We start from the raw sequence: 54,179 nt of genomic DNA, 5'->3' as shown, positions 1-54,179 counted from the left end.
GCCGCACCAGCGCGTCCGGGTCGATCCCGTCCGCCACATGCACCGTCGCGCGCTTTCTCGTCAGGTTCACTCGCACGTCGTTGACGCCCGGCATCTGCATGAGACCCCGCTCGACGCCCGAGATGCAGGCGGCGCAATGGATCGTCGGCAGCGACAGCTGCACCTGCTGGCCCTCCGCCCGCCGCGCCTCTTCCGCCCGCCGGGCGATCTCCGGCAGCGCGACGCATCCGGGACAGGCGCCGCCGCCGCCCGCGTCCTCGGCATAGGCCATCAGCGCACGTCCACGATCACGCGCTGACGGAATTCCGTACCGTTGTCGGCCAGTGCCGTCATCCTGAGGTTCCAGTTGCCCGGCCCGCCGTCGACGACGGCGCGATGGACCTGCCCGTCAAAGGCGAAGTCCGGCGACTGGTCCCAGGCCACCGAGGTTGCCTTGCCGAAGATCGCGCTGATCCGCTCCGGCGTGACCGGCGCGCCGGCCTCGTCGGTGATCGCGAGGATCAGCTCGTCGCCCTCCAGCGTCACGGCGACGTCCCAGCCCAGCGCCTCCTGCGCGGCGCGGCGGATGTCGAATTCCTGGCTCGCGACGTAGGAATTCTTCACCTCGACGCCGGAAAAGGTCCGGACCGCCTGGGTCGCCAGCACCAGGTTGACCCCGATGATGATGCTGAAGGCGCCGACGAACGCCCCCAGCACGTGGATACCCCTGATCTCCATGGCCTAGTCCTCTCCTCGTCCGACGAAATGGGTGTCCTGGTGCGCGCGCTCGCCGTTGGTCATGTCCGTGACCCAGAACCGGAATTCCGTGCGTGCGCCCTCCGCCGGGTCCGAACCCGGGGGTGCGGTGACATAGACGCGCTGCAGCACCATCTCCTGCGCGGGCACCGACACGGCCTCGTAGGGCGTGCCCTCCAGCGTCACGCGCAGCGCGGGATCGCCCGTCAGGGTGATGCGGAACGGCCGCTCGTCGCCGTGCTTGTTGCGCAGCCGCACCTCGTAGGCGTTGCGCACCGTGCCGTCCGACAGGGTGACGTAGGTCGGGTTCCGCACCGCCGCGACGGTCAGCTCCAGCTCGGGCCGGACGAAGAGCGCCACCACCAGCGCCACGCCCACCAGCGACCAGAGCGAGGTGTAGACGATGGTCCTCGGTCGGAAGATATGCCGCCAGATCTGCGTCGGCGGGGCCCCCGCCCGCTCCGCCGCCTCGTCCTGCAGCGCGAAATAGTCGATGAGCCCCCGCGGCTTGCCGATCTTCGCCATGACATCGTCGCAGGCGTCGATGCACAGCCCGCAGGTGATGCACTCCAGCTGCTGCCCGTCCCGGATGTCGATGCCCATGGGGCAGACGTTCACGCAGGCGTTGCAGTCGATGCAGTCGCCGAGGTTGTCCGATCCCTCCGCCTTGCGGTGCTTGCCGCGCGGCTCTCCGCGCCAGTCGCGATAGCCGATGGTGATGGTGTCCTCGTCCATCATCGCCGCCTGGATGCGCGGCCAGGGGCAGGCGTAGATGCAGACCTGCTCCCGCGCGATCCCGCCCATGAAGACTGTCGTGAAGGTCAGGATCGCCATGGTCGTGTAGGCCACCGGATGGGCCTGCCCGGTGACCAGGTCCACCAGCAGCGTCGGCGCATCGGCGAAGTAGAAGACCCACGCGCCCCCGGTGGCCAGCCCGATCAGCGCCCAGACGACGTATTTCGTCAGCCTCAGCCGCGCCTTCTTCAGCGACCAGGGCGCCTTCCACAGCCGCACCCGGGCGTTGCGGTCGCCGTCGATCCAGCGCTCCGTCAGGATGAAGAGGTCGGTCCAGACGGTCTGCGGGCAGGTGTAGCCGCACCAGACCCGACCCAGCGCCGAGGTGAAGAGGAACAGCCCGAGCCCCGCCATGACCAGCAGTCCGGCCACGAAATAGAATTCGTGCGGCCAGATCTCGATCCAGAAGAAGTAGAACCGCCGGTTCGCAAGGTCGAGCAGCACCGCCTGGTTCGGCAGGTCCGGCCCCCGGTCCCAGCGGATCCACGGCGTCAGGTAGTAGATGCCCAGTGTCACGATCATGATCCACCACTTCATGCGGCGGAAGAACCCGTCGACCCGGCGCGGAAAGACGGGAACACGGCTGGCATAGAGACTCGGGGTCTCGGATTGGCTCATATGGACGTCCTGCCGTTCGCAAACCTGTGGCTACGATGATCCTTTTAATCGCCCCCTCCCCGGGAACCTTGATTCAGGTCAATCGCCCGTCCCCGCGCCCGCCGCCGCGGCCCCGCGCGTTTTGACGCAGCCGCCTCGGGGTCTAGGTCACAGGGCAGTCACAGGTCAGACATCGGGAGACACCGCCATGGCCCAATCCACCGAGCGACCGGGATCGCGGCTCATGGACCGCGCGGAATACGCGGCGAAACCGAGGCCGCTGACGCGCGGCCCCGACGCCACCGTGGCCGAGGCGGTCGCCGCCATGTCGGACCGCAACTACGGCTGCGTCGTGGTCGTCGATGGTGACGATCGGGTCACCGGGATCGTCACCGAGCGCGACGTGATGAACAAGCTGGTCGGCAAGGGCCTCGACCCGAACACCACCAGGCTCTCCGACATCATGACCCGGGATCCCCGCCTTGCGAAGGAAACCGACCAGATGCTCGACTGGCTGCGGATCATGTCCAACGAACGCTTTCGCCGCCTGCCGGTGGTCGACGAACAGGGACGGATCAAGGCGATCTTCACCCAGGGCGATTTCGTCAGCTACACTTGGCCCGACCTGATGCAGCAGATGAAGACCGTGGCCAAGGCGCAGATCGCCTCGAACTTCCACTACGTCCTGATCGGCGGCGGCATCCTGATCTACGTCCTGGCGATGATCGTGGTCCTGAACGGGACCTGACCCGTGAAAAAGGCGGCGCCGAAGCGCCGCCTCCCGGTCTTGCGGCAGGGCTGCGCCCCGGCTCACTCCTCGCCGCCGCCCAGCTGGTGGACATAGGCCGCGACCGCGTTCACCTCGGCCTGGGTCAGGCCCGGCTGGCGGAACTCGTCGAGCCAGGCCGGCATCACCCCGAAGCGCGAATAATAGACCGATTGGTAGATCGCCGCCTCGTCGCCGCCGAAGACCCAGATCGCATCCGTCAGGTTCGGCGCGCCCGTCCGTTCGTCGTCGGGGAAGTATTCCCCGTCGGGGTCCTCGGCCTGGAACTCGCGGGTGGCCATCAGGCTCCCCATCCCCTCGTTGCCGTGGCAGGAGGCGCAGTTGTCGAGGAAGACCTCCTCGCCCGCCGCCGCGAGATCCGCGTCGTGATCCTGCCCCGAGATCGCCAGCACATGCTGCACGACCTGGTTGATCTCGTCCCGCGACAGCAGGTCGTCGGCGCCGAAGGCCGGCATCTGCGACCAGCGCGCATCGGGGCTGTCCTCGTTGCGGATGCCGTGGGCGACGGTCCAGGCGATCTCGTCGATCCGCCCGCCCCAGATCCACGCATCGTCGATCAGGTTGGGAAAGCCGACCGCGCCGGCCGCACCCGACCCGTGACACTGCGAACACTGCGCGCGATAGACCGCCGCGCCCATGTTCACGGCATAGCTGTGCAGCGTTTCGTCCTCCGTGAGCGTCCGCAGGTCGGCCGAGGCCAGCTGCGCGTTGAGCTCGGCGTTCGCCATCTCCGCCTCGGCGATCTGGTCGGCGACCTGCGCCCGGGTCGAGAACCCGAGCACGCCGGCGGTGGCTCGGTTCACCAGCGGCCAGGCCGGGTAGGCGATGGTGTAGATCACCCCCCAGACGATCGTGGCGTAGAAGATCCACAGCCACCAGCGCGGAAGCGGGTTGTCGTACTCCTCGATCCCGTCCCAGCTGTGGCCGGTGGTGTCGGGGATGTTGGGATCCTTGTTCGGATCCTTGTGCTGGTCGCTCATGACCGCGCCTCCTTGTCGGCAGGCTCGAGCGCCGGCCTGTCATCGTTGCGGAACGGCGTGCTGGCCGCATCGTCATGGATGGCCCGCGATCCGGGTCGGAACACGAACAGCACCGCAAAGACGTAGCCGGAGAAAAGGGCGATCACCGGCCAGCTCGCGATCAGACTTTCAACGAAGGTCCGTTCTTCCATCACATCCTCCTCACCGGCTCGCGTCGGGCGTGAAGGTCGAGAAATCGACGAGCGTGCCCAGCATCTGCAGGTAGGCAATCATCGCATCCATCTCGGAAATGCCTGGACGACCGTCGAAATTCCGAACCTGCGCGCCCGGATACCGGGCCAGCAGCGCGTCGTAATTGTCGGAGAACGGGTCCACCTGCGCCTCGAAATCGGCGCGGGCGTTCTCGATCATCTCGTCGGTATAGGGCACGCCCACCATGCGGTTGGCGCGCAGCAGATCCTCGATATAGGTCGCGTCGATCAGCCGGTCGTCGAGATAGCCATAGTTCGGCATCACCGACTCGGGCACGACCGCCTGCGGATCGTTGAAGTGCAGGACGTGCCACTCGTCCGAATAGCGCCCTCCGACGCGGGCGAGGTCGGGCCCCGTCCGCTTCGAGCCCCACTGGAACGGATGGTCGTACATCGACTCGGCGGCAAGGCTGTAGTGCCCGTAGCGTTCCACCTCGTCCCGCATCGGGCGGATCATCTGGCTATGGCAGACATAGCAGCCCTCGCGGATGTAGATCTCCCGCCCCGTCAGCTCGAGCGGGGAGTAGGGGCGCATGCCCTCCACGTCCTCGATCGTGTTCTCGAGGTAGAAGAGCGGCGCGATCTCCACGATGCCGCCCACCGTAACCACCGCGAAGGAGGCGGCGAGCAGCAGCGTGGCGTTCTTTTCGAGAACCTTGTGCTTTTCGAGAATGCCCATCGGTCCCCCTCCTTATTCGGCCGGAGTGGCGGCGGAGGCGACAGGCTTCGCAGCCTGCTGGCCCCGGACCGTCATCCAGAGGTTGTAGCACATGATGACCGCCCCGGTGAGGTAGAGGACCCCGCCGAGCCCGCGCACCACGTACATCGGGAACTTGGCGCTGACCGTGTCGGCGAAGGAGTTCACGAGGAAGCCCTGCGCATCGACCTCACGCCACATCAGGCCTTCCATGATGCCCGTGACCCACATCGACGCGGCGTAGAGCACGATGCCGATGGTCGCGAGCCAGAAGTGCCAGTTCACCAGCGCATAGGAATAGAGCCGCTCGCGGTTCCACAGCCTCGGCGTCAGGAAGTAGAGCGCCGCGAAGGTGATCATCCCGTTCCAGCCCAGCGCGCCGGAATGGACATGGCCGATGGTCCAGTCGGTGTAGTGCGAGAGGCTGTTGACCGCCCGGATCGACATCATCGGGCCCTCGAAGGTCGACATGCCGTAAAAGCCGATGGAAATGACCATCATCCGGATGATCGGGTCGGTGCGGATCTTGTCCCAGGCGCCCTGCAGCGTCATCAGGCCGTTGATCATGCCGCCCCACGACGGCATCCACAGCACGATCGAGAACACCATCCCCAGCGTCGACGCCCAGTCGGGCAGCGCCGTGTAGTGCAGGTGGTGCGGTCCCGCCCAGATGTAGAGGAAGATCAGCGCCCAGAAGTGGATGATGCTGAGCTTGTAGCTGAACACCGGCCGCTCGGCCTGCTTCGGCACGAAATAGTACATCATGCCGAGAAAGCCCGCCGTCAGGAAGAAGCCCACGGCGTTGTGCCCGTACCACCACTGCACCATGGCATCCTGCACGCCGGAATAGATGATCACCGACTTGGACCCCCAGATCGACACCGGGATCGCCAGGTTGTTGACGACATGGAGCATCGCCACCGTCACGATGAACGACAGGAAGAACCAGTTCGCCACGTAGATGTGCGGCTCCTTGCGCTTGATGATCGTGCCGAGGAACACCGCCAGATAGGCCACCCAGACGATCGTCAGCCACAGGTCCACGTACCACTCGGGCTCCGCGTATTCCTTCGATTGGGTGACCCCCAGAACGTAACCCGTCGCCGCCAGCACGATGAAGAGCTGGTAGCCCCAGAACACGAACCACGCGAGATTGCCGCCCCACAGCCGCGCCGCGCTCGTCCGCTGCACGACGTAGAACGAGGTGCACAAGAGCGCGTTGCCCCCGAAGGCGAAGATCACCGCCGAGGTGTGCAGCGGCCTGAGCCGCCCGAAGTTCAGATAGCCCTGCGCCCAGTCGAAGTTGAGCTGCGGAAACGCCAGCTGGAACGCGATGAACACGCCGACCAGGAATCCGACCACGCCCCAGAGGGCTGTGGCGATGACGCCGGCGCGGATGACACCGTCGCTATAGGCGGTCTGATCCACCGCCGGCTTGTCCTCGCCGATCTGCCGCACGTACCAGATGAACAGGCCGGCGGCGACCGCGAAGACGATCAGAGCATGGATCTGGTAGGCCAGATCCCGTCCCCAGTTCGCGGCAAGCGCCGCGACCAGAGCGACGATGCCCAGGATCGCAATCTTGATCCAATCCCACATGTCGAGCGTTCCCCTTTGTTGGCCCACAGCGGAATGCGGGCATCTCGTGGGGCCGGTATCGGCGCGCGGGGGGGATCGCCGCCTTGATCCACATCAAGGCATCCGCGGATGGCATCGGCGAGATTTTGTCTGCGGGGCGCGGACTGCGCGGGCATGTTGTCGCACTGGCCCGCCACCATCCGCAGGCGCCCCCTCGACGAAAGGACCTGGACCATGGCCTTCAAGACGATTTCGATGGTCGTCACCGATTCACGGCACGAACGGGGCCTGATCCGCGCCGCCCTCACCCTTTCCGAGGATCTCGGCGCGCATCTCGACATCTACTGCCTGGCGATCGACCCGACCCACTTCGAACCGCTGCCCGCAGGCACCTCCACCATGCTCCTGGAGGCGTCGAGCGCCGAGACCCGCGACCGCGCGAGGGAGATCGCGACCTGGGTCGAGGATCACCTGCCCTCGGGCACCTACAAGATCGGGGTCGAACCCGTGGTGCTGCCGCAGCTCGGCCTCGAAAGCGGGCTCGGACGGATGCTGCGCTATTCCGACCTGATGATCTGCCGCCGTCCCTACGGCAAGGGCGGCTCCCCGCTCCTCGTGCAGGTGCTCGAGGCGGCCCTGTTCCAGCGCGGCGTGCCGGTCCTCGTGGTGCCGCCGCAGATGGACAGCCTGCCCGCGCCCCGCAAGATCATGATCGCATGGGACAACAGCGACGGCGCGATGGCCGCGATCCGGCAGGCGATGCCGTTCCTGACCGCGGCGGAACTCGTCAACGTGGTGATGGTGGATCCGCCCCGCACGGCGCCCGACCGGTCCGATCCGGGCGGCGGCATCGCTCAGAAACTGGCGCGTCACGGCGTCCATACCGAGGTCTCGATCGTGTCCCAGACCCAGGCCCGGGTCTCCGACTGCCTCTTGCGCCACGCCCGCGAACAGGGGCTCAACCTCGTCGTCATGGGCGCCTACGGACACAGCCGCCTGCGCGAGGCGCTTCTCGGCGGACCGACCCGGAACATGCTTCAGGATGCGGAAATCCCGATCCTGATGGCCCACTGAGGCGGCCGGTGTCCCGGCCAGCCCCTCCAGTGCCGCGCCCCATGCGGCGCGGCGCCCGTCGCTCAGGCGACCACGCCTCCGTCGACGTCGTCGCCGGTCTCCTCGATCAGGCGGGCCATGTCGGGCACCTCTATGCGCCGCTTGCCATGCAGCACGATGATTCCCTCGCGCTTAAGCGCGGAGACCTGGCGGCTCACCGTCTCCAGCGTCAGCCCGAGGTAGTCCGCCATCGCCTCCCGCGTCAGCGGCAGATCGACCATCACCGGGCCGACCGGCTTGGTCAGGCCGATCGACAGTTCCCGCCGCGCCACGATGGCCAGAAGGCTCGCGATCTTCTCCCGCGCGGTCTTGCGGCCGAGAATCAGCATCCACTCCCGCGCCGCGTCCAGCTCGTCGAGCGTCATGTCCAGAAGCCGCTGCGCGATGTGCGGCGTCGAGTGCATGAGCTTCTCGAACGGACGGCGCCGGAAACAGCACAGGGTCACTTCGCTCACGGCCGTCACGTCATAGGCGGAGGTCTCGCGGCCCGGCCGGCCGATGAAATCGGACGCAAGAAGCAGTCCGACCATCTGCGTCCGGCCGTCTTCCATGGTCTGGCTCAGCGTCGCGGCGCCCCGCACGACGGAGGCGACGAAGCTCATCTCGTCGCCGGCCCAGATGATCGGATGCCCGGATTCGTAGGTGCGATAGTACTTGATCTCTTCCAGCAGCCGCAGTTCGTCGGCATCGCAATTCGCGCAGACAGCGCGATGCCGGATCGGGCAACTGTCACAGCTCTGCTCGAGGGCCGCCTCGCTCATCCCACTGCCTCCAGGAGTCATAAAGTGTCTAGCCAACTAGACACTAGCATATCGAAAGCCGTTCCATGAAGCCCTCAAGCTCGCTCAAGAACCTCGGTCTACTCGACGCCCGCGTGCCCCGCTACACCAGCTATCCCCCGGCCAATCACTTCACCGGGGTCGGCGCCGGGACCGTGTCCGACTGGATGGGGGCCATAGAACCTGAGTCTGAGATATCTCTTTATGTTCATGTGCCTTATTGTCGGAACCTCTGCTGGTTCTGCGCCTGCCGGACCCAGGGCACGGCGACCGACAGGCCCCTCGTTCCCTATCTCGAGACCCTGACGCAGGAGCTGCGGATGGTCGGAGAGCGCCTGCCGGACACGGTGACACTGCGTCACATCCACCTCGGCGGCGGCACGCCGACGATCCTTCCGCCCGACCTTCTCGACCAGCTCTGCGAATCGATTCGGGGTCTCCGCCCCTGGGCTCCGGAGGCGGAATTCTCCGTCGAGATCGACCCGACCGAGATCGACGAGGCGCGGATCGCCGTGCTCGCCCGGCAGGGCATGACCCGGGCATCCATCGGCGTGCAGGATTTCGACCCGGTGGTGCAGGAGGCGATCGGCCGCCGCCAGCCCTACGACCTCACCCGCGAGGTGACCGGCTGGCTGCGCGCCGCCGGCATCCGGTCGCTCAACATGGACGTGCTCTACGGCCTGCCGCACCAGACCCGCGCGCGCCTGACCGCCTCGGTGCAGCGCGTCATGTCGCTGGAGCCCGACCGCATCGCGCTCTTCGGCTATGCCCATGTGCCCTGGATGGCCAAGCGCCAGCAGCTCATCCCGACAGAGGCCCTGCCCGACGCCGAAGCCCGGCTCGACCTCTTCGAGACGGCGCGCAGGCTTCTCGCCTGGGACGGGTACCGCGCCATCGGGATCGACCATTTCGCCCGCGACGGCGACAGCCTCGCCGAAGCCGATCGGCGCGGCACGCTCCGGCGCAACTTCCAGGGTTACACCGACGACCAGTGCGAGACCCTGGTCGGCGTCGGCGCCTCCGCCATCTCCCGCTATCGCCAGGGCTACGCCCAGAACGAGAGCACCTCCTCGCGCTACAGCGCCGCCGTGGCCGAAGGCGGCCTGCCCATCGCGCGCGGCCATGTCTTTTCCGCCGAGGACCGGCTGCGCGGGGCGATGATCGACGAGATCATGTGCCGCTTCGCCCTCGACCTTCCTGCCCTGTCGGCCCGGTTCGGCGTGCCCCTGCGGCGTCTCGAGGAGATGGCCGCCCCCCTGCGCGAAAGGTTCGCCGACGTGCTCCGGGTCGAGAACGGCCGCCTCGAGATCGTCCGCCACCAGGCGCTCCTGGCGCGGCTGATGGCCAACGCCCTCGACGCTTACGTCATGCCCGAAGGCCGCCACAGCCGCGCGCTCTGACGGCACGCCGGCCCGGCCCGGCTCACGGGACGTCCGCGAAAGGTTAACGCGGGACGGCGTCCACGGAAGTATCTCTTCCGAAACAAGGACTTGCGAATGTGTCCACGTGTGGACACTCCCGCAGGCCCGACCGGGATGCCCTTTCCAATCCCGCTCGGATGCCCTAAGCCCGCGCCGTCAGACACTGGAGGGGCCCCATGGGCTACAAGATCGCCGTCGCCGGCGCCACGGGCAACGTGGGCCGCGAAATGCTGAACATCCTCGCCGAGCGCGCGTTCCCCGTGGACGAGATCGCCGCCCTCGCCTCGCGCCGTTCCCTCGGCACCGAGGTCAGCTTCGGCGACCGCACGCTGAAGACCCAGGACCTCGACACCTTCGACTTCACCGGCTGGGAGATCGCCCTCTTCGCGATCGGCTCCGACGCGACGAAGACCTACGCCCCCAAGGCCGCCGCGGCGGGCTGCGTCGTGATCGACAACTCCTCGCTCTACCGCTACGACCCCGACGTTCCGCTGATCGTGCCCGAGGTGAACGCCGACGCCATCAGCGGCTATTCGAAGAAGAACATCATCGCCAACCCCAACTGCTCCACCGCGCAGATGGTGGTGGCCCTCAAGCCCCTCCACGACCGCGCCCGCATCAAGCGCGTGGTGGTATCGACCTACCAGTCCGTCTCCGGCGCCGGCAAGGAAGGCATCGACGAGCTCTGGGACCAGACCAAGGGGGTCTACGTCCCCGGCCAGGAGGTCGCGCCCGAGAAGTTCACCAAGCAGATCGCCTTCAACGTCATTCCCCATATCGACGTCTTCATGGAAGACGGCTCCACCAAGGAAGAGTGGAAGATGGTCGCCGAGACCAAGAAGATCGTGGACCCCGCGATCAAGGTCACCGCGACCTGCGTCCGCGTGCCCGTCTTCGTCGGCCATTCCGAGGCGATCAACATCGAGTTCGAGGACTTCCTCGACGAGGACGAGGCCCGCGACATCCTGCGCGAGGCCCCGGGCTGCATGGTGATCGACAAGCGCGAGAACGGCGGCTACGTCACCCCCGTCGAATGCGTGGGCGATTTCGCCACCTTCATCAGCCGGATCCGGCAGGACAGCACCATCGACAACGGGCTGAACATCTGGGTCGTCTCCGACAACCTGCGCAAGGGCGCGGCGCTCAACGCCGTGCAGATCGCCGAGGTGCTGGGCAACCGGGTGCTCAAGAAAGCCTGACATCATCCGGTCAGTCCGGCTCGATGAGGATCACGTCCTCCGCCTCCGGATCGAGCGGTTCGCCCGTGACCGCCGCGCTCCAGCCCGGCTCCTTTTCCTTCCGGGGGACGCGGCGGGTCAATGGTTTTGGCTGCTCACCCTGCCCAGCCTTTTCGAAGAGCCAGGTGTGGCTGTGGCCGGGAAAGGGCGCCCCGATCCGGCGCATCAGCCGGGCATAGCTGAACCCGAGTTCGCTGGCCTTGCAGAGTCGCTGACGGTCTGGAAAGGACAGGACGGCAAGGCCGCCGCCCGCCTCGACGAGTGTCACCCCCTCTTCCCGCTGCAGCCTGTGGAGCAGGACGGTCCAGGTCGGCGCCTCTGCGAGGATCGGGGCGAGACGCGCCCGCAAGGGCGCGACGAGCCGCTCGTCCGCCCTTACAGGCGGCCTCGCCCCGCGTTCGGCACGCCCGATCTCGCGCGCCAGCGCATCGCGCAGCAACTGGCCAAGACTGATGTCCTGCATCCGGGCAAGGTCCCGCGCCGCTGCATGCAGCGTCCGTCCCAGCCTTATGGTGACAGAGTCGTCGCTCATGGCCCGACCATGGCCGACGAGTATTAACCGCTGGTTGCCGCCCTCAGGGCGGCGACGACCGACCCACCGGGACGAAGTCCCCCGCTGCCGGGTCCCAGGTCTCGAGCCCGCCCTCCGCGATATCCGTCCACAGCCCGTGCAGCGTCAGATCGCCCGCCGCCGTGGCCGTCTCGACGAAAGGAAAGGTCTGCAGGTTCTCCAGCGACACCAGCACCGCCGCCTTCTCCAGCGCCCGCACCCGCGCCGCATCGTCGCCCGCCGGCAGCCGCTGATACCCGGGACGCAGGATGTCCATCCAGCGCCCCACGAAGCTCGTGCTCGCCTCCAGCTCCGGCGCGCGCCCCTCGCACATGTCGTAGCACCCCTGCACCCCACCGCAGATCGAGTGCCCGAGCACGATCACATGGGCCACCTTCAGCGACGTCACCGCGTATTCGATCGCCGCCGAGGTGCCGTGCTGCCCGCCGCCCGACTCGTAGGGCGGCACGAGGTTGGCGATGTTGCGGTGAATGAAGAACTCGCCCTGGTCGGCCCCGAAGATCGAGGTGACATGGACCCGGCTGTCGCAGCAGGAGATGATCATCGCCCGCGGATGCTGCCCGTCCTCCGCCAGCCGGCGGTACCAGGCGCGGTTGTCGGCATAGGTCGTCGCCTTCCAGCCCTGATAGCGCCGCACAAGGTAATCCGGCAGGGGTCTGACCGCACCCATCGCTGACCTCCGATCCGTCACTCAGGCCTCGAGCGCAATAGGCCGGATTTGCGGGAAGTTCGAGGGATTATTCGGCCCCGTGTTCACTGGGCGGCAACCGCGACCGGGCCATGGGATGCCCATGACCCTGCACCCGCATATCTCGCCCTCGGCCCCGGCCGGCCCGCCGCCGACGCCCCTCGTTCCGCGGGAAACGGTGCGGTTCGACCCCGCGCCACTGCTGCGGCTCTACGGCACGCGGGGGGAGGCGGAGGCCGAGGATGCGGTCTGCGCGGTGCTCGAGGCCATCAGCCACCGCCTTCTCCGGCTCGACCGCGATCTCTCCCTGCGCGAGATAGCGGCGATCCCGCGGCTGGCCACCGAAATCGCTGGCCTCGGCGACGGGATCGGCCTGTCCACCCTTGCCACCGTCGCCCGCGCCGTCGCCCGCTGCGCGGAAGCCGGGGACGGGGCGGCCCTCGGGGCGACGCTGGCGCGGCTCGGCCGCGTGGCCGACCGGTCCATTTCCGAGATCTGGGACATCCACGCTCCCTGAGCGACCTTCGACCCGCGGCCCGGCCATGGCCGCGGGCCCGCCGGCCAGCCCGGCCCGTCGGTCCGGACCTCGCTTGCCCCTGCCCCGACAGGCTTCTAGTCTCGCCCCAACACTGACAGGAGAGACCATGCCGCCCCGCCTCGCCCCCGCGGACGCCGACGCGCGCCCGATCACTGCGGTCACACCCGACACGCTCGAGGCCACCCTCGAGGCCCTGCCGGAGCTCGCCCGCGGCTGGGCCCGCGCCCGTGCCTTCTCCGCCGCTCCGGGCGAGATCCTGCCGCTTCCCGGACCGGACGGCGCCGTCGCCGGGGCGCTCGCCGGTCTCGGAACCCCGGAGGCCCGGGCCCGCCTGCGCTTTCCGCTCGCCGGCGCAGCCTCTCTCCTGCCGGAGGGCACATGGCGCTACCAGTCCCTGCCCGAAGGCCTCCGCGCCAACGCCGCCCTCGGCTGGCTGCTCGAGACCTACCGCTTCGACATCTACCGCGCGCAGACGCCCGCCCCGGCCCGCCTTGCCGCGCCAGAGGGGATCGACCCCGCCCGGATCGAGGCCATGGCGACGGGCGAATGGCTCACCCGCGACCTCATCAACACCCCGGCCTCGGACATGGGCCCGGCCGAGCTCGAGGGCGCGGCCAAGACCCTCGCCGCGACCTTCGGCGCCCGAGTCGAGACCATCGAGGGCGCAGACCTCCTCGAGCGGAATTTCCCCCTGATCCACGCCGTCGGACGCGCGAGCCCGCGCGCGCCCCGCCTGATCGACCTCAGGTGGGGCGACACGGGCCCGACCCTGACGCTTGTCGGCAAGGGCGTCTGTTTCGACACCGGCGGGCTCAACCTCAAGCCCGGCGCCTCCATGGGCCTGATGAAGAAGGACATGGGCGGCGCGGCCACGGTTCTGGGCCTCGCCCATATGCTGATGGCCACCGGTGCGCCCCTCCGCCTCCGGGTCCTGACCCCCGCGGTGGAGAATTCCGTCTCCGGTCAGGCCTTCCGCCCCGGCGACATCCTGCGCGCCCGAAACGGCCTGACGGTGGAGATCAACAACACCGATGCCGAGGGCCGGCTGGTTCTGGCCGATGCGCTGGCCCTCGCCTGCGAGGAGACGCCGGACCTTCTCGTCTCCATGGCCACCCTGACCGGCGCCGCGCGCGTCGCCCTCGGGCCGGACCTCGCGCCGGTCTACGCCACGACCGACGCCGATTTCGCGGCGCTCGCCGAGGCCGCCCCCCGGGCCTCCGATCCGGTCTGGCGGATGCCGTTCCACATCCCCTACGAGCCCATGATCGAGCCCGGCATCGCCGATCTCGACAACGCACCCTCGGGAGGCATGGCCGGCTCGATCACAGCGGCGCTCTTTCTGAGGCGCTTCGCAACGGCGCCGCGCTACCTGCATTTCGACATCTACGGCTGGAACCCGCAGCCCGCACCCGGGCGGCCCAAGGGCGGCGCCGGACAGGGCGCGCGGGCACTGTTCGAGGCGCTGCCGGCGCTGCTGCGCCCATGACCGACGCGGGGTCCGGGTTACATGGGGCACACGCCTCAGGTCGGCCCTCCGACATGCGCACCGTGATTGCGCCAGTGACCACGATCTGGCGGGACAGGCAGCGCAGCGCCCGGGATCGCGAGCTCTTGTTCGGCGAGGCATTCCGCGTCGAGGGAGACGCGGACGGCTTGGTCTTCGGTCGCGCCGACCGGGACGGCTACCCGGGCTTCGTCGATGCGACCGCCCTGTCGGACCGAGCGATCGCCCCGACCGACCGTATCACGGTCGCGCGCAGCTATGCCCTGCTTTCCCCCGAGCCGCTGCTCGATCCGCTGCACGCAGCCGTCGAGATGCTGCCGCTCTCTTTCGGCGCCCGGGTGCGCTGCATCGGCGCTGCGAGCCGGCGATGGGTGGAAATCGACCTCGGCCGGCCTCACCCGGGCGGCGTCGATGGCGAGCGTCACGCCTACGTCCCCCGCATCCACATGGGCGAACTCGTGCCCATGGCCGACCCTGTCGCCGTCGCCGAGCTCCTCCTCGGCACGCCCTATCTCTGGGGCGGCAATTCCGCCTTCGGGATCGACTGTTCCGGTCTCGTGCAGATCGCCTGCCTCGCCTGCGGCATCCCCTGCCCGGGCGACAGCCACCAGCAGGAGGCGGAGCTGGGCGAACTCCTCGCCGACCCGAACCCGAACGACCTGCGCCGCGGCGACCTGATGTTCTGGAAGGGCCATGTCGCCTGGGTCGCGGACGGCAGCCGCATCCTGCACGCGAACGCCCATCACATGGCCGTCGCTTTCGAAGATCGGGCCGCAGCGGTCGCGCGGATCAAGGGGCAGGGCGGCGGCCCGGTCACGGCGCTGAAGCGCCTTGCACCCGGCTGATCAGTCCACAGGCCGGATCAGCTTGCGCTCCAGCACCCGCAAGACGGTCTTCAGGTCGTCGCCGCGCTTCAGAACCTGCCCCTCCATCCCGATCACGGCATATTGCCCCTGCCGCAACCGCAGCCGCGGGCGCTTCTCGATCCGGTAGAGCGGGTTCTCCGCGGTGCGGCGAAACACGGAAAAGACCGCGACGTCGCGCAGGCTCGAAATCCCGTAGTCCCGCCATTCTCCCGCCGCCACCATGCGCCCGTAGAGCGAAAGGATCGGCGTCAACTCGGTCCGGTGAAAGGAAATCCGCTCCTCGGTCGGGCGCGGGAACGGAACGGGCGGCTGAAACGTCATCCGGTCAGACTTGCGCCTTTGCCACGCCAAATCAAGAGCCGGGAGAAATGCCGCCGAACCGCCCCGATCGCGCCCTGATTTCGACGTGACCAAAGGTCAGACAGGCCATGCGAAGAAGGATCCGGGGCGCCGAACCATTGCCCCCACCCAGTAAGGCGCCCCGGGTCCGCCTTCGGTCTCTTCAGCCGCAGAAGATCCGTGCGATCCGGCCGTCTTCGCCGATCTCGAAATTGATGCGTTCCGGCCTCAGGTCCATGGTGACTGCATCGCCCGGACGGATAACCCGAACCTGGCCCAGCAGCAGAACCCGCTCCAGCGCCGTGGCATCCTGGCCGATCAGCCGGACATGGCTGCCCGCGTCGCAGAGATCGGCGCCCGGCTCGGGAAGCGCGGGCAGAGGCGGCATCTCCGGCGGACGTGGGGCGCAGCCCGCGAACACCGCGCAAAGGGCAAGGACCGCGGCCCCCGCCCGCGTCATCCGCAATAGACGGAAGTGATCATGCCGGACGGGTCGACAAGCGCATTCACGCGGGTCGGCGCGAACTCCTCCGTCACGAGGCTGTCGGGCCGGATCAGCCGGAATGTGGGCGTCTCGGCGATGCCGATGGTGGAGGCGTCCCGTCCGATGAGATCGAGATAGGATCCCGCGAAGCACGGATCGAGCGGATCCGATGACTCGGGCCGGCGCGGCGAGAACGGGGGTGGAGGCGGGGCCTGTATCTCGTCCACGGCGGCACCCGGGGGCGCGATGGCGACCTCGGTGCAACCGGCGATGGCAAGACAGATGAGCAGAGCGCGGAACTTCATGAGGCCATAAGATCGGTTCTTTTGCAGGCTTCAAGCAGGGCGAAGGTTGATCTTTCACCTTTCCTGACACAGCGTTGCGCCAAAGACATGGGCCACGGAGAAGACCTGATGAGAACCCGCGCCGCAGTGGCAGTCGAGGCCGGAAAGCCGCTCGAGATCATGGACGTCAACCTCGAGGGCCCGCGCGCCGGAGAGGTGCTGGTGGAGGTGAGGGCGACCGGCATCTGCCACACCGACGACTTCACCTTGTCGGGCGCCGATCCCGAGGGCCTCTTTCCGGCGATTCTCGGCCATGAGGGCGCCGGCGTCGTGGTGGAGGTGGGCGCCGGCGTCACCTCGCTCAAGCCCGGCGACCACGTCATCCCGCTCTACACGCCCGAATGCCGCGAGTGCGACTACTGCCTGAATCCCAAGACCAACCTCTGCCAGGCGATCCGCACGACCCAGGGCGCGGGCAAGATGCCCGACGGCACCAGCCGCTTCTCCACGCTCGATGGCGACGAGATCCTGCACTACATGGGCTGCTCGACCTTCTCGAACCACACGGTCCTGCCCGAGATCGCACTCGCCAAGGTGCGCGAGGACGCCCCCTTCGACAAGATCTGCTACATCGGCTGCGGCGTCACCACCGGCATCGGCGCCGTGATCAACACCGCCAAGGTCGAGATCGGGTCGCGCTGCGTGGTCTTCGGCCTCGGCGGCATCGGGCTCAACGTGATCCAGGGCCTCCGGCTGGCGGGCGCGGACCAGATCGTCGGCGTGGACATCAATCCCGGCAAGAAGGAGATGGCCGAGCGCTTCGGCATGACCGACTTCGTCAACCCGACCGAGGTCGAGGGCGATCTCGTGCCCTATCTCGTCAACCTGACGAAGGGCGGCGCGGATTACAGCTTCGACGCCACGGGCAACGTCAAGGTCATGCGCCAGGCCCTCGAATGCGCGCACAAGGGCTGGGGCGAATCGATCATCATCGGCGTGGCCCCTGCCGGCGCCGAGATCTCCACCCGCCCGTTCCAGCTCGTGACCGGCCGGTCGTGGCGCGGCACTGCCTTCGGCGGCGCCCGCGGCCGGACGGACGTGCCCCGCATCGTGGACTGGTACATGGAGGGCAAGATCGAGATCGACCCGATGATCACCCACACCATGCCCCTTTCCGACATCAACACGGGCTTCGAGTTGATGCATTCGGGCGAGTCGATCCGCTCCGTCGTGCTTTACTGACGGAGAGTCGCGCCGCGCACGGTCCGAACGACAAAACTGGTGACGATCTGTCGCACCACCGATAATCATTCCTGATGGACACCGCCCGGTGGGTCGGCGGTGTCTGCCAGGAGCATGTCATGGTTTGGCGCGGCACTTTCAGAAACAACACCACCGAACTCTTCGATCCCAGCTTCGCGGCGGTCGAGGGGTTCTTTCTTCTCACGACGCTGACGGCGCAGAACAGCGGACGCTATCCGCACACGGTGGTCACGACGCCCACCACGGTGATCTACACGGCCCCTGATTTCGCGGGCCGCATCATCTTCACCGGCCAGGGTCTGCAGACCGGCCTCGTGGGTCTCGGAGACGGCAACTCGATGCAGCTGCTGACCGGCGGGCGCATTACCGGCATCCAGTATTTCTTCAACTATCGCCTGCGGGACGCCTCCGACAACGGCGTGCCGGGCGAACAGCAGTTTCCCCTGCGCCAGGCGCAGTTTCTCGAACCCGCGGCGACCATCTCGGTAAATTTCGCCGCCGCGGCCCTGACGAATGCCATCGTGCAATCCTACCGCCAGGATAGTCCTCAGCCGATCCAGAACTTCCTCTCGAGCGACAGCCACGTCTACAACGGGACGAACGGTCCCAATCTGCTTGTCGGGTTCAACGGCAACGACGTGCTCAGGGGCCTCGGCGGAACCGACAACCTCTTCGGCCGTGGCGGCAACGACGTGCTCGACGGAGGAGCCGGCTCGGACGGATTGAATGGAGGCCCGGGCAACGACCTCTACCTTCCCGGCCCCTCCACCTTCGCGCAGAACGGCGTCCCCGACTCGGTGACCGACGACGGCCCGCTCAGCGACATCGACACGCTCTCCTATGCGAATGCCCCCGGACCGGTCGGCATCGACCTCAACTTCAGGGACGGCGATCAGAGCTTCGGCTGGGCGCAGGGCCTTCTCGTGGGCGGCATCGAGCGGGTGATCGGCTCGCGCTTCGACGATGTCATCTACGGCACGGACTTTCCCGAGCGGATCGGCGACACGGCAGACGACACGCTTCTCGGCAATGACGGCGACGACAGCCTCTTCGGGCTTTCGGGCAACGACGTGCTCATCGGGGGCGAGGGCATAGACGTCCTGATCGGCGGCCCCGGCTCCGATACCGCAGGCTATGCCGGGCCGCGCTCCCGGTCCGACGTCTTCTTTCTCGGCGACGGATCGGTCCTCGTCACCGCCCCCGGCCAGGGCATCGACCGTCTCTTCGGCATGGAGTTCCTGCAGTTCTCCGACGGCCGCGTCTTCCTCGGATCGGTGGCCCAGAGCACGAAATCCCTGATTCTGGGAACGAACGGCAACAACAGCCGGAACGGGACCTCCCGCGACGACCTCATGTTCGGGCTCGACGGCAACGACCGCCTGTCCGGCCGGGACGGAAACGACCGGATCGAGGGGAACGACGGCGACGACTCGGTCTCCGGCGGCGCGGGCAACGACGCGCTCTGGGGCAATCCCGGCAACGACACCATCGACGGCGGGCTCGGCAACGACACGATATACGGGGGCACGGGCGCCGACCGCATGACCGGCGACCGCGGCATCGACCGGATGTTCGGCGACGACGGCAATGACGTGATGTCGGGAGATGGCGGCAACGACCAGCTTTTCGGAGGGCTCGGCAGCGACCGGATGACCGGGGGCGGCGGCAATGACCTGATGAACGGCGGCGGCGGGGGGGACAACCTCAACGGCGGGATCGGCAACGACCGCATGAACGGAGGAGGCGGCAACGACGTCCTCTTCGGCCTCGGCGGCAAGGACGTCATGAACGGCGGCGCGGGCAACGACCGCATGTTCGGCAACAACGGCAACGACAACATGAACGGCGCCGGAGGCCGGGACATCATCGTCGGCGGCCTCGGCGACGACGTGCTCTCCGGCGGTGCCGGCAACGACGTTCTCTCCGGGCAAGGCGGCAGGGACAGGCTCTTCGGCGGCCTGGGCAACGACCGGCTGAACGGGAACGCCGGCAACGACCGCCTCGAGGGCGGCAAGGGCAACGACATCCTGAACGGCGGGATCGGCGCGGACGCCTTCGTCTTCCGGCGCGGCGACGGCCGGGACGTGATCCAGGGGTTCCAGAACAACATCGACACGCTGGTGCTCGACGATGCGATCTGGGGCGCCCGGCTGACCCCGCTCCAGGTGCTTGCCCGCTTCGGTGAGAACCTGCCCGGCAACGCGGTGAAGCTGGATTTCGGCGTCCAGGAGATCACGATCGTCGGCATCTCCTCGCTCGGCCAGCTGGCCGACGACATTCAGATCATCTGACCCTGTGCATCGACCGGCTGCTCACCGTGCAGCCGGTCGATGATCCGGCGGATCAGCGTCAGATCGTCGAAGAGCGCATGCAGCGCGTCCTCGATATCCAGAATGCTGCGGTCGACATGGCCGACCTGCATGAACCCGAGCTCCCGGGAAAGCGCGAGAAAGAACCGCTCGCCCTCGAAGCCCGCAGTCATGCTCTTCGCGCCCTCCTTGCCGCCCTCGGTGTCCCCGATGGAAATCAGCGTGTCGAGAAACGCGTCGGGCATGAAGGCCCTCGCCGCTTCCGGGTCTTCGGCATGAACCTCGAACAGCTCTTCGAACCTATGATGCTCGAAGGCGACCCTGGGCATGCCGCGCCGCTTTCCGAAACTGAAGAAACCGGCGAGCTGGTTGCCGACCTTTCCGTAATCCCGAGCGATGAGGATCGGCGTCGGCGCGCCGCCCGGCACCTCGATACTGAACAGCAGCCCCATGAAGATGGTCCTGGTGGTGCCCGAACTGTTCGACCCGCCAGAGCTGCGACGCCGCAGATGCGCCTGCACCATCTCGAACGACGTGTCCCGCCAGGTCCCGCTGAGGTGATGCGTCAGGCTCTTGCGGTTGTATGAGCCGAACAGACCGAGGTCCCCCATCGCGCCAAGTGGAAACCCCGTTGAGGGCTCGCGCGTGTACTCAAGATGGCAGACGAACGAGACCACCGGCGGAATGACAACCTCGTGCAACTTCCGGAGCCATCTGTCGGCCCCCAGACCGCGCAGGACAAATCCCACGATCAGCCCGGCCAGCCCGAATACGAGAAGGAGAACCCAGTTCCCGAAGATCAGCGACAGGGCGATGCCGGCGACCAGCCCGACCGCGGTTGCGATCTTGACCTTGCGATTGCCTGTCTGGACGGCCTCTCGCCGTTCGGCCTCAAGCGCATCGATCCGCGGCGCGATCTGCGCGTCGAAGATCGGCGCGAACCCGCGCTCTATGGCACTCCGCTCGACGAAGGGCATGTCCCCATCCCCGCTGACCGATAAGGCGATAATGCCGGGTGATGGGTCGTCTGTCCAACCTCGCGTCGCGCCGCTGCATCCGATAGGGTCGCCGCACCCTTATCTGGAGATCCCATGGCCGATCACCGCCCCCTCCTCGCCGTCCTGATCGACGCCGACAACACCTCGCCGAAACACGCGGGCGCTCTCTTCGAGGAAATCGCCAGCCTGGGCGAGGCCAGCGTGCGCCGCTGCTATGGCGACTTCTCCAGTCAGCAGATGTCCGGCTGGAACCGCGTCCAGGCCGAACATGGCATCGTGCCGCACCACAGCCCGGCCAACACCGTGGGCAAGAACTCCTCCGACATCAGCCTCGTCATCGACGCGATGGACCTGATGCACACAGGCCGGTTCGACGGCTTCGTCCTGATCTCGTCCGACAGCGACTTCACCCGCCTGGCGAGCCGGATCCGCGAACAGGGGCTCGACGTCTATGGCATCGGTCAGAAGAAGACTCCCGACGCCTTCCGCAAGGCCTGCAAGCGGTTCATCTTCCTCGAGAACCTCGTCCCGTCCGAATCCGCCCCCTCCGGAGAGAACCGCATTCCGGCCAGCGACAAGACCCGGCCCGTGGTGGAGGCCCGCGACATCATCCTCCGCGCGATGGACGCCATCGACCAGGAAGACGAATGGTATGCCCTCGGCCCCCTCGGCCAGTTCATCACCGCCGCCGATCCCGATTTCGACACCCGCACCTACGGCCGCAAGAAGCTCTCGGACCTCGTCAAGGACCTCAAGGTCTTCGAGACGAAGCGCGGCGAGGGCAACCAGCTTCTCGTCCGCCGCCTCGACTGAGCCTCAGATCATCGACGGCACCACGAGGTCCGGCGGCCGATGCCCGTCGTCGAAGGTCTTGATGTTGATGATGACCTTCTCGCCCATCTCGAGCCGCCCCTCCCTCGTGGCGGACCCCATGTGCGGCAGAAGCACCACGTTCGGCAGGGCCCGCAGCCTCGGGTTCACATCCGTTCCGTTGCCGTAGACGTCGAGTCCCGCCCCGGCGAGCTCCCCCGCCCGCAGCATCCGGGTCAGTGCGTTCTCGTCCACCACCTCTCCGCGGGAGGTGTTCACGAGGACGGCGGACGCCTTCATCAGCTTCAGCCGCCGCGCGTTCATCAGGTGAAACGTCGCGGGCGTATGGGGGCAGTTCACCGAGATCACGTCCATCCGAGCCACCATCTGGTCGAGGCTCTCCCACCAGGTCGCGCCCAGCTCCTCCTCCACCTCCCCGCGCAGCCGCCGCCGGTTATGGTAATGCACCTGCATCCCGAAGGCATTGGCCCGCCGCGCCACCGCCTGCCCGATCCGGCCCATGCCGAGAATGCCAAGCCTGCGCCCCGCGATCCGCCCGCCCAGCATCGCCGTCGGGGCCCACCCCGCCCAGTCGCCGGTCTGCATCAGCGCCAGCCCCTCGGGGATGCGCCGCGTGACGGCAAGGATCAGCGCCATGGTCATGTCGGCGGTGTCCTCGGTCAGCACGCCCGGCGTGTTCGACACCAGGATGCCGCGCTGTCGGGCGGTGGCGACGTCGATATGGTCCACCCCCGCGCCGTAATTGGCGATCAGCTTCAGCCGGTCGCCCGCCTGCCCCAGCAGGCCCGCATCGATCCGGTCGGTGATCGTGGGCACCAGCACATCCGCACCCTGCATCGCCGCCACCAGCGCCGCGCGGTCCATCGGCGCGTCGTCCGGGTTCAGCCGGACGTCGAACAGCTCGCCCATCCGCGCCTCCACCGCCTCGGGCAGGCGTCGCGTGACGACAACAGTCAGACGGCTCTTCGACATGCGGCACTTCCTCTCCCGTCGCCTTGCATGGCACATTGCAGCCAAGTCGGGTGGGCCACAACACCCGCGCAACAAAATTGCGCCGCGATCCTGCGGCGTCGAGCAGGACAGACAGGATGATCGCACGATGATGGGGCCGGGAGTGCGGGCGCTCGTGCTCATGGTGACCGTGATGCTGACCGCCGCAGCGCCGGGGGCAGCGCAGGAATTCGGGCCGGAAACGAACCTGCCCTTGCCGCGCTTCGTGTCGCTCAAGGCATCCGAAGGCAATCTCCGGCGCGGGCCGTCCCTGTCGCACCGGATCGACTGGGTGCTGACACGCCGCAACATGCCGCTGCGCGTGACCGCCGAGTACGGTCACTGGCGCCGTGTCGTCGACCGCGACGGTGTCGGCGGCTGGGTGCATTACTCGCTTCTGTCGGGAAACCGCACGGTCCTCGTCGAGGACGAAACCGTGACGCTCTTCTCCCGTCCCGATCCCTCCAGCACCGAGGTCGCCCGCCTCGAGCGCAATGTCGTGGCGCGGATCGACCGCTGCACCCCCGGCTGGTGCCGCCTCAGCGCCGGAGGCTATCGCGGGTGGGCGCCGCGACAGGGCTACTGGGGCGTCCTGCCGGGCGAAGTGCTCGACTAGCCGCGCCGCCGGGGTCAGGATGGGGTGACGTTCCAGTGACCGGAGTTCGCCCCCGATGCCCAGCACCGACGCCTTCGAAGGCCGCCTTCTCGCACAGCGCAAGATTCTCGCGCGCCTGCTGACGCACCTCGGCGACGCCGAGCTGCGCGCCTTCCTCGAGGAACGCTCGCAGCTGTCGGCCCACGAGGAGGACCCGGGCTCCGACCCGGATCCTGCCTATGCGCTCGAGTCGGCCCTGGCCGAGGAAATGCAGGCGATCCTCGCCGAGTGGGACCGCCTGCGGGACGCCTGACCCGGCTCAGTTCTCCGTCAGCCGCGCATCCGTGGTGAAGAGGTAGTCGCCGCCGCCCGCGCCCTCGTGACAGGCGATGCAGCCTGCGTCGGCGCCCTTGCCGACGAGACCCGCAAGGGCCATGCCCTCCGGGTTCTGGTCCAGCGACCCGTCCGGCAGGTACTTCGCCCAGAACCAGTTGTTGGTCTCGGGATCATAGCCATCCTCGCGCTGGAACATGACCGTGACCGACAAGAGATGCTCCACCGGGTCCTCCAGCACCTCGTCCGCTGTCACGCCTTCGGGTCCGTAGTTTCGCTTGACCACCAGCACGCCGCTATGCCCCTCGACGGTGGCATCGCCGTAGAAGGTCTCCAGCATCATGCCGTGGGGGTCAGTCCCGGGATAGGGCAGCGCCAGCACCGGATCGGTGCCGACAAGGCTCTGCGCGTCCATCGCCTCCCAGAGCGCGGCGGCGTAGTCCTGATCCGCCTCGCTGCCGGCCATCTGCTGGGCCATGGCCATCGTGGCGCAGCCGGTGGCGGCTGTTGCGAGCATCAGTCTGAGCGATGTCATGCGGGTCTCCTTTCAGCGACCCCTCGCCCTCCCCTTCAGTCAACCGAACCGGACCCCGTCCGTCCAGTCACCCTTTCCTGAGGCAAATGAAACACCTGTACCCGTGTCGCCGCGCCGGACGGATATCAGGTCAAGCGGCGTCGAGCAGCCCCCGCCCCTTCAGCAGCGCCTCGACCCCCGGCATCGACCCGCGGAACCGGGTATAGAGAGCCGCCGCCTCGTCCGAGCCTCCCGCCGACAGGACATGCACCTCGAGCCTCCGCGCCGTTTCCGCGTCGAAAGGCCCGCCCGCCTCCTCGAAGGCGGCGAAGGCATCCGCATCCATCACCTCGGACCACATGTAGCTGTAGTAACCGGCAGCATAGCCGTCGCCGGCGAAGACATGGGCGAAATGCGGCGTCGCATGGCGCATCGCGATGGCGCGCGGCATCCCGATCTCCTGCAGAACCTCCGCCTGCCTCTGCATCGGGTCCGCCGGGGCCTCGGGGCCGTGAAACTCCATATCCACCAGCGCCGAGGCGATGTACTCCACCGTCTCGAAGCCCGTGTCGTAGGTCCCGACGGCCAGCAGCCTGTCTCGCAGATCCTCGGGCATCGGCGCGCCGGTTTCGGCATGGGTGGCGAACTCCGCCACCACCTCGGGCACCTCCAGCCAGTGCTCGTAGAGCTGGCTCGGCAGCTCGACGAAATCCCGCGCGACGGACGTGCCCGCGATCTGCGGCCAGGTCACCTCCGACAGCATCTGGTGCAGGGCATGGCCGAATTCGTGAAACAGCGTCCGCGCCTCGTCCCAGGACAGAAGCGCCGGCGTGCCCGCCGCCGGTTTGGAGAAATTGCACACGTTCACCACATGGGGCCGGACCTCGCCACCCAGCTTCCTCTGCCCCCGGAACACGGTGCACCAGGCGCCCGACCTCTTCGATCCCCGCGCGAAATAGTCGCCCACGAAAACGCCCATGTGCCGCCCGTCCCGCGTCACCTCCCAGGCCCGCGCATCCGGATGATGCAGGGCTGCGTCCAGCGGCGCGAACTCCAGACCGAAGAGCCGGTGCGCGACGGAGAACGCCGCCTCGATCATCCGGTCGAGCTGCAGGTACGGTTTCAGCTCCGCCTCGTCGAGATCGTGCTCCTGCCGCCGCCGCCGCTCCGAATAATAGCGCCAGTCCCACGGCTCAAGCGGTCCGGTCTGCCCGTCGGCATGCAGCATCGCCGTCAGCCGCACCTCGTCCTCGAGCGCCCTTGCCCGCGCCGGCTCCCAGACCCGCATCAGAAGGTCGCGCACTGCCTCGGGCCGGCCCGCCATCTCGGTCTCCAGCTTGAACTCGGCGAAACTGTCGTAGCCCAGCAGGTCCGCCCGCTCCGCCCGCAGGGCGAGGATCTCCGCCGCGATGCCACGGTTGTCCGTCTCGCCCCCCATGGCCCCGCGCGAGACCCAGGCCTCCCAGGCCCGCCGCCGCAGGTCCCGGTCGGGGCAGAACTGCAGGAACGGCACGACGAGCGATCGCGACAGCGTCACCACCGGTCCCTCCGCGCCGGCCGCCTCTCCCGCCGCGCGCGCCGCCGAGACGACGAACTCCGGCAGGCCCTTCAGCTCCGCCTCGTCGAGCTCCATCCGCCAGCCCCGTTCATCCGCCAGCAGGTTCTGGGTGAACGCCGTGCCGAGCTCCGCCAGCCGCGCCTTCACCGCCTTCAGCCGCTCCGCCGAGGGTCCCTCCAACTCCGCCCCCGCCCGCACGAAGGACCTGCGCGTGAGGTACAGAACCCGCGCCTCCTCCGGCCCGAGGCCGAGCGCGTCCCGCTCCTGCCACAGCGCCTCGATCCGTCCGAAAAGCGCGCGATTGCCGTGGATGTCCGAGGCATGGTCCGCCAGCCTCGGCGACAGCTCCCGCATCAGGGCCTCCCGTGCCTCCGTGGACTCCGCCCCGGCGATCCCGAAGAAGACGCCCAGCACCCGGTCCAGCTCCTCGCCCGCCTGCGTCAGCGCGCGGATCGTGTTGTCGAACGTCGGAGCCTCCGCGCTCTCCGCGATCCGCCCGACCTCCGCCCGCGCCTGCTCCAGAGCCGCGTCGATCGCGGGTCCGAAATGGGCATCCTCGATCCGGTCGAAGGGCGGCAGGCCGAACGGCGTGTCCCAGGTCTCCGTCAGCGGGTTCGTCATGCTCGGGCCTCCCTTGTCCTGCCCCTACCTAGCCTCCGGGCCCGGCCGCGCCCAGCCCGCAGGCCGGACAATCGGCCCGCCGCGCGGCCCCGATGATCCGCGTCTCCGCATGGAGCGCATCGTAAAGGAGGACCCGCCCGCGCAGGGGGGTGCCCGCATCTGTCAGCACCTTGACCGCCTCGACAGCCATCATCGACCCCATCACCCCCGGCAGAGGACCCAGGACCCCCGCCTCGGCACAGGCCGGCGCCAGTTCCGGGGCCGCCGCCACCGGAAAGACGCATTCGTAGCAGGGCGCGCCCCTCGCCGGATCCCAGACGGAGATCTGCCCCTCCCACTGCGTCAGCGCCGCCCCGACCACCGGCAGGCCCAGCCGCGCCGCCACCCGGTTCACCAGATACCGCGTCTCGCTGTTGTCCGACCCGTCGAGCACCAGGTCGTAATCGGCGAAAAGACCCTCCGCGATCTCCTCCGTGAGCCTGCGGTGATAGGGCCTCACGGTCACGAACGGGTTGAGCTCGGCCAGCGCGCCCTGCGCGGAAAACACCTTCGGCATTCCGATCCGCGCGTCGCGGTGGATCACCTGCCGCTGCAGGTTGGAGCCGTCCACCTCGTCGCCGTCGATCACCCCCAGCGTGCCCACGCCCGCCGCCCCGAGATAAAGGAGCGCCGGCGCGCCCAGCCCGCCCGCGCCCACGACCAGCACCCTGGAGCGCTTCAGCCGCGCCTGCCCCGGCCCGCCGATCTCGCGCAGCACCATGTGCCTGGCGTAGCGGTTCAGTTCCACCGGCGAGAAGGTGCCCCCGTCCGGCACCTGCCGCTCCCGCGCCGCCTCGGCCTCCTGCGCCCGCGCCCTGACCCGGCCCAGCCCCGTCGCGTAGAGCCGCACCAGCGCGGCAGCGGCCAGGACCAGCACCCAGAGCGCGGGCGAGGAACCCGTCGCCTCGCGCAGGGGATGGCCCTCCGGCAGCACCACCTGCAGCGCGATCACCGCCACCAGCAGAAGCCCGATCATCGTCCAGCGCGCCTGCCGCGGCGCCCCCATGACCGCCCCGATCCCCCAGAGCGTCCCCGCCATGGCGAGCACCATGATCACGCGCCGCCCTCCCCGCTCCGGCCGCTGCCCGTGGAGCCGAAACCGCCCGCGCCGCGCACGGTTTCTCCCAGCACGGCGCGCGGCTCGAACACCGCCCTGACCGCAGGCGCCACCACGAGCTGCGCGATCCGCGCCCCATGCCCGACCGCGAAAGGCTCCGTCCCCGCGTTCAGCAGAAGGATCCCCAGCTCCCCCCGATAGTCGCTGTCGATCGTGCCCGGCGCGTTCGGCAAGGTGATCCCGTGCTTCAGCGCCAGCCCCGAGCGGGGCCGCACCTGCACCTCCCAGCCCTCGGGAATCTCCATCCGGAAGCCCGCCGGGATCAGCGCCCGCGCCCCGGGCGCCAGCACCACGCCCTCTCGCGCGCCATCGGGAAAATTCGCGCGCACATCCGCGCCTGCCGCCCCCGCGCTCTCGTAGGAGGGCAGCGGCACCTGCGGATCGGCCCCCTCGACCCGGGCGATCCCGATGACGGGCGCGCTCACGCCCCCCTCCTCATCTGGCCTGAAATACTCATCTTTTCCGCCTGCCATCCCGCGACCGCTCCGGATACCGGTCCCTTCCGGGACATGACCGACCCGGGGCCGAGGTCAACCCTCCTGGAGCGCCTCGGCGATCCGCGCCGCCAGCCGGCGCGCCACGGTCTCCTTCGCCATGCGCGGCCAGCGCTCGGTGCCGCCCTCGGTGATGAAGAGAACCTCGTTCTCCGTCCCGCCCATGATGCCCGTCCCCTCGGAGACGTCGTTGGCCAGGATCCAGTCGCACCCCTTCCGTGCGCGCTTGGCCGCGGCATGGGCCTCCACCTCGTCGGTCTCGGCGGCAAAGCCCACGACAAGGCCCGGCCGGTCCGCCCCCAGCCCCGCGATCTCGGCAAGGATGTCCGGGTTCTCCGCCATCCTCAGGACGGGCAGCTCCCCGGTCTTCTTGATCTTCGACGCGCTCGCCTCGGCCACCCGCCAGTCCGCCACCGCCGCGGCGAAGACCGCGGCCTCCACCGGCAGCGCGGCGTGAACGGCCTCGCGCATCTCCGCCGCGGTCCGGACCCGCACCACCTCGACACCCGGGGGCGGCGGCACGTCGGCCGGCCCGGTGACGAAGACGACCTCCGCGCCCAGCTCCGCCAGCGCCCGCCCCAGCGCCGTCCCCTGCGCGCCAGAGGAGCGGTTGGCGATGTAACGCACAGGGTCGATGGGCTCGTGGGTCGGCCCCGAGGTGACCAGGACCCGCCGCCCGGCAAGCGGTCCTTGCCCGAAGGCGCGCGCCACCGCCTCGACGATCTCGAGGGGTTCGGCCATCCGCCCCGGCCCGAATTCCCCGCAGGCCATGTCGCCATCGTTCGGCCCCACGACAAGCACGCCATCCCCCCGCAGCGTCTCCAGGTTTCGCCGGGTGGCGGCGTGCTCCCACATCCGCACGTTCATCGCCGGCGCGATCAGCACGCGCTTGTCCGTCGCCATCAGGAGCGTGGAGGCAAGGTCGTCGGCGTGACCGCCCGCCATCTTCGCCATGAGGTCCGCCGTGCAGGGCGCCACCACCACGAGGTCCGCCGCGCGGCTGAGCTCGATATGCCCCATCTCGGCCTCGTCGGTCAGGTCGAAGAGATCGGAGAACACCCTGCGTCCCGCCAGCGCAGAGACGCTGAGCGGCGTGACCAACTCCCCCGCCGCCCGCGTCATCACCGGCGTGACGGCGCAGCCCCTTTCGCGCAGCCGCCGGATCGTCTCCAGCGCCTTGTAGGCCGCGATCCCGCCGCCGATGATGAGGAGTACATGCCTGCCCGCGACCATGCCGCGACGCTAGCCCCTGCCGCCCACCGCCTCAAGGGCGCCGGCGATCACTGCATGAGGCCGACCGCGCCCAGGACGGCCACCGGCACGAACAGCCAGCCCTGCGGGACCTGCAAATGGCTCGCCCCCTGCCTCAGGACCAGCGCGATACCGACCAGCGCGAACGCCCCCGCCAGGATCGTCGCCGCGACCGCCGCCGTGACGTCTCCGGCGAGACCCGCGCGCAGGAACAGCCCCGCCATCATCGCCAGCGCCACGCTGGTGAAATGCCAGCAGACATAGAGCGTGTCGCGCACGACGGGCGGAAGGCCGCCACCTTCGAGCAAGGGCCGCACCGTGTCGCGCCCTCCGGCAAAAGCATGCACCAGCAGCCAGACCGCCGAGAGAGCCCCGGCACCGAGAAACCACCAATGGCCCATGCCCGCCTCCCATCGTCCCACCCTCAGGATAGGGGTGACGCAAGGGCTTGTCTCTCCCCGGCGTCACCCTGCCGGAATACCCCGACAGCGAGCGATCACCGCAACCGGTCCCCCGATCCGAAGGTGGGACTTCGACCCACCTTCCCCGACCGCCTTTCAGATCGCGTCGGCCAGGGCCTGACCGCCCGAGGTTGTGCAGACGCCGGGGTTGTCCTCCACATGCAGCACCTTCACCACGCCGTCCTCGGCATAGAGCGCGAAGCGCTGCGACCTGCCGTAGAGCCCGGCGGGCGGCGCCGTGAAATCGAGGCCCAGGGCCTTGACGAACTCCCCGCTCGCGTCGCCGAGCATGGTGATGCCCGCCGCCTCGGCGCCGGTCGAGTCGCCCCAGGCCTTCATCACGAATGGATCGTTGACCGCGACGCAGATCACCTCCTCCACGCCCTTCGCCTTCAGCGCGTCCATGGCGCTGATGAAGGACGGGACGTGGGACGTGGTGCAGGTCCCCGTATAGGCCCCCGGCAGGCCGAACAGCGCCACCTTGCGGCCAGCGAACTTCGGGGCCAGCGCCACCTCCTCGGGGCCGTCCGCGCCCATTCTCAGTGCCGTGCCCTCGGGCAGCTTGTCTCCGACCGCGATCGCCATTCCGTCGCCTCCATTGGGTTGTCTTCCGTGCCCCGCCATATAGGGTCCGGGCGGCAGGCTGCGATAGGGGGGTCCGGCAGATGGCGCATTTCGTGGTGATCGGCGCCGGGCAGGCCGGGGCCTCGCTCGTGGCGAAGCTGCGCGCCGCGGGCTTCGCCGGGGAAATCACGCTCATCGGGGCCGAGCCCGTGCCCCCCTACCAGCGCCCGCCGCTGTCGAAGGCCTATCTGCTCGGCGAGATGGAAGAGGCCCGTCTCTACCTGCGCCCCGAGGCGTGGTATGCCGAACAGGCCATAGCACTGCGCACCGCGACAGAGGCCGCCTCCATCGACCCCGCCGCCCGCACCGTGACGCTGACGGACGGCGAGACGCTCTCCTACGACGCCCTCGCCCTCTGCACCGGCTCCCTGCCCCGCCGCCTGCCCGCGTCCATCGGCGGCGATCTCGGCGGCGTCTACACCATGCGGGACCTGCGCGACGCCGAGACCATGGCCCCCGAATTCGCCCCCGGCCGCCATGTCCTGATCGTGGGCGGCGGCTACATCGGCCTCGAGGCCGCCGCCGTCGCCGCGAAGAAGGGCCTTGGCGTCACCCTCGTCGAGATGTCCGACCGCATCCTCGGTCGTGTCGCCGCCTCCCAGACCTCGGATTTCTTCCGCACCCTCCACGCCGGTCATGGCGTGACGATCCGCGAGGGCACCGGCCTCTCCCGCCTGACCGGCGAGGACCGCGTGACCGGCGCCATCCTCTCGGACGGCACGCAGCTCGAGATCGACTTCGCCATCGTCGGCGTGGGCATCGCCCCCGACACGCGACTGGCCGAGGCTGCGGGCCTGACCATCGACAACGGGATCGCCACCGACGCCCGGGCCCGCACCTCCGATCCCCACATCTGGGCTGCGGGCGACTGCGCGAGCTTTCCCTGGAAGGGCGCCCGCATCCGGCTCGAAAGCGTGGGCAACGCCATCGACATGGCCGAATGCGCCGCCCTCAACATGATGGGAGAGGACACGCCCTACACCGCCGCGCCCTGGTTCTGGTCCGACCAATTCGACTGCAAGCTCCAGATCGCCGGGCTGGGAAGCGGCTTCGACGCGATCCACGTCCGCCGCGGCGAAGGCGAGGCCGTCAGCCACTGGTACTACGCGGGCGGCGAGCTGATCGCCGTCGACGCGATGAACGACAGCCGCGCCTACATGGTCGGCAAACGGCTGATCGAGATGGGCAAATCGCCCGATCCCGCCGTGATCGCGGACCCGGAGACGAACCTCAAGGCGCTCCTCAAGGCGTGAGAATCGTCGGGGGCCGTCACCGGGGCCTGCGCCTCGCCGAGCTTGGCAGGGGCGACATGGCAGCGGCGCTCCGCCCCACGCCCGACCGCGTGCGCGAGAGCCTCTTCAACATCCTCTCGAACCGCGGCCTGCCTGCCGGCGCGCGCGTCCTCGACCTGTTCGCGGGCACCGGCGCCCTCGGACTCGAGGCCCTCTCCCGCGGCGCGGAGCATGCCACCTTCGTGGAAACCGGCCGCACCGGGCTCAGGCTGATCGCCGACAACCTCGCCCGCGCCCGGCGCGAGACCGATGCGCTTGTCCTGCCCCGCGACGCGACCCGCCTCGGCCCCTGCGACGGCGCGCCCTTCGATCTGGTGCTCATGGACCCGCCCTATGGCCGCAGCCTGGCCCCCCCGGCGCTCGAGGCGCTCCGCAGCGGCCGCTGGCTCGCCCCCGATGCCCTGGTCGTGGTGGAGGAGGCCGCGGCCTTCGAGCCGCCCCCCGGTTTCACCGTCACCGACCGCCGCCGCTACGGGCAGAGCCACCTCACCTTCCTGACCCCCGGGGACTTGGCCGAATCCGGGGAAGGCTGATAGCCTCGTCCCCATGACCGACGCCAGCTGGACCGACGTCCCCCGCATCGCCCGCGCGCCCGAGGCGAGCGTTCCGCTCCCCGCGCCCGTGCCCTTCGCCGCCCCCGTGCTGATCGGGGACGTGACCACGCCCCTGGCCGGGGAAACCCTGCTCAGCCTGCTGTGGAAACGCCTGGACGACCGACCCTGACGCGCGCCTACCGCACCGCCGCGGCCAGAACTGCGTCCAACGCCCGCGTCTGGTCGTCCGTCAGGCAGCGGTTGTAGGTCACCGTCGCGCCCCAGCCGTCCCGGATCTGAAAGAAATAGGCCCCCGTGCTGCGCCCGATGACGAAGCACCACGACCCGAAATGCCAGATCGCCCCGCGCCCGGCCTCCGACAGCATCACGCCGGGCCCGTAGCGCACCCCGCCGCCCATGGGCGTCGTGGGCCAGTCCCTGCGCGGCGTCAGCCGGGCGGCGAAGCGCGCGAACTCCGGCGCCGACATCTCGAACCCGCCCCAGGGCACGCCTCCGCCGAAGGCCGAATTCACCCGCGCGTCGATCCCCAGGAGTTCGGGGCAGACGTCATGCACGTCCCGCCGCGTGACCACCGCGATCACCGCGCCCAGCACCGCGTAATTCTCGTTGTTGTAGAAGAACCGCTTCGGTCCCGGCGTCCGGCGCAGCGCGGTCTGGGTGACCTGAACCGTCCGGTCGCCGCCGCGCACGCCCCAGGGCGTGGGGCGGCCCTGGGTGCTGTCCTGCATGAGGCCCGAGGAATGGGTGAGCAGCTCCGCCACCGTGATCCGCGCCGCACCCGCCGTCATCTCCAGCGGGGTTCGGCCCAGAAGCTCCCCCATGGTCTGCCCGCGCCAGACCCGCCCCTGCGCCTCCAGCGCCATGATGCAGGCCCCGGTGATGCTCTTCGACAGCGACGCGAGCGGCGCGCGCTCCCCCGGGTCCATGCCGATCCCGAGGCTGCGGACCACCTCGCCGTTCCGCACGATGGCGATGGAGGACCTCCCGATGCCCGTCTGCGCCACCCAGCCGCGCCACGCGGCCTCCAGCCGGTCCGCATCCGCCGCCGCAAGGCCCGCCCAGCACGCGAGCGCGAGGCACAGCGTCAGGACCCTTCCGGTCAGGCCCATGTGGGATGAAACCGCCCCGCCGGCGAGAGGGTGAAGATCTCGGCCCCCTCCGCCGTCACGCCGACCGAATGCTCGAACTGCGCCGAGAGCGACTTGTCCCGCGTCACGGCGGTCCAGTCGTCGGCCAGAACCTTGGTCTCGGGCCGGCCGAGGTTCACCATCGGCTCGATGGTGAAGAACATGCCCTCCTCCAGCTTCGGCCCGGTGCCGGGACGGCCGAAATGGAGGACATTGGGCGGCGCGTGAAAGACGCGGCCCAGCCCATGCCCGCAGAAGTCCCGCACAACGGACATGCGCTGGCGCTCGACGTAACTCTGGATCGCGTGGCCGATGTCGCCGAAGGTGTTGCCCGGCCTCACGGCCTCGATCCCGGCCATCAGCGCATCGTGGGTGACCTCGATCAGCCGCTCGGCCTTCTTCGGAACCTTGCCCGCCGCATACATCCGGCTGGAATCGCCGTACCATCCGTCCACGATCACGGTGACATCGATATTCAGGATATCGCCATCCTTCAGGACCTTGGGGCCCGGGATGCCGTGACAGACGACATGGTTCACGCTGATGCAGCTCGCGTGGCGATAGCCCTTGTAGCCGATCGTCGCGCTGGTGCCCCCCTCGGCCGCGACCCAGTCCGTGATCAGCCGGTCGAGCTCGCCCGTCGTCTGGCCCGGAAAGACGTGATCCGCGATCCGGTCGAGAATGTCGCCCGCCAGGCGCCCGGCGGCACGCATCCCCGCGAAATCCGCGGCCTCGTAGATGCGGATGCCGTCTCTCGTCAGTCTGCCGCTACCGTTGTCCATGGGCGCCACCGTCAACTCTCGCGGGACGATCTAGGCCCTTTGGAGCCAGACCGCCACCCCCGCCGGACCGGAGAGCCCTGCCCAACCGCGGTGACGTGCACCGCCTGCGGTCCCGCATCCACGGGCAGCGGTCCGGCCAGCCGCACGCCCTCCAGCCCGATCTCCGTGCCATGGCACAGCATCTCCACGCCCTCGGCGCGCGCCGCATCGAAGGCCGCGGCATAGGCGGGGTCCAGATCGCCCGCCATCCGGAGCCGCGCGCAATCCGTCCGCTGCACGACGTAGAGCATCACCGCCCGGTCCCCCCGGCGCACCATGTCGGCCAGCTCGCGCAGGTGCCTCGCGCCCCGCTCCGTCACGCAATCGGGAAACTCCGCCCAGTCCCCCTCCCGCCGCAGGTGCACGTTCTTCACCTCGACCCAGGTCCGCCGCTCCCCCTCGATCAGGAAATCCACCCGGCTGCGGGCGCCATAGCGGACCTCCGCCCTCACCTCGCCTTGTCCCGCCAGCGCCGGAACGCGCCCCTCCGCCAGCGCCTCGACAACGATGCGGTTCGGCACGCCCGTATCGATGCCCGCCCGGTGCCCGCCCGGCAGATCACAAAGCCGCCATCCCCAGCGCAGCTTCCGTTTCGGATCGTCGTTCCGCTCCAGCCAGACCCTCAGCCCCGGCTCCTTCAGCCCCAGCATGGCGCCGGGGTTGGGGCAATGGGCCGTGACCACCTCGCCCGTCTCCTCCAGCTCGACATCGGCGAGAAACCGCATGTACCGGCGGATCAGCCGACCGGGCCGCAGGGGAGTGGCAAAGCGCATGTCCGCGCCATATAGACCGGGAAACGACGGAGCAACGCGATGCCAAACCCCACCGCCGCCATGCTGGTGATCGGAGACGAGATCCTCTCGGGCCGCACCCGCGACGCCAACACCCACCACCTCGCCGGCAAGCTCTCCGAGGCCGGCATCGACCTGCGCGAGGCCCGCGTGGTCGGCGACGTCGAAGAGGTCATCGTCGCCGCGATCCGCGCGCTCTCTGGCGCCTACGACCACGTCTTCACCTCGGGCGGCATCGGCCCCACCCATGACGACATCACCGCCGATTGCGTCGCGATTGCCCTCAATGTCCGCATCGGCGTGCGCGACGACGCCCGCGCCCTGCTCCAGGCCCATTACGACCGGACCGGCATCGTCCTGAACGAGGCCCGCCTGCGCATGGCCCGCATCCCCGAGGGCGCCAGCCTGATCGAGAACCCGGTCAGCGCCGCGCCGGGCTTCACCATCGGCAATGTCCATGTCCTCGCCGGCGTGCCCCAGATCTTCGAGGCCATGCTCTTGGGCCTCCTGCCCCGGCTGACGGGCGGCGCGCCGCTTCAGTCGCGCAGCCTGCGCGTGGAACGCGGCGAGGGCGACATCGCCAGCCCCCTGCGCGCTCTCGCCGAAACCTACCCCGACCTCTCCATCGGCTCCTACCCGTTCAACCAGAACGGCGTCTTCGGCTCCAACGTCGTGCTGCGCGGCCCCGATGCCGCCCGGCTCGATGACGCGCTCGCCCGGCTGACGGAGATCGTCGGGCCGCAATGACGCCCGCGGCCCTGAGCGAGATCCTCGACGCGACCTGGCCCGCGTCCGCGGTCGGCCGGTCCGGGGGCTTCACCCTGCGGGGCGACGGAAGCGGCGGCAGGCGGGTCTCCGCGGCCACGGCGGACGGCGCGGTCACCGAGGCCGGTCTCGACGAGGCCGAGACCGCCATGCGCGCCGAAGGCCGCGCGCCGCTCTTCATGGTCCGCGAGGGCGAGATCGCTCTCGACGTCCGGCTCGCGGCGCGCGGCTACGAGATCGCCCATCCCACCCGGCTGATCCGACTCGACATACCCCTGGCCCCTCCTCCGCCCGGCATCGTCCACGCGCACTGGCCGCCGCTCGCGATCCAGCGGGACCTCTGGGCCGCGGGCGGCGTGGGTCCGGACCGCCTCGCGATCATGGCCCGCGCCCGGCCGCCCCGCACCAGTCTCCTCGCCCGCGCGGGTCAGCGCCCCGCCGGAACCGCCTTCGCCGCGCTCTCGGGCCGGGCCGCGATGCTCCACGCGCTGGAAGTGGCCCCTTCGGTCCGACGCCGCGGAATCGGCACGGCCCTCGTCGCCGCCGCCGCCCGATGGGCCGCCCGCCACGGCGCCGCGACTCTCCTGCTGCTCGTCGAGGCAGGAAATACCGCCTCGCTCGCGCTCTGCCGTCGTCTCGGCGCCAGCGAGACCCCGGCCTACCACTACCGCATCGCGGCGCGGCCCGGCTGATGCGCGGCCCGTTTCTCGCCCTTGCCATCGCCCTCGCCGCGGGGCCGCTTGCCGCCCTCGAGCTCGATCTGCCCGCCACGGCCCAGCTTCAGGCGCAGGAAGAGCGTCCGGCCGAATCCGTCCCCATCGCGACCGGTCCCTGGACCCCGTCCACCGGCCCGACGCTCGCCCAGCCCGCCGGCACGATCCGCACCGAGGCCTTCCGCATCGGCGGCGCCACCCTCACGACCCTGCAGATCCTCTCCCCGCTCGCCGCCCAGATCGAGGCCGCCGGCTGGGAGGTCCTCTACACCTGCGAGACCCGCACCTGCGGCGGCTTCGATTTCCGCCATGCGCTCGACGTGTTGCCCGCCCCCGAGATGCACGTCAGCCTCGGCGACTACCGCTACCTGTCCGCCCGCGACGGCGACGACTGGCTCGCCATTCTCGTCAGCCGCGCGGCGGGGGCGGCCCATATCCAGGTGACCCGCGTCAGCCCCGAGGGCGCGCCCCCGCCGCCCGTCTCCACCACCGCCGTCCCGGTCGCGCCGCCGCCCGGCGACTTCGCCGCGGCACTGGAACGGGACGGGCGCGTGGTTCTCTCCGATCTCGTTTTCGCCACCGGCTCGGCGCAGCTCGGCCCCGGCGACTTCGCCAGCCTGCGCGCCCTCGCGGATTACCTCGCCGCCCGCCCGTCCCGCACCGTCGCCCTCGTCGGCCATACCGACGCGCGCGGCGCGCTCGAGGGCAACGTCGCCCTGTCGCGCCAGCGCGCGCAATCCGTCGTGGACCGCCTCGTGTCGGACCACGGCGTGGCCCGCGCCCGCCTGCGCGCCGAAGGAATGGGCTACCTCGCCCCCCTGACGACGAACCTCACGCCCGAGGGGCGCGAGGCCAACCGCCGCGTCGAGGTGATCCTCACCTCGCCCGACTGAAAGACTGGGCTACCAGCGGTCCGGCCCCTTGTCGGCGAACTGGTGGACGAGAAAGTCTATGAAGGCCCGCACCTTGGGCTGGGTGAACCGGCCCGGCGGATAGACCGCGTAGATCCCTTGCGTCTCCACCGGCAGACCCGGGATCGCCTCCTGCACCAGCCCCTGCTCCATCGCATCCGCGTAAAGAAAGGAGGGCAGATAGGCGATGCCCAGGCCCGAAACGCAGGCGTTGAGCAGCGACTGCCCGTCATTGACCGTCAGCCAGCCCGCCGTCCGCACCTGCCGCTTCTCGCCCGAGGGCGCGGTCAGCTTCCAGACCGCCCCGTTCGCCTGGTTCGAATAATGCAGGAGCTTGTGCTCGTTCAGATCGTCGATCCGCTGCGGGTGCCCGTACTGCTGGAAATAGCTGGGGCTCGCGATCATCCGCTTGGTCGTATCCGTCAGCTTGCGCGCGCGGAGCGTGCTGTCCTCCAGCTCGCCGATCCGCACCGCCATGTCGAACCCCTCCGAGATCAGCTCCACATAGCGGTTGTTCAGCACCATGTTCACGGTGATGTCCGGGAACTCCTGCAGGAAATCGCCCAAGATCGGCGAGAGGTGATTCACCCCGAAATCCGTCGCGACCGAGATCCGCAAGAGCCCCGACGGCGCCGACTGCATCGAGGTGACCAGCGCATCCGCCTCGCCCGCGTCGTTCAGCACCCGCCGCGCCCGGTCGTAATAGGCCAGCCCGATCTCGGTGGGACTCACCCGCCGCGTGGTGCGGTTCAGCAGCCGCGCCCCCAGCCGCGCCTCGAGCGACGAGACGTGCTTCGACACGGCGGACTTGCTGATACCCAACTTCTTCGCGGCATCGGTGAACCCTCCCTGGTCCACCACCGTCGCGAAGGCTTCCATCTCGGTCAGACGATCCATGTTCTGGCAGCCTTTCAGACATCCCTCGGACCGATGTGATGACCTCCAATTCCGGCAGCAATTTGCCGGCGCGGGGACAACATTCAGGGTTTTTGCCGATAGATGACCTCTCCGAAACAGAGTCAGAGCGCCGACGCCAGCCTCACCGCCTGGTCGATCGCCCGTTTCGCGTCCAGTTCCGCCGCCACATCCGCGCCGCCGATGACGTGAACCGCGGCCCCCGCCGCCTGCAGCGCGGGCACCAGCCCCCGCTCGGGCTCCTGTCCCGCGCAAATCACCACGGTGTCCGCCGGGATCACCTCCCGCCGCCCGTCAGCGAAGCGCACATGGAGCCCCTCCCCGTCGATCCGCTCGTAGGCGACTCCCGGGACCATCCGCACGCCCTTCATCTTCAGATGCGCCCGGTGGATCCAGCCCGTCGTCTTGCCGAGGCCCCGCCCCGGCTTCTCCGCCTTCCTCTGCAGAAGCGTCACCTCCCTCACCGGCGGCGCGGGCCGCGGCCCCTCCGGGCACAGCCCGCCCGCCACCTCCCCCGGATCGCAGACACCCCATTCCGCCATCCATCCGGGCAGGTCCTCCGTCTGGCTCTCTCCGGTCACGAGAAACGCCGCCACGTCGAACCCGATCCCCCCCGCCCCCACGATGGCCACCCGGCGGCCCACCGGCGCGCCGCGCAGCACCTCGCCGTAGTCCAGCACATGGGGCAGATCCTGCCCCGGAATGCGCGGGTCGCGCGGAACAACGCCCGTGGCGAGGATCACCGCATCCGCCCCCGCCAGCTCCGCCGCCTCCGCCTCAACGCCCAGCCGCAGCGCGACGCCGGCCTCCTCCAGCCGCGCCGCGAACCAGTCCACGAGCCCGTGGAACTCCTCCTTGCCCGGGATCGCCCGCGCGTAGTTGAGCTGCCCCCCGATCCGCGCCTCCCGCTCCCAGAGCGTGACCTCATGCCCCCGCTCGGCCAGGGTGATCGCCGCGGCCATGCCCGCAGGCCCCGCTCCCACCACCGCGATCCGCTTCACGGACTCCGCCCGCACCAGCGGGATCTCCGTCTCGTGGCAGGCCCGCGGATTCACCAGACAGGACGCCACCTTCAGCTCGAACGTATGGTCGAGACAGGCCTGGTTGCAGGCGATGCAGGGCGCGATCTGCCGCGCCCGGCCCGCCCTCGCCTTGGCCATGAAGGCCGCGTCCGCCAGGAACGGCCGCGCCATCGACACGAGGTCGGCACAGCCCTCGGCCAGCACGCGCTCCGCCACGTCGGGCGTGTTGATCCGGTTCGACGTGACCAGCGGCAGCCCGACCTCGCCCCTGAGCTTCTTCGTCACCCAGGCGAAGGCCGCCCTCGGCACGCTGGTGGCGATGGTCGGCACCCGCGCCTCGTGCCAGCCGATGCCCGTGTTCAGGATCGACGCCCCCGCCGCCTCCATGCCCTTCGCAAGCCCGACCACCTCGTCCCAGCTCTGCCCGCCCGGCACGAGGTCCAGCAGGGAGATCCGGTAGATCACGACGAAGTCCCGCCCCACCGCGGCCCGCACCCGCCGCACCGCCTCGAGCGGCGCCCTCTGTCGGTTCCCGATGGAACCGCCCCAGCGGTCCTTTCGCCGGTTCGTGCGCCCGGCGAGGAACTGGTTCAGGAAATACCCCTCCGAGCCCATGATCTCCACGCCGTCATAGGCCGCTTCCCGCGCCCGCGCCGCCGCCGCCGCGATGGCGTCGAGCTGCGCCTCCACCCCGGCATCGTCGAGTTCTCTCGGCGCGAAGGGCGAGATCGGCGACTTCAGCGCCGAAGGCGCCACTGCCTCGGGCGAATAGGCATAGCGCCCCGCATGCAGCACCTGCATCGCGATCAGCCCGCCCGCCTCATGGACCTCCCCGGTCACGCGCCGGTGAGTCTCGATATCCCGGTCGGAGAACAGCCCCGCCGCTCCCGGATAGACTCCGCCTTCCCGGTTCGGCGCCATGCCCCCGGTCACGATCAGCCCCGCGCCGCCGCGTGCCCTTTCGGCATAGAAGGCCGCGAGGCGGCGCCAGTCGCCCAGCTCCTCGAGCCCGGTATGCATCGACCCCATGATCGCCCGGTTCGGCAGGGTCACATGGCCCAGCTCGAGCGGCGCGAAGAGGTGCGGATAGTCGCTCATCTCGCCATCACGCGTCTTCCCGTTCGGCGTCCGGCGCATCGCCGGGCCATCGCGCCGGCATCCCTGCCTTTTCTGGCCGGAAATATCCCGGGGGGAGCCGAAGGCGGGGGGCAGCGCCCCCCTCCGCCCTCTCCGCGGGCGCCGCGCCCCCTCGCAGGGCAGGGCGGGTTTCCAACCAACCGCCTCCCCGCCCTCTCACGCGGTCTCCGTGCAATGTCGCCGGAACGCCCGCTTGAGCATGTCGAGTTCGGCGCGCAACAGCGCCACTTCCGCCCGGATGTCCTCGGTCAGGGCATCGCCCGCAAGGATCGCCACGCTGGCCAGCCGCGCCCCGGTGGCCGCATCCGAGAACAGCACGGTCTGCACCCCGTCCGACAGCACCTCCGAGGGAATCGGCAGCCGCACCAGGTGCCCCTCCGCCACGGGTGTCAGCTCCAGCCCCGGCAGCGACCGCTCGAGATGGGTCGCCACCAGCCGGGGCCGGTCGCTCGCCCCGGTCAGCACGCCTTCCCAGATACCGCCCGTCAGCCGGGTCTTCGTCAGCTGCATCTCGGCCATGGCACTCCCTCAGATATCCGCCCGCGGATAGCGGCAGAAGGTCAGGTCCCGGATCGTGATCTGGTTCATCTCCGGTCCCTCGAAGATCAGGTCGATCCACATCTTCTCCACCCGGCGCTCGTTCAGCTTCGAATAGGCGAGGTCGAACTCCACCATCACCTCGGGCTCGCCCAGCGGGATCTCCCGCACCAGCTGCTCGGTGTTGGGCCCGTGCCGGACGTTGAGCCGGGCGAAGAGCTCGATCGGGTATTCCGTCTCCACGATCGTGTCGAGCCGGATCAGATGTCGTTTCTTTAGCCCCTGCGAGGCCTCGGGCGGCAGGTCCAGCACCACCGACAGGAACGATCCGTCGAACCGGAAGACATCGAGCCGCATCCCGTAGGGCGCCAGATCGGTCTCCCGGGTGTTGCGTACCTGCCGGACGGTCAGCTCGGAAATGGTGCAGTCGTGAAAGACGGTGACCTCTCCGCCGATCTCCTGCCGGCGCTCCACCGCGGCGTGGCCGCGCTCGGGCAGGGCGCCGCGCCACATCTCCGGCCGCCAGGCCCATTCCATCCCGTGCGGCCGCGGGAAGGCGGTGTTGCCCACGAGCGGCAGCGCCAGCCGCTCGTCGGCCACATGCAGGAGCGCGTCCAGATGCTGCCGCAGGGTGCGGGCTTCGGCCTGGCGCCGGCGCAGATCCCGCAAGGTCGAGGTACGCGCGCCCCTGGCCGCCCGGCGCCAGCGCGCGGCCGACATCCGGTTGAGCCATCTCTCCAACGGTCCGGATCGAACCTCGGCCATCCGCCGTTCACCCCCGCCTCATGGTTCCCGTCCGGATCTTGGTGCCAAACCGTTTCGCAAATGGAAACAGTGTGTCGCCTCAGCCCGGCCGGTTCGCCGCCCTGAGCTGCGCCACCGCCTCACCGATCAGCCGTCGCTCCGCATCGGAGCTCAGCACCGCGCCGTCCACCGGACGGATGCTCACCGTCGCCATCCGGTCTCCCAGGTCGAGGAACGCCCGCCAGAGCGGCGGCGGCGGCCCGCCGGCCGCCTCCCGTGCCTCGCTGTAACCGACGAAGACCGTGCCCGGCGCCGTCTGGACCTCCGTGACCCGCACCGGCACGCCCTGCGCGAGAAGTCCGCGTCCCTCCGGCCCCTCGAGCAGCGCCGCCAGCTCCCGCGCGCCCGTGTCGCCCATGGCGCTGCCCGGGGCGCCGACCTGGACGGTCATCAGCGCATCGAGCCGCACCGGGTCGCCGCGCCCCGTGCGCGCGCAGCTCGCCAGGACGGCGAAGCCGCGGTCCGGCGCACTGGCACCCGGATCGACGCAATAGCCCGCAGGCCCCCGCACCGTCACGGCATCCCCGAGAACCTGAAGGCTCTCCCGCCCGGCAGGCGCCATCCCGAGGAACGCGAGCAGGCCGCCGCCCGGATCCGGAGCCGAAGTCGGGGACGCCTCCGGAGACGTGGCCGGGACGGGCGCGCCGCATCCCGACAGCGCCAGCCCGGCGGCCAGCGCGAGGCCGACCGCCGACCGGGTCACTGGTCCGCGTAGACGTGGCTTTCGCCCCGGGCGCCCGGATGCGTCACCGCGCCCAGCCGCGCGCCGCCCACGATCTGCGCGTATTTCCACAGCGCGCCCGAGGTGTAGACCGTGGGCCGCGGCCCGGCCCAGGTCTTCTTGCGCTCCGCCATCTCCTCGTCCGGGACATCGACCGACAGTTCTCCCCTGATCGCGTCGATGGTGATCATGTCGCCGTCCCGGATCAGCCCGATCGGCCCCGCATGGGCCGCCTCCGGGCCGACATGCCCCACGCAGAAGCCGCGCGTCGCGCCGGAGAACCGCCCGTCGGTGATCAGGGCGACCTTCTTGCCCATGCCCTGGCCCGACAGGGCCGCGGTGGTGGCCAGCATCTCGCGCATGCCCGGCCCGCCCGCCGGGCCCTCGTTGCGGATGACGAGGACCTCGCCTTCCTTGTACTGGCGCGACTTCACCGCCTCGAAGGCGTCCTCCTCGCATTCGAAGATCCGCGCGGGCCCGGTGAAGACCTGCTCTTCGCGGCTCATCCCCGCCACCTTCACGATGGCGCCCTCGGGGGCGAGATTGCCCTTGAGCCCGACGACGCCCCCCGTCTTCGACAGCGGCGCGGAGGCAGGGTAGATCACCCGTCCGTCCGCCTCGCGCTCGATCAGGTCGATCTCCTCGCCGATGGTGCGGCCTGTGACGGTCAGGCAGTCCTCGTGGATGAGACCCGCCTTGCGCAGCTCCTTCATCACCACGGGCACGCCCCCCGCCTCGTACATGTCCACGGCGACATATTTGCCGCCCGGCTTCAGGTCGACGAAATAGGGGGTGTCCCGGAAGATGTCGCAGACGTCGAAGAGGTCGAAGTCGATCCCCGCCTCGTGGGCGATGGCCGGCAGGTGCAACCCCGCGTTGGTGGACCCGCCCGTGCAGGCGACGATCCGCGCGGCGTTCTCCAGCGACTTCCGCGTGACGATGTCCCGCGCGCGGATGTTCTTCTCGATCAGCGCCATCACCGCCTCGCCCGAGGCCTGCCCATAGGCGTCACGGCTTTCATAGGGCGCGGGCGCGCCCGCCGAGTTCGGCAGCGCCAGCCCGATCGCCTCCGACACGCAGGCCATGGTGTTGGCGGTGAACTGCCCGCCGCAGGCGCCGGCGCTCGGACAGGCGACCTTTTCCAGCGCGGTCAGCTCCTCGTCGGAATTCTGCCCGGCCTGGTGCCGGCCCACCGCCTCGAACACGTCCTGCACGGTCACGTCCCGGCCCTGGAACTTGCCCGGCATGATCGACCCGCCGTAGATGAAGACCGACGGCACGTTCAGCCGCACCATCGCCATCATCATCCCCGGCAGGGACTTGTCGCAGCCCGCAAGGCCCACCAGCGCGTCGTAGCAATGCCCGCGCATGGTCAGCTCCACCGTGTCCGCGATGGCATCGCGCGAGGCGAGAGAGGACCGCATCCCCTCGTGGCCCATCGCGATCCCGTCGGTGACGGTGATCGTGGTGAACTCCCTCGGCGTGCCGTGGGCGGCCTTGACGCCCAGCTTCACCGCCTGCGCCTGACGGCTGAGCGCGATGTTGCAGGGTGCGGCCTCGTTCCAGCAGGTCGCGACCCCGACGAAGGGCTGCGCGATGTCCTCCTCGGTCATGCCCATGGCGTAGTAATAGGACCGGTGCGGCGCCCGCGCCGGCCCCATGGTCACATGCCGGCTCGGCAGCGTCGTCTTGTCCCACGTCTTCTTCGGCATCGCCCTCGACCTCCCTCGGAACCTGTCCGGCCCGGTCTAGCTTCCGCCCCAAGGTCCCGCAAGCCGCCGAAGGCGCCGCGGCCCGGGCCGGCAGCGCCAGGGCGACCAGACAGAGGAGACAGAGGAGCGGCAGGGCGAGGTCCATCCCCCCGCCTACCACGCGGGGGATGAACAAACCCTCAACCGCTCAGCGCAGGATCACGCGCCGCGGCACCGAGGCGAACTCGCGGCTCCAGACGATCCAGGTCGTCACCACCGTCGCCGCCACCAGCGCCGCCGGTCCCACCAGCCAGGCCGCCGCCGCGATGGCGTAATAGACCGCCTGCAGCCCCCGGTTGAAATTCAGCGCCGCGCGGATGTTCAGCTCCGCCGCTCGCAGCGCCCTCGGCTCGCAATCGGGGTCGGTCACCTCGTTCGGCACCGAGGCCATGACCACCGCGCAATAGCCGAACACCCGGTTCGCCCAGACGAACCGCAGGAACGCCAGCGCCAGCAGCACCGCCACCACGAGAAGCTTCACCTGCCACAGCACCTCCGGATCGCCCTCCTCCGTCAGCCCGGCGGCCAGCCCCGTCAGCGGCGCGGGGTTGCCTGCCAGTGCCAGCACCCCGCCGATGGACAGAAGGACGGTCGAGGCAAAGAACGACGTGCTCTGCCTCAGGCTCGTCAGGATCTGGCTGTCGAAGATGCGCGTCTCCCGCGCCGCCATCATCCGCATCCAGTCGCGCCGGTACTCCGCCATCAGGACCGTCACCGAGGGCCGCCCCTTCGGCGGATGCTCGATCACCCGCGCGATGCCCGCGAAGGAAATCACCAGAAGCGCCAGCGCCAGAAGGTCCCAGGGCCAGAGCAGCCGGAGGAGATCCGGCGCGGACATCAGAACGGCTTGACCACGACGACCCAGAGCACCGCGATCACCACGAGGACCGAAACCTCGTTGAAGACCCGGTACCAGGTCTCGCCGTGCCCGAACCGCCCCCGCATCGCATCCCTGACCAGAAGCCCGGTCCAGACGTAATGGGCGGCGATCACCAGGACGAGCGCCAGCTTCAGCAGCGTCCAGGCGGCGAAACTCCACCAGACCCAGGCAAGCCAGAGCCCCGTGACCAGCGCGATCACCCCGAGGCCCGCGGCGAAGCGGTAGAGCCGGAAGGTGAAATCCCCCGCAGGGCCCATCTTCCCCAGCGACGCGTATTCCCGCTTCCAGTAGATCAGGCCGCGCGGCACGGCGAAGATGCCGGTCATCCAGCCGAGAACGCACAGCAGATGAATGATCTTGACCCAGTCCATGGCGCTGTCGTGCCGGGAAGCCGGGACGGGCACAAGCGCCTGCGACCTTCCGCGCCGCCTTGACCGTTGCGGAGTCCGGCTATTGGTCATATGATTTGACCAATTCAGGCGCCGACAGGCCGAGGAGACCCCGATGGAAATGCCCGCCCCCAGCGCCGCGGTCCTCGCCAAACGCGACCGCATCGTCGAGCGCCTGCGCAAGCTCCTGCCCGCAGACGCGGTGATCGACGATCCCGCCGAGACCCGCGCCTACGAATGCGACGCGCTCACCGCCTATGCCTGCTCCCCCCTCGCCGTCGTCCTTCCCTCCACCACCGAGGAGGTCTCCGCCATCCTCGGCCTCTGCCACGCGGAACAGGTCCCCGTGGTGCCGCGCGGCGCGGGCACGTCGCTCGCGGGCGGCTCCCTGCCCACCGAAGACAGCGTGATCCTCGGCGTGGCGCGCATGACCGAGGTGCTGGAGACCGATTACGACAACCGCTTCATCCGGGTGCAGACCGGCCGGACGAACCTCTCGGTCACCGGCGCGGTGGAGGAGGACGGCTTCTTCTACGCGCCCGATCCGTCGTCGCAGCTCGCCTGCGCCATCGCGGGCAACATCGCGATGAACTCGGGCGGGGCCCATTGCCTGAAATACGGCGTGACGACGAACAACCTCCTTGGCGTGACCCTTGTGCAGATGGACGGCACGGTGCTGGAACTGGGCGGCGCGCATCTCGACCCCGGCGGGCTCGACCTCCTGGGCGTCGTCTGCGGATCGGAGGGCCAGCTCGGCGTGGTGACCGAGGCGACGCTGCGGATCCTGCCGAAACCCGAGGGCGCGCGGCCCGTGCTGATGGGCTTTTTCTCCAACGAGATCGCGGGCGCCTGCGTGTCGGACATCATCAAGGCCGGCGTCCTGCCTGTGGCCATCGAGTTCATGGACCGCCCCTGCATCCGCGCCTGCGAGGCCTTCGCCAAGGCCGGCTACCCGGACGTGGAGGCGCTGCTCATCGTCGAGGTCGAGGGATCGGAGACGGAGATCGAGGAACAGCTCGGCCTGATCCTGCAGATCGCCCGCCGCCACGAGCCCGAGGTGCTGCGCGAGGCCGCCGACGCCGACGAGGCCGCGCGCATCTGGCTCGGACGCAAGTCCGCCTTCGGCGCGATGGGTCAGATCAACGACTACATCTGCCTCGACGGCACCATCCCCGTGTCGAAACTCCCCGAGGTGCTGCGCGGCATCCGCGAGCTGTCCCGGGGCTACGGGCTCGAGGTCGCCAACGTCTTCCACGCGGGCGACGGCAACATGCACCCGCTGATCCTGTTCAACGCCAACGAAGGCGAGCTCGGGAAGGCCGAGGCGCTGGGTGCGGACATCCTCACGCTCTGCGTGGAGGTGGGCGGCTGCCTGACCGGGGAGCACGGCGTCGGCATCGAGAAGCGCGACCTGATGAGCGTGCAATACACCCCCGCCGATCTCGAGGCGCAGATGCGGGTGAAGGACGTGTTCGATCCGGCCTGGCTGCTGAACCCCGCCAAGGTCTTTCCGCTGGCGGCGAGCGCCAGCCGCAGGATCGCGGCGGAATGAGGGATTTCGCCGCCTGCGGCGGCGACCCAAGGGGGGCTCCGCCCCCCGGCCTTCGGCCTCCCCCCGGGATATTTGGAGCCAGAAAAACATGAGACCCGAGAGCGAAGAGGAGCTGGCGCGCCTCGTGGCAGAGGCCGCGGGGCCGCTGCGCATCCGGGGCGGCGGCACGCGGGAGATCGGACGGCCGGTTCCCGGCGAGGTGGTGGAGACGGGGGGCCTGTCGGGCATCACGCTGCACGAGCCCGGCGCACTCACCCTCGTGGCGCGCGCGGGCACGCCGCTGTCGGAGATCGACGCGCAACTGGCGGGCGACGGCCAGCGCCTCGCCTTCGAGCCCATGGACCACCGCCCGCTTCTGGGCACCGCAGGCGCGCCCACCATCGGCGGCGTGATCGCGGCGGGCGTCTCCGGCCCCCGCCGCATCGCCGTGGGCGCGGCCAGGGATTTCCTTCTCGGCGTGCGCTTCGTCGACGGGGCGGGCACGGTGGTGTCGAACGGCGGGCGGGTGATGAAGAACGTCACCGGCTACGATCTGGTGAAGCTGATGGCGGGCTCCTGGGGCACGCTCGGCATCCTCACCGAGGTCTCTCTCAAGGTGCTGGCGAAACCCGCCGCCGAGGCCACGCTGATCGCCCGCGGGCTTTCGGCGACGGAGGGCGTGGCGGCCCTGTCGCGCGCGCTCACCTCGCCCTTCGACGTGACCGGCGCCGCCCATCTCGACGCCGCGACGACGGGGGGCGACAGCGAGACGCGCGTGCGGATCGAGGGGCTCGAGGGCTCCGTCGCCTATCGTCTGAGGGCCCTGCGCAGCGGCGCCCTGCCCGGCTGGGAGACCGCGGAGGGCGAGGCCAGCGCCGCGCTCTGGCGCGAAGTGCGCGACGTGCTGCCCTTCGCCGGGCGGCAGGGCGCCGTCTGGCAGGTCTCGGTGAAACCCACCGACGGGCCTCATGTCTCGCAGGCGCTCCGGGAGGCCGGGATCGAACATGCCGCGCTTTACGACTGGGGCGGCGGGCGCGTCTGGCTGCTCACCCCCGACGCGGGCGACGCGGGCGCGGCCTCCCTGCGTGCCGCCACCCGGGGCCTCGGCGGTCATGCCACGCTCCTGCGCGCCAGCCCCGCCACCCGCGCCGCCGTGCCGCCCTTCCCGCCCCGCGCCAACGGGGTCGCGGCGCTCGACGCCGCGCTGAGGGCGAAGTTCGACCCGCGCGGCATCCTCAATCCCGGCCTCATGGCCTAGGCCGCACCGACGCCCCCCACAGGGACACCCACATGCAGACCCATTTCACCCCAGAGCAGCTCAAGGACCCCGGAACGGCCCGCGCCAACGAGATCCTGCGCGCTTGCGTCCACTGCGGCTTCTGCACGGCGACCTGCCCGACCTATCTGACCCTCGGCGACGAGCTCGACAGCCCCCGGGGCCGCATCTACCTGATGAAGGACATGCTCGAGAACGAGCGGGTGCCCGACGCGAAGACCGTCCGCCACATCGACCGCTGCCTGTCCTGCCTCGCCTGCATGACCACCTGCCCCTCGGGCGTGCATTACATGCACCTCGTCGACCACGCGCGCGCCTATATCGAGAAGCACTACGACCGCCCCTGGCACGACCGCGCCCTGCGCTGGCTCCTGGCGCGGATCCTGCCCTATCCGGGGCGCTTCCGGCTGGCCCTGCTCGCGGCGAAGGCGGGCCGCCCGTTCCGCCGCCTGATCCCCGACGCGCGCCTGCGCGCCATGCTGGAGATGGCGCCGAAGCGCATCCCCCCCGTCAGCCGCAACGACGATCCGCAGACCTTTCCCGCCCAAGGCCCCCGGAAGCTGCGCGTGGCGCTGATGACGGGCTGCGCCCAGCGCGCGCTCAACACGGACATCAACGACGCCACGATCCGGCTTCTGACCCGCCTCGGCGCCGAGGTCGTCGTCGTCGAGGGGCAGGGCTGCTGCGGCGCGCTCACCCATCACATGGGCAAGGAGACCGAGGCCCATGCCACCGCCGCGAAGAACATCCGCGCCTTCGCCCGCGAGGCCGACGCGGGCGGCCTCGAAGCCATCGTGATCAACACCTCGGGCTGCGGGACGACCGTGAAGGACTACGGCCACATGTTCGCCCGGACGCCGCTCGCGCAGGACGCGGCCCGGGTCGCCGCCCTTGCGCGCGATGTGTCGGAGGTGCTCTCGGACCTCATGCCCACGGCCCCCGCCGCCACCCCGCGCCCCGCGAAGGACTCCATCGCCGGAACCGATGCTCATGCGCCGCAGGAGACCCGCGCGCCCGAGGGGCTGACCGTGGCCTACCACGCCGCCTGCTCGCTCCAGCACGGGCAGAAGATCAAGGCCGCGCCCAAGGCGCTCCTGAAGGGCGCCGGCTTCACCGTGGTCGAACCCGCCGATCCGCACCTCTGCTGCGGCTCGGCCGGGACCTACAACCTGATGCAGCCCGGGATCTCGGCGCAGCTCAAGGCGCGCAAGGTCCGCACGCTCGAGGCGAAGGCACCCGATGTCATCGCCGCCGGCAACATCGGCTGCATGATGCAGATCGGCGGCGGCACCGCCATCCCGGTGGTCCATACGGTGGAGCTGCTCGACTGGGCCACGGGCGGGCCGAAACCCGGCGCCCTGACGCCGGAGACGTGACCTGCCCCATTTCCGCCGCAATCCGTCCCTAGGATTGCGCCACACCCCGTCCTCCGGTCCCCCATGCGCCGCATTCTCTCCGCCTTCGCCCTGCTCTGGGCCGCGCTGCCCGCCCTCGCGCAGGACACCGACCTGCGTGCGCTCGAGACCCTCGACGCCGCCCGCGGCTGGGAGGCGGTGGGCCGTCTCGACATCGCGGGAAAGGGCTTCTGCACCGCGGCCCTGATCGACGAGACGACGCTGCTGACAGCCGCCCATTGCCTCTACGACCGCCAGACCGGCGAGAGGATCGACCCCTCGCGCATGGAATTCCGGGCGGGCTTCCGCGACGGGCGGGCGCTGGCCTACCGCGACATCCGCCGGGCGGTGGCCCATCCGGGCTACGTCTTCGGCGCGTCCGCCGACATGGCGAACCTCGGGCGCGACGTGGCGCTGCTGGAACTCTCTCAGCCGATCCGTCACACCGGCATCCTGCCCTTTCCCGTGGGCCTCTCCCCGCGCGAGGGCGATCCCGTGGGCATCGTCTCCTATGCCGAGGAGCGCAGCGAACGCCCCTCCCTGCAGGAAAGCTGCGACGTGCTGGGCCGCCAGGACGGGATCTACGTCATGTCCTGCGACGTGAACTTCGGCTCGTCGGGCGCGCCGGTCTTCTCCCTTTCGGGCGGGGTGGCGCAGATCGTCAGCCTCGTGTCGGCCAAGGCGGAGCTCGAGGACGGTCGCGTCGCCCTCGGCGTCGACCTCGAGGCGCCCCTCGCCGCGATCCGCGCCGAGATGGCCGCCGGCCGCGGCACGGTCTCGGGTGTGGGCGCCAGCACATTCCGCACGGTGCGCCCCGGCGAGACCTCCACCGCCGAGGGCGGCCCGAAGTTCATCCGCCCCTGACCGCAGGGTGGGTTTCCAACCCACCGTGCCCTCGCCAAGTCCCCCCGCCGCCGGGCTCCACCCCCCGGCGCCACACCTCTTGAAACCCTCGCTGCCCCCTCCCAAATCCCTCTCGCGGAACGCCACCACAGGGTTCCGCACCCGGGTCCGTCCACCATGGAGGGCCCGCGGATGTCTCAGGTTTCGCTCAACGGAGGATACCCCATGCGGACTTTCGACCTTGCCCCCCTGTATCGGGCCACAGTCGGCTTCGACCAGATCGCCGACCTGATGGACCGGGTTCTGACGAACGACCCCGGCACCCAGACCTATCCCCCCTACAACATCGAGAAGACCGCCGATGACGCCTGGCGCATCTCGGTCGCCGTCGCGGGCTTTTCCGACGCCGATCTCTCGGTCGAGTTGCGCGAGCACGCGCTGATCATCTCGGGCCGCAAGTCCGAGGACACCGAGGGCGGCCGCACCTACCTGCACCGCGGCATCGCCACCCGCGCCTTCGAGCGTCGCTTCCACCTCGCCGACCACGTCCGCGTCACCGGCGCGAGCCATGCCGACGGCATGCTCCACGTCGACCTCAAGCGCGAGGTCCCCGAGGCCCTGAAGCCGCGCCGCATCGCCATCACCAACGCCGATGAGACGACCGAGACCGACGTCGTCGACGCGCAGACGGTGAACTGATCCGGCGCCAAGGCGCCATCTGACGGGCCGGGGAGCGATCCCCGGCCTTTTCCGTCAGGACGCGGGGCGGAGGCTCGGGCTCGGGGCGGATTGGTGGAGGATTACGGCCTGGGCGGGGGTCTGGCAGTTGCTGGTTCGCCAGCAAGGCAGGCACTGCGGAGCTTTCCGCCGTTCGTTTAGGTTGCGCGAAATTCTGCTTTTGCCTTAAGTGAACTCATTCAACACCGTAAATCATTTCCGCATACTCGCGAACTTCATCAGGTGTATTGCCTTCTATCTCTCGCAGATATCCCAAGAACTCATCTGGGTCGCTGAGAGAAAAAATCCTGGCCTTGTACTCCAAGGCAGTCGCAAGTGGTTCTTCCTTCAACAATACAGCGCAGCGTTTGTCGATGAAGAGTGCGTCCATATATGGCGCATACACCGAAATTGTCCTCACATCGTTCACAAGGCCACGATCTACTATTCTCTTCTCGCCCATGGCAACTCGCCTCGCTACAGCGGCAAACAGGTAAGCTGAAATCTTTTGGTGCGGTATTTCTCTTTGTTGATCCGAATGCCAGAATTCTACAATCTTAATCGGATGCTGACCTTCATCAACTCCACGCTCCTCAAGTAGGCGACAAAGCTCTCTGTATTCGCGATAAATTGGCCTGTTTGAAGCCTCAAGAAGCAACATTGGATCCTTTGATTCAGGATTCAAAACGTCCTGAAACCACTTGGCAAAGGCCCGCTTCTTTTCTGGCCCTATTGCCGAGAACTCGCTTTCGAGAACATTCGCAAACGTTGCCTTCTTCTCGAGCCAACTGTCCGCGATCTGTCTCATTGCGCCATGCACTTCTCCCCTTACGGCTCGAATGTGATCCGCAAATTGACTATAGTCGGCCCGCACGTCGATGAACATATCTGACAGCCATTCGTTCCTTTCAATATCCGAAATCTGTTCCAAATCAAAGGAAACCGCAGGCTCTGCCGAATCGAAGTAGGCCTTTGCGAATTGAATGTCCTGCAAGAGCTCAACATCGCGGGAGTCCATTAGCGAGACGTCGCCACCGAAAAACTCATACAAACCCCGCAAGTCAATGGGGCTGTGGAATACCGTTGTTTCATCGTGATGGATATCGGAGTGCGGCAAGAACACTTGCTGCAGGACAACACACCGCCTCAGCAGTGCGTAGACCTCTTTTGCAAAACTTTCGTGGCCCTTTGGCAGATTTCCGCCATTCTGGATCGCGTAGATCATACTAAACATGAACTGGTCCAGATAGATCGCCTTCTTGTTTAGTTTGGGCAGCGGGATTTGTACCGTCGCTCGACAGTTGGCGCAGCGTTTGGTCAATAATTCCCCACCGGCAGAGAGGATGCCCATTGTCGGCTGCAAACAATTGGCACACCGGGTAAACGGCCCTCGCTCCCATGAAAATCCGCTCAATGCGAAACCTCCGCTTTCAAGCAGTTTATCTTTACCGCGCTCCCGCAAACGAACGTTCGCGCACTTAACAGCATCGGTCAATCTTGGGCTCAAAGCGGCCATAATGTGTGAACGGCACAAACGACCCCTCCCTCCCCCCCTTCCCCCCACCCCCTCCATCGGGCACACACGCCCCATGGCCACTCTCCTCGTCGTCACCGCCCATCCCGAACCGCAGTCCTTCACGGCCCAGTGGGCGCGCGCCACCGCCCGGCACGCCGAGGCCGCCGGCCATACGGTCCTGACCTCCGACCTCTGCGCCCAGGGCTTCGACCCGGTGGAGCACCCCCGGCATTACGCCGCGCCGCCCGAACCCTTCGACGCGCTCAAGGCCCAGGCGGGCGCCGATCCGCTCCCCCCGGACGTCGCCGCCGAAACCGGAAAGATCCGCGCCGCGGACCTCATCGTCCTGCACTTCCCGCTCTGGTGGTTCGCGCCCCCCGCCATCCTCAAGGGCTGGACCGAGCGCTGCCTGCCCCATGGCCATCTGCACGACACGAAGCACCGCTTCGACACCGGTCACCTGCGGGGAAAACGCGTCCTCTTCCGCGTCACCACCGGCTCGAGCGCCGCCGAAAGCGGCCCCGACGGCCGCGAGGGCGACACCCGCCTGCTGCTCTGGCCGCTGGCCGCGACCTTCCGCTACTGCGGGCTGACGGTGCTGGCACCCCAGATCGTCCACGGCGTTCACGGCTATCACCGCGCCGAGCGCAAGACCGCTCTCGAAACCCGCCTGAAACCGCTTCTCGACGGCCCCGACGACATCGCCACCCTCTGTGCCGACCGGCCGGCGCTCCCCTTCAACGCCGATGCCGATTTCGACGACGAGGGCCGCCTCAGTCCCGGCGCGCCGTCCCATTCGCCCTTCATCGCCCGGGGCTGATCACCCGGCCCGCGTGAGGTCCAGAAACACGTCCTCCAGATCCGCCTGCTCGGTCTTCACGTCGCGGATGTGCATTCCGGCCCTGCGCACCGCCTCGAGGATATCCTCCGCCGAATGCACCGAGGTGCGGTAGGTGAAGGCCAGGACGCCCCCCGCCCGGGTCTCCACGATCACCCCTTCGGGCACCGGCGGCGGGTGCGTCGCCTCCATCGGCTCGATCACCAGTGTCTTGGCGTCGAGCCTCGACAGGAGGTTCGCCGTGGTGTCCTGCGCCACCACCTGACCGTGGTTGATGATGGCGATTTCGTCGCACATCTCCTCCGCCTCCTCGAGGTAGTGCGTCGTCAGGATGATCGTCATTCCCCGCGCGTTGAGCCGCCGCACGTTCTGCCAGAGCATCGTCCTGAGCTCGATATCCACCCCCGCCGTGGGCTCATCCAGCACCAGGATCTGCGGGCTGTGCACCAGTGCCTTGCCCAGCAGCAGCCGCCGCCGCATCCCCCCCGACAGCGAGCGCGCATAGGACTCCGCCTTGTCCGTCAGGCCGATCAGTTCGAGGATCTCGTCCGTGCGCCGCTGCGCCTTCGGCACGCCGTAAAGCCCGGCCTGGGTCTCCAGCGCCGCGCGGGGCGGAAAGAACGGATCGAGGTTCAGTTCCTGCGGCATCACCCCGATGGCGGCCCGGCTCTGGCGCGGGTTGCGGTCCTGG

The 54,179-nt window shown here is 69.1% G+C and carries 59 protein-coding genes (2 of these 59 cut by a window edge); 24 read left to right on the top strand and 35 right to left on the bottom strand.

What is annotated here, in order from left to right:
• The 3 genes in view from EAT49_RS18440 to ccoG are tightly spaced (at most 3 nt apart) and all read right to left on the bottom strand, a layout consistent with a single transcriptional unit that may run on beyond the window.
• Positions 1-271: the start of a heavy metal translocating P-type ATPase gene (locus EAT49_RS18440; RefSeq protein WP_123643782.1), read on the bottom strand. It extends 1,913 nt beyond the left edge of the window; the window shows 271 of its 2,184 coding nt (coding positions 1-271); its start codon is at positions 269-271; its stop codon lies beyond the left edge, outside the window.
• Entirely contained in the window at positions 271-717 is a 447-nt protein-coding gene (locus EAT49_RS18435; protein WP_123643781.1) for a FixH family protein, read from the bottom strand. The genes EAT49_RS18440 and EAT49_RS18435 overlap by 1 nt, the downstream gene beginning before the upstream one ends.
• A 3-nt stretch (positions 718-720) precedes the next feature.
• The gene (gene ccoG, locus EAT49_RS18430) at positions 721-2,148 is read right to left on the bottom strand and encodes a cytochrome c oxidase accessory protein CcoG (RefSeq protein ID WP_123643780.1); all 1,428 of its coding nucleotides are present in this window, start codon (positions 2,146-2,148) and stop codon (positions 721-723) included.
• 187 nt (positions 2,149-2,335) lie between these two features.
• On the opposite strand from ccoG, the gene EAT49_RS18425 reads away from it, so the two are divergent.
• Positions 2,336-2,875, top strand: a complete 540-nt coding sequence (locus EAT49_RS18425; protein ID WP_123643779.1) for a CBS domain-containing protein — start codon at positions 2,336-2,338, stop codon at positions 2,873-2,875.
• Positions 2,876-2,937: 62 nt separating this feature from the next.
• On the opposite strand, the gene ccoP is transcribed toward EAT49_RS18425, so the two are convergent.
• The 4 genes from ccoP to ccoN are packed head-to-tail and all read right to left on the bottom strand — an operon-like array spanning position 2,938 to position 6,441.
• Positions 2,938-3,894 carry a cytochrome-c oxidase, cbb3-type subunit III gene (gene ccoP, locus EAT49_RS18420; RefSeq protein ID WP_123643778.1) on the bottom strand — a complete coding sequence of 319 codons (957 nt, stop codon included), beginning with the start codon at positions 3,892-3,894 and terminating at the stop codon, positions 2,938-2,940.
• Entirely contained in the window at positions 3,891-4,085 is a 195-nt protein-coding gene (locus EAT49_RS18415; protein WP_123643777.1) for a cbb3-type cytochrome oxidase subunit 3, read from the bottom strand. The genes ccoP and EAT49_RS18415 overlap by 4 nt, the downstream gene beginning before the upstream one ends.
• Before the next feature lie 10 nt (positions 4,086-4,095).
• Positions 4,096-4,824 (bottom strand): cytochrome-c oxidase, cbb3-type subunit II, encoded by a 729-nt coding sequence (ccoO, locus tag EAT49_RS18410; RefSeq protein WP_123643776.1) that lies wholly within the window; start codon positions 4,822-4,824, stop codon positions 4,096-4,098.
• Positions 4,825-4,836: 12 nt separating this feature from the next.
• A complete protein-coding gene (gene ccoN, locus EAT49_RS18405) occupies positions 4,837-6,441 on the bottom strand; it encodes a cytochrome-c oxidase, cbb3-type subunit I (protein ID WP_123643775.1) in 1,605 nt (534 codons plus the stop codon).
• A gap of 213 nt (positions 6,442-6,654) precedes the next feature.
• Here ccoN and EAT49_RS18400 point away from each other — a divergent pair, with 213 nt between their 5' ends.
• Positions 6,655-7,494 (top strand): universal stress protein, encoded by an 840-nt coding sequence (locus tag EAT49_RS18400; protein ID WP_185020830.1) that lies wholly within the window; start codon positions 6,655-6,657, stop codon positions 7,492-7,494.
• A 62-nt stretch (positions 7,495-7,556) separates the two neighbouring features.
• Here the strand turns inward: EAT49_RS18400 and fnrL are convergent, their stop codons facing one another.
• On the bottom strand, positions 7,557-8,294 hold the full coding sequence (fnrL, locus tag EAT49_RS18395; RefSeq protein ID WP_123643773.1) for a transcriptional regulator FnrL: 738 nt from the start codon (positions 8,292-8,294) through the stop codon (positions 7,557-7,559).
• A gap of 65 nt (positions 8,295-8,359) precedes the next feature.
• Here fnrL and hemN point away from each other — a divergent pair, with 65 nt between their 5' ends.
• Both hemN and EAT49_RS18385 read left to right on the top strand, forming a co-directional pair.
• Complete coding sequence (hemN, locus tag EAT49_RS18390; RefSeq protein WP_123643772.1) at positions 8,360-9,712, top strand: oxygen-independent coproporphyrinogen III oxidase; 1,353 nt, start codon at positions 8,360-8,362, stop codon at positions 9,710-9,712.
• 197 nt (positions 9,713-9,909) lie between these two features.
• Positions 9,910-10,932 (top strand): aspartate-semialdehyde dehydrogenase, encoded by a 1,023-nt coding sequence (locus tag EAT49_RS18385; protein WP_123643771.1) that lies wholly within the window; start codon positions 9,910-9,912, stop codon positions 10,930-10,932.
• A gap of 10 nt (positions 10,933-10,942) precedes the next feature.
• Here the strand turns inward: EAT49_RS18385 and EAT49_RS18380 are convergent, their stop codons facing one another.
• Together EAT49_RS18380 and EAT49_RS18375 are read right to left on the bottom strand one after the other, a co-directional pair.
• Positions 10,943-11,503, bottom strand: a complete 561-nt coding sequence (locus EAT49_RS18380) for a hypothetical protein (RefSeq protein ID WP_185020829.1) — start codon at positions 11,501-11,503, stop codon at positions 10,943-10,945.
• Between the two features lie 43 nt (positions 11,504-11,546).
• Positions 11,547-12,212: a carbonic anhydrase gene (locus tag EAT49_RS18375; protein WP_123643770.1), complete on the bottom strand. Its 666-nt coding sequence runs from the start codon at positions 12,210-12,212 to the stop codon at positions 11,547-11,549.
• 121 nt (positions 12,213-12,333) lie between these two features.
• On the opposite strand from EAT49_RS18375, the gene EAT49_RS18370 reads away from it, so the two are divergent.
• The 3 genes from EAT49_RS18370 (at position 12,334) to EAT49_RS18360 (ending at position 15,117) form a co-directional block, all read left to right on the top strand.
• Positions 12,334-12,747 carry a hypothetical protein gene (locus tag EAT49_RS18370; protein ID WP_123643769.1) on the top strand — a complete coding sequence of 138 codons (414 nt, stop codon included), beginning with the start codon at positions 12,334-12,336 and terminating at the stop codon, positions 12,745-12,747.
• A gap of 127 nt (positions 12,748-12,874) precedes the next feature.
• Entirely contained in the window at positions 12,875-14,254 is a 1,380-nt protein-coding gene (locus EAT49_RS18365; RefSeq protein WP_123643768.1) for a leucyl aminopeptidase family protein, read from the top strand.
• 53 nt (positions 14,255-14,307) lie between these two features.
• Positions 14,308-15,117, top strand: a complete 810-nt coding sequence (locus EAT49_RS18360) for a C40 family peptidase (RefSeq protein ID WP_123643767.1) — start codon at positions 14,308-14,310, stop codon at positions 15,115-15,117.
• Here the strand turns inward: EAT49_RS18360 and EAT49_RS18355 are convergent, their stop codons facing one another.
• The 3 genes from EAT49_RS18355 to EAT49_RS18345 form a co-directional block, all read right to left on the bottom strand.
• Positions 15,118-15,459 (bottom strand): DUF2794 domain-containing protein, encoded by a 342-nt coding sequence (locus EAT49_RS18355; RefSeq protein WP_123643766.1) that lies wholly within the window; start codon positions 15,457-15,459, stop codon positions 15,118-15,120.
• A 181-nt stretch (positions 15,460-15,640) separates the two neighbouring features.
• Positions 15,641-15,865, bottom strand: coding sequence for an I78 family peptidase inhibitor (locus EAT49_RS18350; RefSeq protein WP_185020828.1), 225 nt, complete (start codon positions 15,863-15,865; stop codon positions 15,641-15,643).
• A gap of 68 nt (positions 15,866-15,933) precedes the next feature.
• Positions 15,934-16,266 carry an I78 family peptidase inhibitor gene (locus EAT49_RS18345; protein WP_123643764.1) on the bottom strand — a complete coding sequence of 111 codons (333 nt, stop codon included), beginning with the start codon at positions 16,264-16,266 and terminating at the stop codon, positions 15,934-15,936.
• A gap of 108 nt (positions 16,267-16,374) precedes the next feature.
• Between EAT49_RS18345 and EAT49_RS18340 the strand changes: the two genes are divergently transcribed.
• A complete protein-coding gene (locus EAT49_RS18340) occupies positions 16,375-17,487 on the top strand; it encodes an S-(hydroxymethyl)glutathione dehydrogenase/class III alcohol dehydrogenase (RefSeq protein WP_123643763.1) in 1,113 nt (370 codons plus the stop codon).
• Positions 17,488-17,606: 119 nt separating this feature from the next.
• Positions 17,607-19,799, top strand: coding sequence for a calcium-binding protein (locus EAT49_RS18335; protein WP_148078752.1), 2,193 nt, complete (start codon positions 17,607-17,609; stop codon positions 19,797-19,799).
• Here EAT49_RS18335 and EAT49_RS18330 read toward each other — a convergent pair.
• Entirely contained in the window at positions 19,787-20,794 is a 1,008-nt protein-coding gene (locus tag EAT49_RS18330) for a DUF3137 domain-containing protein (protein ID WP_123643761.1), read from the bottom strand. The genes EAT49_RS18335 and EAT49_RS18330 overlap by 13 nt on opposite strands.
• A gap of 114 nt (positions 20,795-20,908) precedes the next feature.
• On the opposite strand from EAT49_RS18330, the gene EAT49_RS18325 reads away from it, so the two are divergent.
• Positions 20,909-21,628, top strand: a complete 720-nt coding sequence (locus EAT49_RS18325; protein WP_123643760.1) for an NYN domain-containing protein — start codon at positions 20,909-20,911, stop codon at positions 21,626-21,628.
• Between the two features lie 3 nt (positions 21,629-21,631).
• Here the strand turns inward: EAT49_RS18325 and EAT49_RS18320 are convergent, their stop codons facing one another.
• Entirely contained in the window at positions 21,632-22,618 is a 987-nt protein-coding gene (locus EAT49_RS18320; RefSeq protein WP_123643759.1) for a 2-hydroxyacid dehydrogenase, read from the bottom strand.
• Between the two features lie 127 nt (positions 22,619-22,745).
• Here EAT49_RS18320 and EAT49_RS18315 point away from each other — a divergent pair, with 127 nt between their 5' ends.
• Positions 22,746-23,252, top strand: coding sequence for an SH3 domain-containing protein (locus EAT49_RS18315; RefSeq protein WP_123643758.1), 507 nt, complete (start codon positions 22,746-22,748; stop codon positions 23,250-23,252).
• A gap of 55 nt (positions 23,253-23,307) precedes the next feature.
• Entirely contained in the window at positions 23,308-23,544 is a 237-nt protein-coding gene (locus EAT49_RS18310) for a hypothetical protein (RefSeq protein ID WP_123643757.1), read from the top strand.
• A 6-nt stretch (positions 23,545-23,550) separates the two neighbouring features.
• Here EAT49_RS18310 and EAT49_RS18305 read toward each other — a convergent pair whose 3' ends face one another.
• From EAT49_RS18305 to EAT49_RS18275, 7 genes are all read right to left on the bottom strand, one after another.
• Complete coding sequence (locus EAT49_RS18305) at positions 23,551-24,099, bottom strand: hypothetical protein (protein ID WP_123643756.1); 549 nt, start codon at positions 24,097-24,099, stop codon at positions 23,551-23,553.
• Between the two features lie 130 nt (positions 24,100-24,229).
• Positions 24,230-26,257 carry a M3 family metallopeptidase gene (locus EAT49_RS18300; RefSeq protein ID WP_123643755.1) on the bottom strand — a complete coding sequence of 676 codons (2,028 nt, stop codon included), beginning with the start codon at positions 26,255-26,257 and terminating at the stop codon, positions 24,230-24,232.
• A gap of 28 nt (positions 26,258-26,285) precedes the next feature.
• Entirely contained in the window at positions 26,286-27,353 is a 1,068-nt protein-coding gene (locus EAT49_RS18295; RefSeq protein WP_123643754.1) for a HesA/MoeB/ThiF family protein, read from the bottom strand.
• Entirely contained in the window at positions 27,350-27,838 is a 489-nt protein-coding gene (dut, locus tag EAT49_RS18290; RefSeq protein WP_246003904.1) for a dUTP diphosphatase, read from the bottom strand. The genes EAT49_RS18295 and dut overlap by 4 nt, the downstream gene beginning before the upstream one ends.
• A gap of 105 nt (positions 27,839-27,943) precedes the next feature.
• Positions 27,944-29,140, bottom strand: coding sequence for a bifunctional phosphopantothenoylcysteine decarboxylase/phosphopantothenate--cysteine ligase CoaBC (coaBC, locus tag EAT49_RS18285; protein WP_123643752.1), 1,197 nt, complete (start codon positions 29,138-29,140; stop codon positions 27,944-27,946).
• Positions 29,141-29,187: 47 nt separating this feature from the next.
• Positions 29,188-29,559, bottom strand: coding sequence for a hypothetical protein (locus EAT49_RS18280; protein WP_123643751.1), 372 nt, complete (start codon positions 29,557-29,559; stop codon positions 29,188-29,190).
• Between the two features lie 156 nt (positions 29,560-29,715).
• A complete protein-coding gene (locus EAT49_RS18275) occupies positions 29,716-30,204 on the bottom strand; it encodes a peroxiredoxin (RefSeq protein WP_123643750.1) in 489 nt (162 codons plus the stop codon).
• An 80-nt stretch (positions 30,205-30,284) separates the two neighbouring features.
• On the opposite strand from EAT49_RS18275, the gene EAT49_RS18270 reads away from it, so the two are divergent.
• The 3 genes from EAT49_RS18270 to EAT49_RS21305 are packed head-to-tail and all read left to right on the top strand — an operon-like array spanning position 30,285 to position 32,258.
• Positions 30,285-31,496, top strand: a complete 1,212-nt coding sequence (locus EAT49_RS18270) for an NAD(P)/FAD-dependent oxidoreductase (RefSeq protein ID WP_123643749.1) — start codon at positions 30,285-30,287, stop codon at positions 31,494-31,496.
• Positions 31,493-32,068 (top strand): 16S rRNA (guanine(966)-N(2))-methyltransferase RsmD, encoded by a 576-nt coding sequence (gene rsmD / locus EAT49_RS18265; RefSeq protein WP_123643748.1) that lies wholly within the window; start codon positions 31,493-31,495, stop codon positions 32,066-32,068. Before EAT49_RS18270 ends, rsmD begins: the two co-directional genes overlap by 4 nt.
• A gap of 13 nt (positions 32,069-32,081) precedes the next feature.
• Positions 32,082-32,258 (top strand): hypothetical protein, encoded by a 177-nt coding sequence (locus EAT49_RS21305; RefSeq protein ID WP_185020827.1) that lies wholly within the window; start codon positions 32,082-32,084, stop codon positions 32,256-32,258.
• Positions 32,259-32,265: 7 nt separating this feature from the next.
• On the opposite strand, the gene EAT49_RS18260 is transcribed toward EAT49_RS21305, so the two are convergent.
• From EAT49_RS18260 to sfsA, 3 genes are read right to left on the bottom strand one after another with little or no spacing between them, the layout of a single operon-like run.
• Positions 32,266-33,198 carry a serine hydrolase domain-containing protein gene (locus EAT49_RS18260; protein WP_123643747.1) on the bottom strand — a complete coding sequence of 311 codons (933 nt, stop codon included), beginning with the start codon at positions 33,196-33,198 and terminating at the stop codon, positions 32,266-32,268.
• Positions 33,189-33,998 carry a type I methionyl aminopeptidase gene (gene map / locus EAT49_RS18255; protein WP_123643746.1) on the bottom strand — a complete coding sequence of 270 codons (810 nt, stop codon included), beginning with the start codon at positions 33,996-33,998 and terminating at the stop codon, positions 33,189-33,191. Before map ends, EAT49_RS18260 begins: the two co-directional genes overlap by 10 nt.
• An 11-nt stretch (positions 33,999-34,009) precedes the next feature.
• Positions 34,010-34,810: a DNA/RNA nuclease SfsA gene (gene sfsA / locus EAT49_RS18250; protein ID WP_123643745.1), complete on the bottom strand. Its 801-nt coding sequence runs from the start codon at positions 34,808-34,810 to the stop codon at positions 34,010-34,012.
• Between the two features lie 39 nt (positions 34,811-34,849).
• Between sfsA and EAT49_RS18245 the strand changes: the two genes are divergently transcribed.
• The 3 genes from EAT49_RS18245 to EAT49_RS18235 are packed head-to-tail and all read left to right on the top strand — an operon-like array spanning position 34,850 to position 37,199.
• A complete protein-coding gene (locus tag EAT49_RS18245; RefSeq protein ID WP_123643744.1) occupies positions 34,850-35,575 on the top strand; it encodes a competence/damage-inducible protein A in 726 nt (241 codons plus the stop codon).
• Positions 35,572-36,285 (top strand): GNAT family N-acetyltransferase, encoded by a 714-nt coding sequence (locus EAT49_RS18240; RefSeq protein ID WP_123643743.1) that lies wholly within the window; start codon positions 35,572-35,574, stop codon positions 36,283-36,285. Before EAT49_RS18245 ends, EAT49_RS18240 begins: the two co-directional genes overlap by 4 nt.
• Positions 36,285-37,199 carry an OmpA family protein gene (locus tag EAT49_RS18235; RefSeq protein WP_246003903.1) on the top strand — a complete coding sequence of 305 codons (915 nt, stop codon included), beginning with the start codon at positions 36,285-36,287 and terminating at the stop codon, positions 37,197-37,199. Before EAT49_RS18240 ends, EAT49_RS18235 begins: the two co-directional genes overlap by 1 nt.
• A 9-nt stretch (positions 37,200-37,208) precedes the next feature.
• Here the strand turns inward: EAT49_RS18235 and EAT49_RS18230 are convergent, their stop codons facing one another.
• From EAT49_RS18230 to EAT49_RS18195, 8 genes are all read right to left on the bottom strand, one after another.
• Positions 37,209-38,114 carry a LysR family transcriptional regulator gene (locus EAT49_RS18230; protein ID WP_123643742.1) on the bottom strand — a complete coding sequence of 302 codons (906 nt, stop codon included), beginning with the start codon at positions 38,112-38,114 and terminating at the stop codon, positions 37,209-37,211.
• A gap of 122 nt (positions 38,115-38,236) precedes the next feature.
• Positions 38,237-40,252: an FAD-dependent oxidoreductase gene (locus EAT49_RS18225; protein WP_123643741.1), complete on the bottom strand. Its 2,016-nt coding sequence runs from the start codon at positions 40,250-40,252 to the stop codon at positions 38,237-38,239.
• A gap of 195 nt (positions 40,253-40,447) precedes the next feature.
• Positions 40,448-40,810: a hypothetical protein gene (locus EAT49_RS18220; RefSeq protein ID WP_123643740.1), complete on the bottom strand. Its 363-nt coding sequence runs from the start codon at positions 40,808-40,810 to the stop codon at positions 40,448-40,450.
• A gap of 9 nt (positions 40,811-40,819) precedes the next feature.
• Positions 40,820-41,593 carry a DUF6478 family protein gene (locus tag EAT49_RS18215; RefSeq protein ID WP_123643739.1) on the bottom strand — a complete coding sequence of 258 codons (774 nt, stop codon included), beginning with the start codon at positions 41,591-41,593 and terminating at the stop codon, positions 40,820-40,822.
• A 79-nt stretch (positions 41,594-41,672) separates the two neighbouring features.
• Positions 41,673-42,335, bottom strand: coding sequence for a hypothetical protein (locus EAT49_RS18210; RefSeq protein WP_123643738.1), 663 nt, complete (start codon positions 42,333-42,335; stop codon positions 41,673-41,675).
• Complete coding sequence (ilvD, locus tag EAT49_RS18205; RefSeq protein WP_123643737.1) at positions 42,332-44,065, bottom strand: dihydroxy-acid dehydratase; 1,734 nt, start codon at positions 44,063-44,065, stop codon at positions 42,332-42,334. The genes EAT49_RS18210 and ilvD overlap by 4 nt, the downstream gene beginning before the upstream one ends.
• A gap of 187 nt (positions 44,066-44,252) precedes the next feature.
• Entirely contained in the window at positions 44,253-44,942 is a 690-nt protein-coding gene (locus EAT49_RS18200; protein ID WP_123643736.1) for a DUF599 domain-containing protein, read from the bottom strand.
• Positions 44,942-45,355 carry a CopD family protein gene (locus EAT49_RS18195; protein ID WP_123643735.1) on the bottom strand — a complete coding sequence of 138 codons (414 nt, stop codon included), beginning with the start codon at positions 45,353-45,355 and terminating at the stop codon, positions 44,942-44,944. Before EAT49_RS18195 ends, EAT49_RS18200 begins: the two co-directional genes overlap by 1 nt.
• 133 nt (positions 45,356-45,488) lie before the next feature.
• Here EAT49_RS18195 and EAT49_RS18190 point away from each other — a divergent pair, with 133 nt between their 5' ends.
• The 5 genes from EAT49_RS18190 (at position 45,489) to EAT49_RS18170 (ending at position 51,116) form a co-directional block, all read left to right on the top strand.
• Complete coding sequence (locus tag EAT49_RS18190; RefSeq protein ID WP_123643734.1) at positions 45,489-46,925, top strand: FAD-linked oxidase C-terminal domain-containing protein; 1,437 nt, start codon at positions 45,489-45,491, stop codon at positions 46,923-46,925.
• Between the two features lie 88 nt (positions 46,926-47,013).
• On the top strand, positions 47,014-48,162 hold the full coding sequence (locus EAT49_RS18185; protein ID WP_123643733.1) for an FAD-binding protein: 1,149 nt from the start codon (positions 47,014-47,016) through the stop codon (positions 48,160-48,162).
• A 32-nt stretch (positions 48,163-48,194) separates the two neighbouring features.
• Positions 48,195-49,556 carry a glycolate oxidase subunit GlcF gene (gene glcF / locus EAT49_RS18180; RefSeq protein ID WP_123643732.1) on the top strand — a complete coding sequence of 454 codons (1,362 nt, stop codon included), beginning with the start codon at positions 48,195-48,197 and terminating at the stop codon, positions 49,554-49,556.
• Between the two features lie 63 nt (positions 49,557-49,619).
• Entirely contained in the window at positions 49,620-50,438 is an 819-nt protein-coding gene (locus EAT49_RS18175; RefSeq protein ID WP_123643731.1) for a trypsin-like serine peptidase, read from the top strand.
• A 204-nt stretch (positions 50,439-50,642) separates the two neighbouring features.
• Positions 50,643-51,116 (top strand): Hsp20 family protein, encoded by a 474-nt coding sequence (locus EAT49_RS18170; protein ID WP_123643730.1) that lies wholly within the window; start codon positions 50,643-50,645, stop codon positions 51,114-51,116.
• A gap of 214 nt (positions 51,117-51,330) precedes the next feature.
• On the opposite strand, the gene EAT49_RS18165 is transcribed toward EAT49_RS18170, so the two are convergent.
• Positions 51,331-52,629, bottom strand: coding sequence for a hypothetical protein (locus EAT49_RS18165; protein WP_148078751.1), 1,299 nt, complete (start codon positions 52,627-52,629; stop codon positions 51,331-51,333).
• Between the two features lie 94 nt (positions 52,630-52,723).
• On the opposite strand from EAT49_RS18165, the gene EAT49_RS18160 reads away from it, so the two are divergent.
• A complete protein-coding gene (locus tag EAT49_RS18160; protein WP_123643728.1) occupies positions 52,724-53,470 on the top strand; it encodes an NAD(P)H-dependent oxidoreductase in 747 nt (248 codons plus the stop codon).
• Here EAT49_RS18160 and EAT49_RS18155 read toward each other — a convergent pair whose 3' ends face one another.
• Positions 53,471-54,179, bottom strand: the 3' portion of a protein-coding gene (locus EAT49_RS18155) for an ABC transporter ATP-binding protein (protein WP_123643727.1). Its footprint extends 221 nt past the window's final position; the window shows 709 of its 930 coding nt (coding positions 222-930); its start codon lies beyond the right edge, outside the window; its stop codon occupies positions 53,471-53,473.

The organism is Histidinibacterium lentulum (assembly GCF_003789055.1).
Lineage (GTDB): Bacteria > Pseudomonadota > Alphaproteobacteria > Rhodobacterales > Rhodobacteraceae > Oceanicola > Oceanicola lentulus.
This window is presented reverse-complemented; position numbering and strand designations above follow the sequence as displayed.

Bases quoted from the DNA above. Each gene is read 5' to 3' on its own strand.
- EAT49_RS18435 (WP_123643781.1), bottom strand. From the start codon at position 717: ATGGAGATCAGGGGTATCCACGTGCTGGGGGCGTTCGTCGGCGCCTTC.
- ccoG (WP_123643780.1), bottom strand. From the start codon at position 2,148: ATGAGCCAATCCGAGACCCCGAGTCTCTATGCCAGCCGTGTTCCCGTC.
- EAT49_RS18425 (WP_123643779.1), top strand. From the start codon at position 2,336: ATGGCCCAATCCACCGAGCGACCGGGATCGCGGCTCATGGACCGCGCG.
- ccoP (WP_123643778.1), bottom strand. From the start codon at position 3,894: ATGAGCGACCAGCACAAGGATCCGAACAAGGATCCCAACATCCCCGAC.
- EAT49_RS18415 (WP_123643777.1), bottom strand. From the start codon at position 4,085: ATGGAAGAACGGACCTTCGTTGAAAGTCTGATCGCGAGCTGGCCGGTG.
- ccoO (WP_123643776.1), bottom strand. From the start codon at position 4,824: ATGGGCATTCTCGAAAAGCACAAGGTTCTCGAAAAGAACGCCACGCTG.
- ccoN (WP_123643775.1), bottom strand. From the start codon at position 6,441: ATGTGGGATTGGATCAAGATTGCGATCCTGGGCATCGTCGCTCTGGTC.
- EAT49_RS18400 (WP_185020830.1), top strand. From the start codon at position 6,655: ATGGCCTTCAAGACGATTTCGATGGTCGTCACCGATTCACGGCACGAA.
- fnrL (WP_123643773.1), bottom strand. From the start codon at position 8,294: ATGAGCGAGGCGGCCCTCGAGCAGAGCTGTGACAGTTGCCCGATCCGG.
- hemN (WP_123643772.1), top strand. From the start codon at position 8,360: ATGAAGCCCTCAAGCTCGCTCAAGAACCTCGGTCTACTCGACGCCCGC.
- EAT49_RS18385 (WP_123643771.1), top strand. From the start codon at position 9,910: ATGGGCTACAAGATCGCCGTCGCCGGCGCCACGGGCAACGTGGGCCGC.
- EAT49_RS18380 (WP_185020829.1), bottom strand. From the start codon at position 11,503: ATGAGCGACGACTCTGTCACCATAAGGCTGGGACGGACGCTGCATGCA.
- EAT49_RS18375 (WP_123643770.1), bottom strand. From the start codon at position 12,212: ATGGGTGCGGTCAGACCCCTGCCGGATTACCTTGTGCGGCGCTATCAG.
- EAT49_RS18370 (WP_123643769.1), top strand. From the start codon at position 12,334: ATGACCCTGCACCCGCATATCTCGCCCTCGGCCCCGGCCGGCCCGCCG.
- EAT49_RS18365 (WP_123643768.1), top strand. From the start codon at position 12,875: ATGCCGCCCCGCCTCGCCCCCGCGGACGCCGACGCGCGCCCGATCACT.
- EAT49_RS18360 (WP_123643767.1), top strand. From the start codon at position 14,308: ATGCGCACCGTGATTGCGCCAGTGACCACGATCTGGCGGGACAGGCAG.
- EAT49_RS18355 (WP_123643766.1), bottom strand. From the start codon at position 15,459: ATGACGTTTCAGCCGCCCGTTCCGTTCCCGCGCCCGACCGAGGAGCGG.
- EAT49_RS18350 (WP_185020828.1), bottom strand. From the start codon at position 15,865: ATGCCGCCTCTGCCCGCGCTTCCCGAGCCGGGCGCCGATCTCTGCGAC.
- EAT49_RS18345 (WP_123643764.1), bottom strand. From the start codon at position 16,266: ATGAAGTTCCGCGCTCTGCTCATCTGTCTTGCCATCGCCGGTTGCACC.
- EAT49_RS18340 (WP_123643763.1), top strand. From the start codon at position 16,375: ATGAGAACCCGCGCCGCAGTGGCAGTCGAGGCCGGAAAGCCGCTCGAG.
- EAT49_RS18335 (WP_148078752.1), top strand. From the start codon at position 17,607: ATGGTTTGGCGCGGCACTTTCAGAAACAACACCACCGAACTCTTCGAT.
- EAT49_RS18330 (WP_123643761.1), bottom strand. From the start codon at position 20,794: ATGCCCTTCGTCGAGCGGAGTGCCATAGAGCGCGGGTTCGCGCCGATC.
- EAT49_RS18325 (WP_123643760.1), top strand. From the start codon at position 20,909: ATGGCCGATCACCGCCCCCTCCTCGCCGTCCTGATCGACGCCGACAAC.
- EAT49_RS18320 (WP_123643759.1), bottom strand. From the start codon at position 22,618: ATGTCGAAGAGCCGTCTGACTGTTGTCGTCACGCGACGCCTGCCCGAG.
- EAT49_RS18315 (WP_123643758.1), top strand. From the start codon at position 22,746: ATGATGGGGCCGGGAGTGCGGGCGCTCGTGCTCATGGTGACCGTGATG.
- EAT49_RS18310 (WP_123643757.1), top strand. From the start codon at position 23,308: ATGCCCAGCACCGACGCCTTCGAAGGCCGCCTTCTCGCACAGCGCAAG.
- EAT49_RS18305 (WP_123643756.1), bottom strand. From the start codon at position 24,099: ATGACATCGCTCAGACTGATGCTCGCAACAGCCGCCACCGGCTGCGCC.
- EAT49_RS18300 (WP_123643755.1), bottom strand. From the start codon at position 26,257: ATGACGAACCCGCTGACGGAGACCTGGGACACGCCGTTCGGCCTGCCG.
- coaBC (WP_123643752.1), bottom strand. From the start codon at position 29,140: ATGGTCGCGGGCAGGCATGTACTCCTCATCATCGGCGGCGGGATCGCG.
- EAT49_RS18280 (WP_123643751.1), bottom strand. From the start codon at position 29,559: ATGGGCCATTGGTGGTTTCTCGGTGCCGGGGCTCTCTCGGCGGTCTGG.
- EAT49_RS18275 (WP_123643750.1), bottom strand. From the start codon at position 30,204: ATGGCGATCGCGGTCGGAGACAAGCTGCCCGAGGGCACGGCACTGAGA.
- EAT49_RS18270 (WP_123643749.1), top strand. From the start codon at position 30,285: ATGGCGCATTTCGTGGTGATCGGCGCCGGGCAGGCCGGGGCCTCGCTC.
- EAT49_RS21305 (WP_185020827.1), top strand. From the start codon at position 32,082: ATGACCGACGCCAGCTGGACCGACGTCCCCCGCATCGCCCGCGCGCCC.
- EAT49_RS18260 (WP_123643747.1), bottom strand. From the start codon at position 33,198: ATGGGCCTGACCGGAAGGGTCCTGACGCTGTGCCTCGCGCTCGCGTGC.
- map (WP_123643746.1), bottom strand. From the start codon at position 33,998: ATGGACAACGGTAGCGGCAGACTGACGAGAGACGGCATCCGCATCTAC.
- sfsA (WP_123643745.1), bottom strand. From the start codon at position 34,810: ATGCGCTTTGCCACTCCCCTGCGGCCCGGTCGGCTGATCCGCCGGTAC.
- EAT49_RS18245 (WP_123643744.1), top strand. From the start codon at position 34,850: ATGCCAAACCCCACCGCCGCCATGCTGGTGATCGGAGACGAGATCCTC.
- EAT49_RS18240 (WP_123643743.1), top strand. From the start codon at position 35,572: ATGACGCCCGCGGCCCTGAGCGAGATCCTCGACGCGACCTGGCCCGCG.
- EAT49_RS18235 (WP_246003903.1), top strand. From the start codon at position 36,285: ATGCGCGGCCCGTTTCTCGCCCTTGCCATCGCCCTCGCCGCGGGGCCG.
- EAT49_RS18230 (WP_123643742.1), bottom strand. From the start codon at position 38,114: ATGGATCGTCTGACCGAGATGGAAGCCTTCGCGACGGTGGTGGACCAG.
- EAT49_RS18225 (WP_123643741.1), bottom strand. From the start codon at position 40,252: ATGAGCGACTATCCGCACCTCTTCGCGCCGCTCGAGCTGGGCCATGTG.
- EAT49_RS18220 (WP_123643740.1), bottom strand. From the start codon at position 40,810: ATGGCCGAGATGCAGCTGACGAAGACCCGGCTGACGGGCGGTATCTGG.
- EAT49_RS18215 (WP_123643739.1), bottom strand. From the start codon at position 41,593: ATGGCCGAGGTTCGATCCGGACCGTTGGAGAGATGGCTCAACCGGATG.
- ilvD (WP_123643737.1), bottom strand. From the start codon at position 44,065: ATGCCGAAGAAGACGTGGGACAAGACGACGCTGCCGAGCCGGCATGTG.
- EAT49_RS18200 (WP_123643736.1), bottom strand. From the start codon at position 44,942: ATGTCCGCGCCGGATCTCCTCCGGCTGCTCTGGCCCTGGGACCTTCTG.
- EAT49_RS18195 (WP_123643735.1), bottom strand. From the start codon at position 45,355: ATGGACTGGGTCAAGATCATTCATCTGCTGTGCGTTCTCGGCTGGATG.
- EAT49_RS18190 (WP_123643734.1), top strand. From the start codon at position 45,489: ATGGAAATGCCCGCCCCCAGCGCCGCGGTCCTCGCCAAACGCGACCGC.
- EAT49_RS18185 (WP_123643733.1), top strand. From the start codon at position 47,014: ATGAGACCCGAGAGCGAAGAGGAGCTGGCGCGCCTCGTGGCAGAGGCC.
- glcF (WP_123643732.1), top strand. From the start codon at position 48,195: ATGCAGACCCATTTCACCCCAGAGCAGCTCAAGGACCCCGGAACGGCC.
- EAT49_RS18175 (WP_123643731.1), top strand. From the start codon at position 49,620: ATGCGCCGCATTCTCTCCGCCTTCGCCCTGCTCTGGGCCGCGCTGCCC.
- EAT49_RS18170 (WP_123643730.1), top strand. From the start codon at position 50,643: ATGCGGACTTTCGACCTTGCCCCCCTGTATCGGGCCACAGTCGGCTTC.
- EAT49_RS18160 (WP_123643728.1), top strand. From the start codon at position 52,724: ATGGCCACTCTCCTCGTCGTCACCGCCCATCCCGAACCGCAGTCCTTC.